The sequence below is a fragment of the Pseudomonas cerasi genome (genome assembly GCF_027983475.1).
Classification (GTDB): Bacteria; Pseudomonadota; Gammaproteobacteria; order Pseudomonadales; family Pseudomonadaceae; genus Aquipseudomonas; species Aquipseudomonas cerasi.
The window spans coordinates 55,927-113,597 of sequence record NZ_JAQJVM010000004.1; the positions used below are offsets into that span (position 1 = coordinate 55,927).

Here is a 57,671-nt window from a genome sequence, read left to right on the forward strand (position 1 = left end):
ACATGCTCAGCTCGATGCCTGTCGGTGACGTGACACCTCCTGCACGTACGCCGGGCGGTTTCATCATTCTCAAGCTGCTGGAAAAGCGTGGCGGCCAGGGTCAGGCGCAAATGCGTGATGAAGTCCATGTGCGTCATATCCTGATCAAGCCAAGCGAAATTCGTAACGAGGCAGAGACCAAGCGTCTTGCCCAGAAGATCTACGACCGCATCCAGAACGGCGAAGATTTCGCCGAGCTGGCGAAAAGCTTTTCGGAAGATCCGGGTTCTGCGCTCAATGGCGGCGATCTGAACTGGGTTGATCCCAACTCTCTGGTTCCGGAATTCCGTCAGGTCATGAGCGAAACGCCACAAGGCGAATTGTCCAAACCGTTCCAGACCCAATATGGCTGGCATGTTCTCGAAGTACTCGGTCGTCGCTCAACGGACGCTACCGATCAGGCTCGTGAACAGCAGGCGCTGAACGTATTGCGTAACCGCAAGTACGACGAAGAGCTGCAAACCTGGCTGCGTCAGATTCGCGACGAAGCCTACGTTGAAATCAAACTCCCTGGCGCGACCCAGGCTGCACAGTGAAACCCAAGCGTTTCGCACTGACACCCGGCGAGCCGGCCGGCATAGGTCCCGACCTTTGCCTGCTGCTCGCCACGCAGCCTCAGCCATACCCCCTGATTGCCATCACCAGCCGTGACCTGCTCCTTGAGCGGGCCGCGCAACTGGGTGTGGCGGTCAGTCTGATCTCAGTCACGCCCGACGCGCTTCCCGACCTGCCTGCACCTGCCGGCAGTCTGTATGTCTGGGACACGCCACTGGCTGCTCCGGTGGAAACCGGCGTGCTGAACAAGGCCAATGCTGCATTCGTCCTGGAAACCCTGACTCGCGCGGGCCAGGGCTGCCTGGATGGGCTGTTCAGCGGCATGATCACCGCCCCGGTGCACAAAGGCGTGATCAACGACGGCGGTATCGCGTTTTCCGGACACACCGAATTTCTCGCTGAACTGACTCACACCGAACAGGTAGTGATGATGCTGGCGACCGGCGACCTGCGCGTAGCACTGGTGACCACTCACCTGCCGTTGCGCGATGTGGCCGACGCCATCACAGCGGATCGTCTGGAGCGCGTGACACACATCCTGCACGCCGATCTGGTCAACAAGTTCGGCATTGCCCACCCACGCATTCTGGTCTGCGGCCTCAATCCTCATGCCGGCGAAAGCGGGCATCTGGGTCGTGAGGAAATCGACATCATCGAACCTGCTCTGGAGCGCCTGCGCAGCGAAGGCCTGGACTTGCGCGGCCCGCTGCCTGCAGACACTCTGTTTACCCCCAAATATCTGGAGCACTGCGACGCAGTGCTGGCGATGTACCACGATCAGGGCCTGCCCGTGCTGAAGTACAAAGGTTTCGGCGCAGCGGTCAATGTGACGCTCGGCCTGCCAATCATCCGCACCTCTGTCGATCACGGCACGGCGCTGGACCTGGCTGGCACCGCAAACATCGACACCGGCAGCCTGCACGTCGCACTGCAAACCGCCTACCAGATGGCCGAGACCCATTCATGACCGAGCAATACCAACACCGGGCGCGCAAGCGCTTCGGGCAGAACTTCCTGCACGATGCAGGCGTTATCGACAAGATCCTGCGCGCCATCCGTGCCAAACCTGAAGACCGACTGCTGGAAATCGGGCCGGGCCAGGGTGCACTGACCGAGGGCCTGCTCGACAGCGGCGCTCAGCTGGACGTGGTCGAGCTGGACAAGGACCTGATCCCGATCCTGAACGGTCAGTTCGCCAACAAGCCGAACTTCAACCTGCATCAGGGCGACGCGCTGAAGTTCGATTTCAACACCCTCGGCGCCGAACCGCGCAGCCTGCGGGTGGTGGGCAACCTGCCGTACAACATCTCGACACCGCTGATTTTTCACCTCTTGCAGAACGCCAGCCTGATCCGCGACATGCACTTCATGCTGCAAAAGGAAGTGGTCGAGCGCATGGCTGCCGGACCCGGCGGTGGCGACTGGGGCCGCCTGTCGATCATGGTTCAGTACCATTGCCGCGTGGAACACCTGTTCAACGTCGGACCGGGTGCGTTCAACCCGCCGCCGAAAGTGGACTCGGCCATTGTGCGCCTCGTCCCTTATGAAACACTGCCGCACCCTGCCAAGGATCACCGTGTGCTGGAGCGCATCGTGCGTGAAGCGTTCAACCAGCGTCGCAAGACCCTGCGCAACACGCTCAAGCTGCTGTTGACCAGCGACGAGATTACCGCTTCCGGAGTAGACGGCAGCTTGCGTCCCGAGCAGCTCGATCTGGCTGCATTCGTTCGTCTGGCAGACACTCTCAGCGAAAAAGTTGTGACCGAGTGAACCCTGGGGACAAGTAAACGGCAGGCTCGGTCTTCATTTTCCGCTTACTTGTCCTAGACTGATCTACCTGCCGCACACGCCCTTTTTCGCAGCTATGGATTTCAAGGCCTATTGCATGCCCGATTCTCGTTACAAGGTCGACGTCAGCGTCGTCACACGCTTCCTCTCGGAACAGTCACAACCCGAGCAGAACCGCTTCGCTTTCGCCTACACCATCACCGTGCACAACAACGGCGAGTTGCCTGCCCGGCTGCTGTCGCGGCACTGGGTCATTACCGACGGTGATGGCAATGTCGAGGAAGTACGGGGCGAAGGCGTGGTTGGCCAGCAGCCACTGATCAAGGTCGGCCAAAGCCATACCTACAGCAGTGGTACGGTCATGACCACCAAAGTCGGCAATATGCAGGGCACCTACCAGATGCTTGCCGAAGACGGCAAACGCTTCGATGCCGTTATCGAGCCTTTCCGTCTGGCCGTTCCGGGCTCGCTGCACTGATGGCAGTGTACGCCGTGGGTGACCTGCAAGGCTGCCTTGAACCTCTGCAATGCCTGCTCGAGCACGTCCACTTCAACCCGGAGCAGGATCGCCTCTGGCTGGTGGGCGACCTCGTCAATCGTGGCCCGCAATCGCTGGAAACGCTTCGCTATCTGTACAGCATCCGCGAATCGCTGGTGTGCGTGCTCGGCAATCATGACCTGCACCTGCTGGCAGTGGCCCGTAAAAAAGAGCTGCTGAAGAAAGGCGACACGCTGCTTGAAATCCTTGAAGCGCCTGACCGCGACGACCTGCTCGGCTGGGTACGCCGGCAAAAGCTCATGCATTACGATGCAGAACGCAATGTCGCTATGGTGCATGCCGGTATCGCGCCGCAGTGGACGCTGAAAAAAGCCTTGAAGCACGCCGCCGAAGTCGAGCACGCGCTGCAGGACGATCAGTTGTACGGCGCCTTTCTCGACGGCATGTACGGCAATGAACCAGCCAAGTGGGACAACGACCTGCAAGGCGTGACGCGCATGCGGGTCATCACCAACTACTTCACCCGCATGCGCTTCTGCACCAGCGACGGCAAGCTCGACCTGAAGAGCAAGGAAGGGGTCGGCACCGCGATACCTGGCTACGCACCCTGGTTCAGCCATCAGAGCCGCAAGACCCGAGACGTGAAAATCATTTTCGGCCACTGGGCTGCACTGGAAGGTCGCTGCGACGAACCGGACGTCTTTGCCCTCGACAGCGGATGTGTCTGGGGCGGCTCGATGACGCTGCTCAATGTCGATACGCTTGAACGTCATCAGTGCAATTGCGATGCTATCGGCAATGCCGCCGACGGGCTTGTTACCCGCGTGCAACCCGGCGCTACTCCCCTTTCGTAACCTCAGGCTCAGGAGCCCAGGCAATGACTGAATTCAAACGTATCCCACCTGAACAGGCGCAGGCTCTGCGCGAGCAAGGCGCCGTGCTGGTCGATGTTCGGGATCCACAGGCTTTTCAGAGCAATCACATTCCCGATTCCGTGCATCTGGACAACCACTCGATCGCCGACTTCATCCGCGAGGCCGACCTGGACAAGCCGTTGGTGGTCGTCTGTTACCACGGCAACTCCAGCCAGAGCGCTGCAGCTTATCTGGTCGGCCAGGGTTTCTCCGATGTGTACAGCGTTGACGGTGGTTTCGAGCTGTGGCGCGCCACTTACCCGCAAGAAACCGTGCAAGGCTGATAGAAAATATTTTTATGACAGCTGATCCCGCGTTCTACGCGGGCTCGCGAGCCATCTGACGAACGGTCACCCCCTCTTCTCGCGCATCCCTTCTTTATCTTTCCGAATCCGAACTATCCTTAGCCTAGGCCATCCGTATTCAGGGGAGAGCCGGTACACCGGCGCGTGGGTCATCGGTAGTTACTTTTAAGGTGTTCTGGGGGGAAACAGCAGCCGTAGTGCTACGGTTGTTGCCAGCATCGACTGACGATCCGCCGCCGGCTCCACGTATCGAGCGAGGTGACGTCATGAGTATATTCAGCCACTTCCAACAACGCTTCGAAAGCACGAGGCAAGAAGAGCTCTCGCTACAGGAGTATCTGGAGCTCTGCAAACAGGATCGCAGCGCCTATGCCTCTGCCGCAGAACGCCTTCTGCTGGCTATAGGCGAACCTGAACTGGTGGATACCTCCACCAACTCCAGGCTGTCGCGCATTTTCTCCAACAAGGTCATACGTCGCTATCCGGCCTTTGCCGACTTCCACGGGATGGAAGAATGCATCGACCAGATCGTTTCGTATTTCCGCCATGCCGCCCAAGGCCTGGAAGAGAAGAAGCAAATCCTGTATCTGCTCGGCCCGGTGGGCGGCGGTAAATCGTCCCTGGCGGAAAAACTCAAGCAACTGATCGAAAAAGTACCGTTCTACGCCATCAAGGGCTCGCCCGTCTTCGAATCGCCCTTGGGCTTGTTCAACGCCACCGAGGACGGTGCGATTCTCGAAGAAGACTTCGGGATTCCGCGACGCTACCTGAGCACCATCATGTCGCCCTGGGCAACCAAACGCCTGGCCGAATTCGGCGGTGATATCAGCCAGTTCAAGGTCGTGAAGCTCTACCCTTCTATTCTCAATCAGATTGCCGTGGCGAAAACCGAACCCGGCGATGAAAACAACCAGGACATCTCTGCGCTGGTCGGCAAGGTGGATATCCGCAAACTGGAAGAATTCCCGCAGAACGACGCCGATGCCTATAGCTACTCGGGCGCGCTGTGCCGGGCCAACCAGGGCCTGATGGAATTCGTCGAGATGTTCAAGGCGCCGATCAAGGTCCTTCACCCGCTGCTCACCGCAACCCAGGAAGGCAACTACAACAGTACCGAAGGGCTGGGCGCGATACCGTTCAACGGTATCCTGCTGGCGCACTCCAACGAATCGGAATGGCACAGCTTCCGCAACAACAAGAACAACGAAGCCTTCATCGACCGTATCTACATCGTGAAGGTGCCGTACTGCCTGCGTGTCAGCGACGAGATCAAGATTTACGACAAGCTGCTGTTCAACAGTTCGCTGTCCAAGGCGCATTGCGCGCCGGACACTCTGAAAATGCTCGCGCAGTTCACCACGCTGTCGCGCCTCAAGGAGCCGGACAACTCCAACATCTACTCCAAGATGCGCGTGTATGACGGCGAGAACCTGAAAGACACCGACCCGAAAGCCAAGTCGATTCAGGAATACCGCGACAGCGCGGGCGTCGACGAAGGCATGAATGGCCTGTCGACCCGCTTCGCGTTCAAGATTCTGTCCAAGGTCTTCAACTTCGATCCGCACGAAATCGCGGCCAACCCGGTGCATCTGCTTTACGTACTGGAACAGCAGATCGAACAGGAGCAATTCCCTGCCGAAACGCGCGAACGCTATCTGCGCTTTATCAAGGAATACCTGGCACCGCGCTATATCGAGTTCATCGGCAAGGAAATCCAGACGGCGTATCTGGAATCCTACAGCGAGTACGGTCAGAACATTTTCGACCGCTACGTGCTGTATGCGGACTTCTGGATTCAGGATCAGGAATACCGCGATCCGGAAACCGGCGAGATCCTCAACCGCGTGGCCTTGAACGAGGAGCTGGAAAAGATCGAGAAACCGGCTGGCATCAGCAACCCGAAAGATTTCCGCAACGAAATCGTCAACTTCGTGCTGCGTGCCCGCGCCAACAACAATGGCAAGAATCCGACCTGGCTCAGCTACGAGAAGCTGCGGGTGGTGATCGAGAAGAAAATGTTCTCCAACACCGAGGATCTCCTGCCCGTCATCAGCTTCAATGCCAAGGCCAGCAAAGAGGATCAGCAGAAGCACAACGACTTCGTGACACGAATGGTCGAGAGGGGCTACACGGACAAGCAGGTACGTCTGCTTTCCGAATGGTATCTGCGCGTGCGGAAATCGCAGTAAAGCAGCTGCAAGCTTCAAGCTATCAGCTGCAGGCGAAAAGCGATCGAGACCCGGGCTCGGGATTGATCGCATGCTCGCCTGCAGCTTGATGCTTACAACTTGAAGCTCCCCGGAGGAGCCTATGAGCTATGTGATCGACCGACGTCTCAACGGCAAGAACAAGAGCACGGTAAACCGGCAGCGGTTTCTGCGGCGTTACCGTGACCACATCAAGAAAGCAGTGGAGGAAGCAGTCAGCCGTCGCTCCATCACTGATATGGAACACGGCGAGCAGATCAGCATTCCCGGGCGTGACATCGACGAACCGGTCCTGCACCACGGTCGCGGCGGCAAGCAGACCGTTGTTCATCCTGGCAATAAGGAGTTCACCACAGGTGAGCACATCGCCCGCCCTCAAGGCGGCGGTGGCGGCAAGGGCCCCGGCAAGGCGGGCAATTCCGGCGAAGGAATGGATGAGTTTTCGTTTCAGATCACTCAGGAAGAGTTTCTCGAGTTCATGTTCGAAGACCTTGAGCTGCCGAACCTGGTCAAGCGCAACCTGACCGGCACCGACACCTTCAAGACCGTGCGTGCCGGGATCAGTAACGAAGGCAACCCGTCGCGGATCAACATCATCCGTACCCTGCGCTCGGCGCATGCACGGCGCATTGCGCTGTCCGGCAGCAGTCGCGCGAAACTCAGGGAGGCCACTACCGAGCTTGAGCGCATGAAGCGTGAAGAGCCGGATAACTTCGGTGATATTCAGGAACTGGAAGTAGAGATCGACCGACTGAAAGCACGCATCCGTCGTGTGCCCTACCTCGACACCTTCGACCTCAAGTACAACCTGCTGGTCAAGCAACCCAACCCCAGCTCCAAAGCGGTCATGTTTTGCCTGATGGACGTCTCTGGCTCCATGACCCAAGCGACCAAGGACATCGCCAAGCGCTTTTTCATTCTGCTGTACCTGTTCCTCAAACGTAACTACGACAAGATCGACGTGGTCTTCATTCGTCACCACACCAGCGCCCGCGAAGTGGACGAGGAAGAGTTTTTCTATTCCCGGGAAACCGGCGGCACCATCGTTTCCAGCGCCTTGAAACTGATGCAGGAAATCATGGCCGCACGCTACCCGAGCAGTGACTGGAATATCTACGCGGCACAGGCGTCGGATGGCGACAACTGGAACGACGATTCGCCCATCTGCCGGGAAATTCTCACCAAACAGATCATGCCTTTCGTGCAGTACTACACGTACGTGGAAATCACGCCGCGCGAGCACCAGGCCTTGTGGTATGAATACGAACGCATCGGTGAAGATTTTGCCGACACGTTTGCCCAGCAACAGCTGGTCTCTGCCGGTGATATCTATCCGGTATTCCGCGAACTCTTTCAGCGAAGGTTAGTGTCATGACCGCCAGAGAGCAGAAGCGCCAACCCCTTTCCACGGGGTCAGAGTGGACATTCGAACTGATCCGCGCCTACGACCGCGAAATCGGCAGGATTGCCGAGCGGTATGCGCTGGATACTTACCCCAACCAGATCGAAGTGATCACGGCCGAGCAGATGATGGACGCCTATGCTTCGGTGGGCATGCCGCTGGGCTATCACCATTGGTCCTACGGCAAACACTTCCTCAGCACTGAAAAGTCCTATTCTCGCGGCCAGATGGGCCTGGCCTACGAGATCGTCATCAACTCGGACCCGTGTATTGCCTACCTGATGGAAGAAAACACCATCTGCATGCAGGCGCTGGTCGTGGCCCATGCGTGCTATGGCCACAACAGTTTCTTCAAGGGCAACTACCTGTTTCGGACCTGGACCGACGCCAGCTCGATCATCGATTACCTGGTGTTCGCCAAGCAGTACATCATGCAGTGCGAGGAGCGCCATGGCATCGATGCCGTGGAGGACTTGCTCGACTCCTGCCATGCGTTGATGAACTACGGTGTGGATCGCTACAAGCGCCCGTACCCGATTTCCGCCGAAGAGGAGCGCCGTCGGCAGAAGGACCGTGAGGAGCACCTTCAGCGGCAGATCAATGATCTTTGGCGCACGATCCCGAAAAATGCCGACAAAAGCAGCAAGGAAGACAATGCACGCTTCCCGGCCGAGCCGCAGGAAAACATTCTCTATTTCATCGAGAAACACGCCCCGCTGCTGGAGCCCTGGCAGCGTGAAGTGGTGCGCATCGTGCGCAAGATCGCGCAGTACTTCTATCCACAGCGCCAGACCCAGGTGATGAACGAAGGCTGGGCGACGTTCTGGCATTACACGCTGATGAATGACCTGTACGACGAAGGGCTGGTCACTGACGGCTTCATGATGGAGTTCCTGCAGTCGCACACCAGCGTGATTTTCCAGCCCGGTTTTGACAGCCCCTACTACAGCGGCATCAATCCCTACGCGCTGGGCTTTGCCATGTATCAGGACATCCGCCGGATGTGCGAAAACCCTACCGATGAAGACCGGCAGTGGTTTCCGGAAATCGCCGGCACTGACTGGCTGACGGCGATCAAGTTTGCGATGACCAGCTTCAAGGACGAGAGCTTCATTCTCCAGTACCTGTCGCCCAAGGTGATTCGCGACCTGAAACTGTTCAGCATCATGGACGACGACCAGCAGGATGACTTGCTGGTGCCCGCCATTCATGATGAAAACGGTTATCGGACCATCCGCGAAATACTTGCTGCGCAGTACAACCTGGGCAATCGGGAGCCCAATGTGCAGATCTACAGCATCGACCGCCGAGGCGACCGTTCGCTGACCCTGCGCCACCAACAGCACAATCGCAAACCGCTCGGAGAATCGACAGACGAGGTGCTCAAACACCTGCACCGGCTGTGGGGCTTTGACATCCACCTGGAAACCTTGCAGGGCGATCAAGTGGTCAAGACCCATCACGTCCCCCCAAAAGGCGAGCATGCCGACAGTGAATATCCCCGGCTTGATATGGCGGTCGTCCACCTTTAAGCGCCAGGGCAATAGCGCTTAAAACGCCTATTCATTCAGCTTTAGCCTCCGCAAGCACGGCACAAGGTTTATCCTGTCGCGCTTACGGAGGTTTTTTATGCAGATTTATAAAGTGGGCGGTGCTGTACGCGACCGTCTTCTGGGTCAACCTGTCACGGACATCGACTGGGTCGTGGTCGGCGCAAGCACCGAGGACATGCTGATCAAGGGCTATCGTCCGGTCGGTACAGATTTCCCGGTGTTTCTGCATCCGCTGACCAATGAGGAATACGCGCTGGCGCGCACCGAGCGCAAGAGCGGCGTGGGCTACGGAGGCTTTGTTTTCCACGCCAGCCCCGAGGTGACGCTTGAGCAGGATTTGATTCGGCGTGACCTGACGATCAACGCCATGGCGGAAGACAAGGACGGTAATTTAACCGATCCCTACAACGGCCAGAAGGACCTGGAAGCGCGGATATTGCGTCACGTTTCCCCCGCATTCGCCGAAGATCCGCTCAGGGTCTTGCGCGTGGCCCGATTCGCCGCACGTTACGCCGGTTACGGTTTTACCATTGCCCCCGAGACCCTTGGGCTGATGCGACAGCTCAGTGAATCGGGCGAACTCAAGGCGCTGACTGCCGAGCGAAGCTGGAAAGAGATCTCTCGCGCACTCATGGAGGAACAGCCTCAGGTGTTCATTCAGGTGCTGCACGATTGCGGCGCGCTCAAGGAGCTGATGCCGGAGGTCGAAGCGTTGTTTGGCGTACCGCAGCCGGCGGCGCATCACCCGGAAATAGACACCGGTGTACACGTGCTCAGCGTCCTCGAACAGTCCGCACGCCACAAACACCCGCTAACGGTGCGCTGGGCCTGCCTGCTGCACGACCTCGGCAAAGGGCTGACGCCGGAAGCCGAATGGCCAAGGCACATCGCCCATGAGCACACCGGCCTGCGCCTGATAAAAGTGGTGAACGAGCGTTTTCGTGTACCCAGGGACTGCCAGGAACTGGCGCTGCTGGTCGGCCAGTACCACACGCACGGCCACCGAGCGCTGGAGCTGAAACCCTCGACCCTGCTGGAGCTGCTGCAAAGCTTCGACGTCTACCGCCGCCCGCAGCGTTTTGAAGAGTTCATTGCGGCGTGCGAGATGGACGCGAGAGGACGTCACGGCTTTGAACAACGCAGTTATCCACAGGCCGGTTACCTGCGCGGCGCAGCCGAGGCCGCACGCGCGGTATCAGTACAGCCGCTGCTGGAACAGGGTCTGAAGGGCAAGGAACTGGGTGATGCGCTGAAAAACGAGCGTTTGAAGGCGCTGAAAACCTACAAGGCTGAGCACATCGCCTGACAGCCTCTTGTGCACGGTTATCGCTCCCACGCTCCGCGTGGTAGCGCAGCCCTGGACGCTCTGCGTCCGATCTTCAGCCTTGGCACGAGAAGCGTTAGAGCGGGAAGGCGCGGACACGCTCAGCTACGCAGCAAATCCTCAGGCGTCAGTGCCAGCCCGCGCCACTCGAACGCCACCGGCCAAAGCTGCTGATCAATCTGCGCATCAGCCCAAAGTTTGCTGAAGGCAATCCCTACACCAGGATGCAGACGTTCAGGGGCGATCAACGCCAATGGGCGCAGCACGAAGGCATTCTTTAAGATTTCCGCCCTCGGCAGAATCAACCCGTCGAAATTACCGACCTGCTCGCCATACAGCAGCACATCGATATCCAGCGGCAACCCTTTGCGATCCGGGGCGTAGCGGCCATTGTCCGCTTCGATGAATTTCAGGCGCCGATCCAGTTCCATCAAGGGCAGATCGGTCAGCGCCGACACCACGAGGTTGAAGAACGGCCCGCTCTTGATACCCACGGCATGGCTTTCAAAAACCGGCGAACAGCTCAGGTCGGTCAGGAAGCCATCCAGCGCATCAAGCCCCGCTACCAAGTGGCGCTCGCGCTCGATGTTGCTCCCCAGGCCGAGGAAAATCCGCGTCAGCGACATCCGCGCTCGATCTCCACGCCCACACCGGCAGCGGCCGCTACAGCACCGGGCTTGGTCAGTTTCAGGCGCAGCCAGGGAATATTGAATTCACCCATCAGCACTTCAGCCAGTCGCTCGGCGAAGGTCTCCACCAGCTGGAACTGTGCCTGCTCGGCGAATGCCTGAATACGTGTCGAAACACTGGCGTAGTCGAGAGCCTTGCTCAGATCATCCCCAGCAGCTGCGGGGCGATTGTCCCAGGCGAAGCTGAGGTCAAGACGCAGGCACTGACGAATGCCGCGCTCCCAGTCATAGGCGCCAATGACCGTATCGACCTCAAGGCCCTCGATGAAAACTCTGTCCAAGCACTACTCTCCACTGCACGACAAGGGCGCGATGCGCCGTTAGAATCAGGGCATCCTCGCCCGGAATGGTTCGCATGTTTTGGTTACTGGCCACCTTCGCCTACCTGCTTGGCTCGCTGTCCTTCGCCATTCTGCTCAGCCGCCTGAGCGGCAGGCCGGACCCGCGCGCCAGTGGCTCCGGCAATGCTGGCGCGACCAACATGCTGCGTCTGGCCGGAAAAAAACTCGCCATCCTGACCCTGTTCGGCGACCTCTGCAAAGGCCTGGTGCCGATCCTGATCGCCAGCGCCTGGAACATGGACACCGCACAGCAGGGCTGGATCGGCGTGTGTGCAGTGCTGGGTCATCTGTTCCCGTTGTACTTCCGCTTTCGCGGCGGCAAAGGCGTAGCGACCGCCGCGGGTGTGCTGCTGGGCCTGTATCCGCCTGCCGCCGCCCTGGCGATAGTCGCCTGGCTGCTGACGCTGTACCTGACCCGCACCAGCTCGCTCGCAGCCCTGATCGCCACACCCCTGACCCTGCCATTACTGGCGTGGCAGGAGCCTCATGCGTTGCTGCCGATGAGCGTGTTGACCCTGCTCATCGTCTGGCGCCATCGCGGCAATCTACGCGACCTGCTCGCCGGGCGCGAACGACATTTCTGAGGCGCAACCCGCCTCGCCTGCCGTCACAGCCCCGACAACTGCTCCATGGGCCAGCGCGCCTGCACGCTGATGCTCAAATCTTCCTTCTGTCCGGCCTGCAAACGCTGACAACCGGCAAACGCAATCATGGCGCCGTTATCGGTACAAAACTCGGGCCGTGCGTAATAGACATGCCCGCGCAAGTCGCCAAGCATGCTTTCCAGCGAGGCGCGCAGTGCCTTGTTGGCGCTCACGCCACCGGCAATCACCAGGCTCTTGAGGCCGGTCTGCTTGAGCGCGCGCTTGCACTTGATGGTCAAAGTCTCCACTACCGCCTGCTGGAAGGCCAGAGCGATGTCGCAGCGGGTTTGCTCACTGTCGTCTCCAGCGTTCCGGCATTGCTGCCAGGTGTTGAGCGCTGAGGTTTTCAGGCCGCTGAAGCTGAATTCCAGCCCGGGCCGATCAGTCATCGGCCGAGGGAAGACAAAGCGCCCCGCCACGCCCTGCATGGCCGCCTTTGAAATCTCCGGGCCGCCGGGGTACTGCATGCCCATCATCTTCGCGGTCTTGTCGAAGGCCTCGCCTGCGGCATCATCCAGGGTCTCGCCCAGCAGCTCGTACTGACCGATGCCGTCGACGCGCACCAGCTGCGTATGACCGCCGGACACCAGCAAGGCGACGAACGGGAACTGTGGCGGGTTTTCTTCCAGCATAGGCGCCAGCAGATGACCTTCCATGTGATGCACGCCCAGCGCCGGGATATCCCAGGCGAATGCCAGCGCCTGAGCGCACGAAGCGCCGACCAGCAAGGCGCCGACCAATCCAGGGCCGGCCGTGTAGGCAATGGCGTCGATATCCGTGGCCACGCAGTCCGCCTCGGCCAGTGTCTGGCGAATAAGGGGCAGCATGCGCTTGACGTGATCGCGTGAAGCCAGCTCCGGCACCACACCGCCATAGGCACGATGCAGGTCGATCTGGCTGAATAATGCGTCCGCAAGCAAACCGCGTTCGCTGTCGTACAATGCGACGCCGGTTTCGTCGCAGGAGGTTTCTAATCCCAGTACTAGCATGGGGTTGCGCCTTGTAGGGGGCAGATTTGAAGGCGCGCATAATAGTCGCCGACCGAGGTGCCGACCAGCGGTTTTCGATCAGAGGCTTTGCATTCCTCTCAATGAGGGGTTAACATCCGCAACCCTTAAAAACCGACGTACTTTTGTGCAGTGTTTGCACTGAGCGTTGACCCCGGTAATGAATGAAGGTAGCTCTGGATGCCAGCCGTCAAAGTTAAAGAGAACGAACCCTTCGACGTAGCTCTGCGTCGTTTCAAGCGCTCCTGCGAAAAAGCCGGTGTTCTGGCTGAAGTTCGTAGCCGCGAATTTTACGAGAAGCCGACTTCGGAGCGTAAGCGCAAGGCAGCAGCTGCTGTCAAACGCCACGCCAAGAAAGTCCAGCGCGAACAGCGCCGCGCCGTTCGTCTGTATTAATTTACAGACCTTCGTCGCAAGCTTCTGCCTTGCCCGGCCAACCAGCCGGGCTGTCGGCAGTTACAGCTTCGCTGTTTTGCGTTCGCTTTATTGATTGATCCTGTCCAGGCCGCCGATGCGACTCGGATATGTCAGTCAAGCACGTCCAGCCTGTTCACAGGCTACATCGGTCATGCCCACTCGGGCAGCACATCGACCGATGAACAGACGAGTATGCCTTGATGACTTCGCAAGAAGCTCAGCCAAGGCAGCGTCTTCCGTGCCTTCAGGCTCTGACCACTTCTCGTGGACAACGAAGCTTGCGGCCTTTCTGATCCACTCGCGGGATCAAGCTTTATCCCTTTCAGGCCAACACCGTCCTTCGGATGCAAAGACGTGCCCGTTTATTGCCAACGTCTTCAAAAAGACGGCTGACAGGCTGACGGAACGCTCGTAGAGTCATCCGATACTTTTGCACCACGCTTGAATGATGAGAACGCCATGGCCGGGCTGATTCCCCAGAGCTTTATCGACGACCTTCTGAACCGCACCGATATAGTCGATGTTGTCAGCTCGCGCGTGCAGCTCAAGAAAGCCGGGAAGAATTACACCGCGTGCTGTCCGTTCCACAAAGAGAAAACACCGTCTTTCAGCGTCAGCCCGGACAAGCAGTTCTATTACTGTTTCGGTTGCGGCGCAGGTGGCAACGCGCTCGGCTTCATCATGGACCACGACAACCTGGACTTCCCCCAGGCCGTCGAGGACCTGGCCAAGGCCGCCGGCATGGAAGTGCCCCGCGAACAGAGCGTAAAAGGCCAGAAGCCCCGGCAACCGACCGATTCCCCGCTCTACCCGCTGCTGACCGCCGCAGCCGAGTTCTACCGTCAGGCCCTGAAAAGCCACCCGTCACGCAAGGCTGCGGTGGATTACCTCAAGGGCCGCGGGCTGTCCGGCGAAATCGCCAGGGACTTTGGCCTGGGCTTCGCCCCTCCCGGCTGGGACAACCTGTACAAGCACCTGAGCAGCGACTCATTGCAGCAAAAGGTGATGATCGATGCCGGCCTGCTGATCGAGAACGCCGAAACCGGCAAACGCTACGACCGCTTCCGCGACCGGGTGATGTTTCCGATTCGCGATTCACGCGGGCGCGTCATTGCCTTTGGCGGCCGCGTACTGGGTGATGACAAACCCAAGTACCTGAACTCCCCGGAAACACCGGTTTTCCACAAGGGTCAGGAGCTGTACGGGCTGTTCGAGGCGCGCAAATTCAATCGCAACCTCGATGAAATCATCGTCGTCGAAGGCTACATGGACGTCATCGCCCTGGCCCAGCAAGGCTTGCGCAATGCCGTGGCGACGCTGGGTACTGCGACCAGCGAAGAGCACTTGAAGCGCCTGTTCAGGGTCGTGCCTAACGTGCTGTTCTGCTTCGACGGCGATCAGGCCGGGCGTAACGCCGCGTGGCGGGCACTGGAAGCGACCCTGTCGAACCTGCAGGACGGACGCCGGGCGCGCTTTCTGTTTCTTCCCGAGGGCGAAGACCCGGACACGCTGGTGCGCTCCGAGGGCACCGATGCGTTCAAGGCACGTATCAATCAGCACGCGCAGCCGCTGGCCGATTATTTTTTCGAGCAACTGACCAAAGAGTCCGACCCGCGCTCGCTGGAGGGCAAGGCGCACATGGCCACCCTCGCGGCGCCATTGATCGACAAGGTGCCCGGCGCGAACCTGCGTATTCTGATGCGTCAGCGCCTGACCGAAATTACCGGGCTGACCGGCGAGGCCGTCAGCCAGCTGGTGCAGAGCGCGCCGGCAGAGGCGCCACCGAGTTACGACCCGTATGTCGACTACGACGCCATGCCTGATTTTGCCGATTACCAGCCACAAGGCGGTTACGAGCCTCAACAGGAATGGACGCAGAAGAAAACCGGCGGTCCGAATCAAAAAAAATGGGACAACAAATCCTGGGGCAAAAAAGGCAAGCGCCAGGACTTCGAACCTCGCACGCCGCGCGTCCCCACCGCCGTCGAGCCGCCCATGCAGGCCGCACTGAGAACCTTGCTGCATCACCCCGAATTGGCGGAAAAGGTCGAAAATGCCAGCCATTTCGCTGCAGAAGACCAATCCAACGCACAACTGCTGGTCGCTCTTATCGAGGCCAGGCAAAAGAATCCGAACCTTCGGTCGTTACAGTTGATAGCGCGATGGCACGGGACTGAGCAGGGCCGTTTGCTGCGCGCACTGGCAGAAAAGGAATGGCTGATTGAGGCCGACAACCTTGAACAACAGTTTTTCGACACTATAACTAGCTTATCCGCTCGCCAACGCGAGCGCAGTCTGGAACATCTGATCAGCAAGGCTCGGCAGACCGAGCTGAGCGCAGAAGAGAAAATTCAGCTTAGGGAACTGCTAAATCGCAATGTTCCCGCACAAACCCCGACCTCAACTGGCGCGTGAGGTCATAGCTCGGGTATAATCCTCGGCTTGTTTTTTGCCCGCCAAGACCTTCAGTGGATAGGGTGTTATGTCCGGAAAAGCGCAACAGCAATCTCGTATCAAAGAGTTGATCACCCTGGGTCGTGAGCAGAAGTATCTGACTTACGCAGAGGTCAACGACCACTTGCCCGAGGATATTTCAGATCCCGAGCAGGTGGAAGACATCATCCGCATGATCAACGACATGGGGATCCCGGTACACGAGAGTGCTCCGGATGCGGACGCCTTGATGCTGGCCGACGCCGATACCGACGAGGCAGCCGCAGAAGAAGCGGCTGCAGCGTTGGCAGCGGTCGAAACCGACATCGGTCGTACCACCGATCCTGTTCGTATGTACATGCGGGAAATGGGCACCGTTGAACTTCTGACCCGTGAAGGCGAAATCGAAATCGCCAAACGTATCGAAGAAGGCATCCGTGAAGTGATGGGCGCAATCGCGCACTTCCCAGGCACGGTTGACCACATTCTCTCCGAATACACACGCGTCACCAGTGAAGGCGGTCGCCTTTCCGATGTTCTGAGTGGCTATATCGACCCGGACGACGGCATTGCGCCGCCTGCCGAAGTCCCGCCGCCTGTCGACCCCAAGGCCGTCAAGGCCGAAGGTGCCGATGACGACGAGGAAGAGTCGGCAGACGCCAGCGACGAAGAAGACGAAGTCGAGAGCGGTCCTGATCCGGTCATCGCCCAGCAGCGCTTCGGTGCGGTTTCCGATCAAATGGAAATCACCCGCAAGGCCCTGAAGAAATTTGGTCGCGACGACAAGCACGCCATTGCCGAAATGGTTGCACTGGCCGAACTGTTCATGCCGATCAAGCTGGTTCCAAAACAGTTTGAAGGTCTGGTGGAGCGTGTACGCGGTGCCCTTGAGCGTCTTCGTGCCCAGGAACGCGCCATCATGCAGCTGTGTGTACGTGATGCACGTATGCCGCGCGCCGACTTCCTGCGCCAGTTCCCGGGCAACGAAGTTGACGAAAGCTGGACTGACGCACTGGCCAAGGGCAAGAGCAAATATGCCGAAGCCATCGGTCGCCTGCAGCCTGACATCCAGCGTTGCCAGCAGAAGCTGTCCGCACTGGAAGAAGAGACCGGCCTGAAAATCGCCGAGATCAAGGACATCAACCGTCGCATGTCGATCGGTGAGGCCAAGGCCCGCCGCGCGAAGAAAGAGATGGTTGAAGCGAACCTGCGTCTGGTGATCTCCATCGCCAAGAAGTACACCAACCGTGGCCTGCAATTCCTCGATCTGATCCAGGAAGGCAACATCGGCTTGATGAAGGCTGTGGACAAGTTCGAATACCGTCGTGGCTACAAGTTCTCGACCTATGCCACCTGGTGGATCCGTCAGGCGATCACTCGCTCGATTGCCGACCAGGCACGCACCATTCGTATTCCGGTGCACATGATCGAGACGATCAACAAGCTCAACCGTATTTCCCGGCAGATGTTGCAGGAAATGGGTCGCGAACCGACCCCGGAAGAGCTGGGCGAACGCATGGAAATGCCTGAGGATAAAATCCGCAAGGTATTGAAGATCGCAAAAGAGCCGATCTCCATGGAAACCCCGATCGGTGACGACGAAGATTCGCACCTGGGTGACTTCATCGAAGACTCGACCATGCAGTCGCCAATCGATGTCGCCACTGTCGAAAGCCTGAAAGAAGCGACACGCGAAGTGCTGTCGGGGCTTACTGCCCGTGAAGCCAAGGTTCTGCGCATGCGTTTCGGCATCGATATGAATACCGACCACACCCTTGAAGAGGTTGGTAAGCAGTTCGACGTAACCCGCGAGCGGATTCGTCAGATCGAAGCCAAGGCACTGCGCAAGCTGCGTCACCCGACAAGAAGCGAGCACCTGCGCTCGTTCCTCGACGAGTAATCGCACCAGCGAGTCAACAAGACCCCCGGCATGCCGGGGGTTTTGCGTTTCCGGGCAGAAGAAAATTCAAACTTTGCAGGCCCAGTCGTCAATTGACCAAAACAAGAAGAGGTCAGACGTCAGTCTAATTGCAGCGCCTGACAAATTGACCTACAACTATGTATCACACCAGACAACAGCGCTCTTCAAATCAAGCCTTGGATCATTGAAGTTACAGGGTTACGCCACACCATCATCAGCGATAGTCAGACACGGACGTAAGCCGCATATGCGTGGAGTAATCAACAAAAGTGACCGGGAAGCGTCATGCCTGTCCGAAGGAAAATTCGCCTCGATCTTCGCTCAATGCCCGGATGCCATGCTTATCGTCAGCCTTGCTGACGGGCACATCATGGATGCCAACGAGGCGTTCGTAGAGCGAACCGGCATCCCCCTTGATGAAGTAATTGGCAAGACACCGACAGAACTGAATCTGTGGGCAGTGCCAGGCATCGGCCCAAAAGTCTTGCTGCAATTGCAGACCGGCGATATCCATAATCTGGAGATACCCTTTCGGCGCAAAAACGGCGAAACCTTTTCAGGGCTCATGTCCGCCCAACCGTTCGAGCATAGCCCGATACCTGCCGTGCTGGTGATAGTGCGTGACATCACCCAGCTCAAACAGGCCCGGCAACAATTGCAGCTTTCCGAAGAGAAGTTCGCCAAAGCCTTTCATGCGTCGCCTGACGGGATGGCGATTACCCGACAGCAGGACGGTATGCTGCTGGAGGTCAACGAAGGGTTCTGCCGCTTGACCGGGTATAGCGAAAAGTACTGCCTTGACCACTCGACATTCGACCTGGGCATCTGGGTTGACCTCAGCGAACGCTCAAGACTCATCGAGCAAATGAAACAACATGGTTTTGTCAGGGATCTGCGGGTCCGGATTCGTAACAGCAATGGCGATGTTCGACTGTGCGAGCTGTCATCTCAACCCGTCATCATTGCCGGTGAAGACTGTCTGCTGACGACTACCCGGGATATCACCGAAAGCAGGCAAATGCAGGAGAAACTCCATCTGGCGGCCACCGTTTTCGAGAGCACTGCCGAAGGAGTGCTCATCACCAATACCGACCAGACCATCAGCGCCGTCAACCGTGCATTCACAGAAATCACTGGCTACAGCGAAAGTGAAGCCATCGGCAAGACCCCTCGCCTGCTTGCCTCTGGCCAACACGACAGCGCGTTCTACGCCGCGATGTGGCACCAATTGGCGGCCGAGGGCCATTGGCAGGGTGAAATCAGCAACCGCCGCAAGAACGGCGAGCTTTACCCGAGCTGGCTGACCATCAGTGCCGTGCGCAACAAGGACAACCTCCTGACCCACTTCGTCGCCGTGTTCGCCGACATCTCCAGCCTCAAACACGCACAGGCGCGCCTCGACTATCAGGCCCATCATGATCCGCTCACTGGCCTGCCCAACCGAACACTGTTCGAGAACCGGCTTCAGGCCGCTCTGCTGCACAGCGAAGAATCCGGCAGCCTCGGCGCAGTCCTGTTCCTCGATCTGGATCGCTTCAAGCACATCAATGACAGCCTGGGCCACCCGGTCGGCGACCTGCTGCTGAAAGGCATCGCACACCGGCTCAAGGAAACCCTGCGCGACATCGACACCGTCGCACGCCTGGGCGGCGACGAGTTCATCGTTCTACTGCCCGGCCTGCTGCAAGCCAGCGACGCACAAGCCATCGCCAATAAATTACTGGCCTGCTTCAACACGCCCTTCGAGGCTGGCGAACATGAGCTCTACATCAGCCCCAGCATCGGCAGCTGCGTGTTCCCCACCGACGGCACAGACGTAGCCACGCTGGTCAAAAATGCCGACGCGGCGATGTACCGCTCCAAGGCAAAAGGCCGCAACCGGGTCGAAAGCTATACCTGCGACCTCAGTGACCAGGCCAGCGAGCGCATCCCCCTTGAGCAGGAACTGAGAAGAGCCCTGGAGCGCAATCAACTGACGTTGGCCTACCAGCCCAAAATCAACCTGACGACCCACACACTGGCAGGCGCAGAAGCCCTGATCCGCTGGAACCACCCGACCTTTGGCGATGTGCCGCCCGAGCACTTCATTCCCCTGGCGGAAGAAAACGGCATGATCCTGCAGATCGGCGATTGGGTGCTGGAGCAGGCCTGCCGCCAGATGGGTGTATGGCGCAAGGCCTGCCAGCCGTTCGGCCCGTTGTCGGTGAACCTGGCAGGCGCGCAACTGCGCCAGACCAACCTGCTCGAACGCATCGAACAACTGCTCACTGACAACGGCCTCGAACCCGGCTGCCTGCAACTGGAAATCACCGAAAACTTCATCATGAGCCAGACCCAGGAAGCGCTGGCCGTGCTGCACCAATTGAAAACACTCGGCGTGCAACTGGCGATCGACGACTTCGGCACCGGCTACTCCTCACTGAGCTACCTCAAACGCCTGCCACTGGACATCCTCAAGATCGACCAGTCCTTCGTCCGCGGCCTGCCCGAAGACACACACGACGCCGCCATCGTCCGCGCCATCATCGCCTTGGGGCGCAGCCTGCAACTGACCGTCATCGCTGAGGGCGTGGAAAACAGCGAACAGCAACAATTTCTGACCAGCGAAGGCTGCGAACAGATCCAGGGCTACATCGTCAGCCTGCCCCTCGACGCCGAAGAATTCCGCGAGCGATTTCTTCTTATGAATCTTTCGGACTTTTCGGATAGCACAGCCGCGAAACCGCCGTTATAATCCGCGACCTACTGAGGGCCCATAGCTCAGTTGGTTAGAGCAGAGGACTCATAATCCTTTGGTCCACGGTTCGAGTCCGTGTGGGCCCACCACCTTTGAAAGCCGCGCATTGCGCGGCTTTTTTGTTTTTGGGTGGAACCGCTTCAGAGACATTCCATGGGTGCAATTTAGGAAAAGTGATGGTTCGCCAGCCGCCCAGGATGCGAATTTGACACAGGCTTCTGATTTTGACTGACCTGTAAGCGACATTTGAAATCCTGCGCAAAGGCTTCGTTCGCTGAGTACTTGGGTAGGTCAATGGCTTCCGGCAGCATGGGTCAAAATCGCATCAGCGGCCACGCTAATGAAGCTTTTATCGGCGCAGAGCCGCTTGTACCGCTTCATTACGCCACCAGAAACGCGCTAGGATAGTCGCCCTCAAGGTAAGGCCCGCAGCTGCGAGGCCTGATTAGCAAGATGTCACAAGGAGCTAAAAGATATGAACGGATTCGAAAGTCCCACCAGTGTCGAATCAACACACGCAGTGTTCCGATTGTCCTGGCTGGCCTATGCCAACACAGTGATGACAATCATTTTCTTCATCGTCGTGTCTGTAGCCATCGGCCAGTGGACCGCCCACAACGCTCAATCGGACGCAGCCTTTCGGCTGGGTATGACGGCCAGCGCATTTATTCTGGTCGTGTCCCTTTCGGTGTGCATCTACAACATCCTCTTTCTTAAAAGCGTTCGGGTTTACACCGACGACGTGGGTGTTTGGTTGTACAGGGGCATTTTGCCCTGGAGCAAAGGGGTTCGCGGCGTGAAGTGGCGCGATATTGAAGACGCCATGTATTACACAGGTTTCTTCAGCTGGGTCTTCAGAGCGTACACAGTGCGCGTTGGCCATCGCTTTACCAAGACAAGCGAAATCATCGTGCCCCACCTAGCGCAAGGCCACAAGGCGGTCGAGCACATCAACCATCTGCACCAGACGATACTCAAGTCGGAGCAGGCCTCTGAACTCGCATAGGTATTAGCCGTTGGATCGTGATTGCTACCCGTTGGGTAAGCGCAGGATTCTGCAAGCGTACTAACATATTGTTATTTTTATCATTATTGTTTTTTGAAACAGGAAGTTTCTATGTCTTTTGATGCATTTATGAAGGTTGACGGTGTTGAGGGTGAATCACTTGACGATGGACACAAAGGTTGGGTCGAATTGCTTTCCTACCACTACAACGCCATGCAGTCCATAAGTCAGACTGCCAGCTCAAGTGGTGGAGCCACTGCTGGAGGGGTTTCGCTTGGCGATTTCCAGATCAGCAAATATTTGGATAGAGCCACCCCGAAGCTATTCGAACTTTGCTGTAGAGGTTCGCACATCAAAAACGTGACCATTCGAATCCATCGTGCAGGAACTGAAAAATTCAAGTACTTGGACATTGTGCTTGAAGAAGTGCTGATTTCATTAGTAAGTGGTCAAGGAGCTGACCAATCTGGTTTCCCTGTAGAAGTAGTAAACCTGAATTACGGTCGCATCAAATTTGAATATTCGCAACAGCGCCGTGCTGATGGTGGTAGTGCTGGTATAGTTTCTGGGGGTTGGGACAGGACTTCCAACAGGCCATATGCGTAAGTAAATGGATTACACGCCAATAGAAAAAAACGGAATGTCGTATTAGGCAAAGGCGATTCATTTTGAACCTAAAATGGATAACCTGAAAAATCCTTTACCGGTGCTATAGGGAATGGCAAATGAAACCAACAGATGAAAGCTGCACACAGGGAGCCTGTGATTACTGGATGGTCAGTGCCGCAGCGGCAAAGTTAGGAGCGCATGCCAATACATTAGGTATTAGGCATATCAAAGATGGCGCGCTGCGCTTGCAATTCACCCGAGAAATTGCTTATTACGCGAGCAGCATTACTCATGACGTTTCGCAGGGTAAAAAAAGCCCAGAGGAAGGGCTTCAGGAGCTAAAAAACGAACAAAGCAGCCTACTTAGTCAGTCGCTGGTAATCGCACAAAAAAGTGTTGGCCTAGTCGCTGGGGCGTTTCAATTCGTCGCAGGGGCTGGGATTTGCTACGCATCCGTTGGCACACTATGTGTTTTAGGGGGCGGCCTTTTGATGGCTCATGGCGCTAACAATGTCTATGAGAATGGACGAAACCTATGGGATGGGAGCACAAATACTGAGGGCCCGATCAGAGAGGCTTATCAAGGTGCCGCAAAATTTATGGGTGCTGGAGAAGCTGAAGGAAATATAGCCTACGGGGTAGCCGACTTGGGGCTTTCCGCCTTTGGTCTCGCAAGAACTGTATTGAAACCAGATGCGTGGCGATTATTTAAATACGTGCGCACAGATTATGTACGCGGGTATACTGAAGCTAGTAAAAAAGGCCTTTTCTTAGAAGCAACATCTGATGGATTTACCATAAATTCAATACACGACGAATTGAAAAAATGACAGACCACTTTAAAATCATGACAGCATTTGGGTACCTGTTTTTTTCTATTTGCATATGGCTTTATTTTTACTCAATTAAAAAACGTTTTTCAGGCAATGGATTTAGCACCACGTCATTTTTCGTGATCCTAACTGCTTTGATAGCATGCGGATTGCTCCAGTCAAACATATCCAGATATGGCTACATACCATTTTTTCAAGCGTCATCTTCTTTTATCCATAGCAATTACCTAGTGCGTTGGGTTGCGTTTATAAGTACTATTTCTTTGAGCTTTTGTATACCTAGCAAAGAGAAACAAAGACATTGGTTTTCCCGAAAGAACTAGAGTTTATAGATTATTTTAACCTCTGAAACCCGTGTTAGTGCTTATGCGATTTTGACCCAAGCTGCTGATTTTGACTGATCTGTTTGCAGACTATCTGGAGCCAATCAGCAAGTACCAAGAGGAATGGCATCACTGCCGTAGCGGCGGCGAGCAGATCACTCTGAATCAGTTCTGAGGCACGCCGCGATACCTCTTTCAGAGCGCCGAGCCGGCCGATACACAACCAGAATCTACGCAATGACGTGAGAATGAAGAAGCAAACGATGATCGGGAGGATGTGAGCGTACGAAACCATTTCAATTTCCCCCCAGGTTCAGCATGGTGCGAGTTTTGAATCCTCGCTTATCAAGAATCTGGGCATTCAATTCACGCGGCCTCTGCTCCTCTACCTTGTCCTCTGCCTGAGCCACCATTTGGAACATCTGCAACTTGGTCTGCTCGTTTTGAATCATTGCTTGCTCTGCAGCAATGCGCCCCTGTAGCTCGGCGATGCCTTTGGGGTCTTGGGTTTTATCAATTTGCCCCATGAGCTGATCAAGCTGACGCAGCCTACCTTTGGCTTGATCATAGGCACCCAATGCGAAAGCCTTGTCCTGTGATGGTTTTACGGCTTTCGCTTGGCAGGCAGTACGTTGTTCATCCTGAGCGAAACTTTGGCATGCATCGAACACTTGTTATCTGCATAGATCGTCTCCGCACGGCCATCTAGGCCTGTATAACCGCCACGTCTCACTGAGTCATACACCGCTTGCCATTCTTGAGGCAGATACTCTCGGAGCTGAGGATCATCGAACACTCTTCCGAGCCCTCGCGAGCCAGTGATCGCCCCGTACTGCTGCTTCATCTGGTCAATCTGAGAAGCCATCTGTTGGACCTGCTGGCTCCAACGGGTGGAGTTAGAAGCAAACTCAGCGATAGTCATCGGGGATTCGGTTACCTGGCTGGTAACGGTTACAGGAATTTGTGCAAAGCACTGCTGCGCACACATCAACGATGAAAATGCGGCAGCAATACGAAGCGGCTGCTTGCCCATACGACCCAGAAACTTAAACAGATCCATAGTCACCTCTCCATTAGAAATGGTGAGCGCTGGACCGTCTGTCCGGCCTGTCGATCTGTTTAGGAATCGCACCCGGTACGGCGTTGCCGTTCTTGGGGTGACTATGCGCCAGTCTTACCCGGTGTAGGCCCCGTCTTTTAGGGGCCGCGCCCATAATGCAAGCAGCATCAGCGAGGCGGTTTCAGCGTTCGTTTCAGAAACCAAAAAACAGTATTTTGGCGAACCAATTATCTCATTATGGTGCTATGACCTGAAGTACCGAACGTCCAGGAAAATTCGTCATGACGAAGTTTTTCTCTATCCAAAAGCTAGTGACGCATCAGCTAAAACCAAAATACTATATATTGGCAAACCAACTATATAACTTTGGCTCAACCGTCGAATAATGAGCTCCTAATTCTTCGTCATGACGAAGTTTTCATTGTCACGAAATACTAGTGCAGGATAGGCTAATCGCCGGTAATGTGTGCGCACACTCGTAGCAAAGTATGACCTTGCTAAACTATTTATCGTTGACTGGGAGTATTTGTGGAGAAGCCGAGCCGTTCCATGAACATCCACCTAGGAGCAGAGCTTAAAGCCAGCTGGACGGATTATTGCCTTGCTTTAGGCAAGTCTCCGGGACAGCAATCAAAGCGGCTATTGAGCAGCAACTGGCGCATGCAGCAACCTCTGAGCCGAGGACTTATCAGCAAATTGCAGAGACTCCGACTAGCGAGCCCAAGCAACGCTTTGAAATCCTGCTGACTGCCTCAGAAAAAGCAGCGATCAAAGAGCGTAGTCGAACAGAGCGGTGCTCTATGCGGCGGTGGATTGTCGACGCCATCCGAGTGGGCTTAACTCACGAACCGCAATTCGGCATGAGCGAGATCGACGCACTAGGTGAGTCGAACTATCAGCTTTTGGCTCTAGGAAGGAACCTCAACCAGGTTGCCCGTCGGTTGAATGAGGGCGAATATGAGCCAGTCACTCTCGAGAGGATCGAGGCGCTGAGCGAGCTTATCCGAAAGCACACTGGAGTCGTCAGCCAAGCCATTCGAGCAAGCCTTGAGCGTTGGGATATCGAATGAACATCGCATCTGCTGGAATCATTCTGGCTCGCTGAAGTGGATATGACTAATGCCACCCGCCGCCCTAGACGGACCGACTGCAGGTTTTGATCCACTATGGCCTGCGGCGAGCAGAGGCTGTCGACCCAAACCCACCTGTGAATCTAATTGATGACGCACGGTGGGTCGGTGCATCATTGCATATCGCTGACGTACCCACCCGTCAGTTCCGGTCGTCACCGAGTTCCATTAGGATGGACACTAACCAAAGGAGTGGCCCTTGCTCATACTTCATTTCTCGGACATCCATTTCCGCAAATCTGAGATCAGCACAGCACAAGATCCAAATTTTCATCTGCGATCTGAAATGGTTCATGACGTGGTCCGCCAAAGCAAGCTCTTAGGTGCGCCTGACGCCATCATCATCTCGGGAGATATCGCGTTTGCTGGCGACCAAGATGAGTTCGAATTCGCGACGGAATGGCTTAGAAAACTCTGTGCAGCTTGCGGCTGCTCGATGCAATCAGTCTTTGTGGTCCCAGGTAATCACGACGTTGTGCGTGAGTTGGCAGACCAAGACCTTGTGCAACTGATCCATGGGCAAATAAAAAGGGCTAAAGACCCAACCGCAGAGATCGCTAAGTACTTGAGCAACCCTGCGGTCAGCCGTCTGCTCTATCAGAGCCTGGACAACTTCAATCAGTTTGCATTTCAGTTTCTCTGCGATCTGCTTCCCCCGGAACGGACTCGCGCAACACGCGATCTGCCACTCAATGATGGCTCAGTCCTTAGGCTGTGGGGGTTGAATACTGCCGTGATATCTAGTGGTCATGATCGGGCTGGCGAACTATTTATCGACCGCGCAAGCTTGCAGATTACACGCGAAGCTGGGGTTGTGAACCTAGTGGTTGCGCACCATCACCTTTCGTGGCTGCGACAAGGTGCCGAACTCGCGGACCATCTCAACGACGTCGCGCCTGTACAGATTTTTGGTCATATCCATACGAACAGGATCGAGATGAACCGGGACTTCATGCGCCTGACCGCCAGCGCGGCTCACCCTGACCGGAGAGAAGCTGGCTGGGAACCCGGATATAACTTTGTGGAGTTGTCGGTAGTCGGTGAGCCTGAAGCGCGCAAGCTTCATCTCAAAGCCCACGTCAGAGTCTGGCAGACAGCACCTGGAGGCTTCCAAGCAAAAATGGACAAGGGGGCCTCGGTATTCGAGCACTTCGTCGACTTGGAGCCATGGCATCCTCCCCAGGTAACCTCGGCACTGGTTCCACCGACTAAAGTGCCAATCTCAGGCGTTGGCGCTGCGACGATGCTAATCGAGGAAGGTCTGGCTATGAATACCATCCGAGATTTAGGACTGCGTTTCTATCGACTCTCATTCAGCAAAAAATCAGAAATTGCAGGCCGGTTAGAGTTACTCGAAGATGAGGACATGGGGCAGCCCGATCACGAACGTTTTCGGCGAGTATTTATCCGCGCACATGAGCGCGGGAAGCTCAAAGATTTTGCACAGGCCGTTGCGGCCGCAGAGCAAGAATGAATGGAGCGGTAATGGCTAAAATTACGTTTGCAGATCGATACGCACAGTCAGCGCTGTCGCCCAGCGCTCAGATAATCACCTCAAGACAGGAATCGGCCATTCGCATCGTTTCAAGTGTCTTGGAAGCAGGCACACTGGATCTTGTAGCCGCTTACTATGGTTGCCCTGATGTAGATTTGAGTTGGTTCAGGGACGAGTTTGCGAAGGAGGACGCAAGTTTCAGTCTTGTTAATAACGAGCGTGAAACGAAAGTGCTCGCGGCGTTGATCTTGGAGCAACTCGTCGCGAACGCTCGCCCCGACGCGATTTTAGCGATCATTACCGGCAGCGTTATGGGACACCGACCGGCTACCGAGGCTGAATGGCTACTTCGCGATGCTAAGGAAGCGCTCGGAAAGTTTTCAGTGTCAAATCGCGAGCCTGAGACTGTACAGACGACAGTCACGTCGACGTATACGGCAAAGCTGAAAGAGGAAATTTCGGCCATTGAAGACGGTGATTGGGCAGAGTTGCTGGCCGGGCTCGAAAAGATAAGAGCAGAATCGCGAGCGTCAGCCACTACGGTAGCAACTCAGTCAACAAGCGCTCTAAAAGCGCTCGACCGAGAGCTTGATCTTCTACGCGAAGAAAGTCAGATGCTATGGTGGTTATTCAGTGGCCATAGCAAATCATTAGAACGCAGCTTCAGCGTGCTCAGCCCCTCTCACGCCGCTGTTGTTGGCGCTGTCGATCTTGGAACCTTAACTACGGTCTCGCACCTCGGTCCAGTTGCCGCCCCAGCGATGCTCGAACGAATAATCGCCTTGTCCAAGAAAACGAAGGGGGGCCAAGCGATCGAGCTTTCCAAGGTTATCGACAATTTTACTCCTGAAGATCTTGAGCGTCTTGAAACCCTTTCGACAACGTTGCCGCCCAGACTCGCTCCGGTTACCACGGCAATTAATCTTGCCAAAACTATGGGTGTTGGGGGATGGCACGTGCGCTTCTCAAGCCAAACCGGCCTAGATGCTTCCTTCGCGAGTGAGCCAATGGCGCTTGCGAACCAGCTCTATCGCGAAAACTTGTTGGGTCGACTGCTGTGACAGACGAGCATGAAGAGTTGGACGTCGACATTGACGTCTTCGAACAATCGGAGACCGAGCAGGCAGCGAATTCGGATAAGCATTGGGAGCCGTTGCCAGCATCCTCAATGTTGTCGCTGGATGATGCTGACATGCTACTGCGGTGGCGAAAAGCCTCGATTGTCACCATTGTTGGCGAGCGAAACGGTGGCAAGACAACTCTGGTCGCTCAGTTGTACGAGCAGTTTTTACGAGGACCTTTTGCAGAGACGCTTTTTTCCCACAGCTTAAGCCTTCAAGGTTTCGAAAGGAAAAGCTTTCAGTCGCGTGCAGAATATGGGGCAGACAACCCAGATACCCCACGTACATCAGCGCAGGATGGACTGACTTTCTTTCATATTGCAGTTTCAGATGAGACCAGCCTAGAACGTACAGACCTCTTGATTTCCGAGCGTGCGGGGGAGAGTTATAGAGACGTGCGCGACAGACCCGAGCTTGCCGCTAACCTGATAGAAATTCGGAAAGCCTCCACGATTGTTCTTATCTTAGATGGAGAACGAGTGGCTCAACCACGAATGCGCGCGGGCGTTTTCGCTTCCGTTCGCACAATTACTCGAGCCTTGGTGGAGTCTGGCGGCATTGATCCTCAAACACAGATCCAACTTGTTACTACCAAGTTTGACTTGCTTAAGGGCGATGCAGCTGCTGATGCACTGGAAGCTTTGGCTACCTTTGAGGCTAATCTTACCGCACTGCTAGAAGGTAGGTTCCTATTAACGACATTTCGCACAGCTGCACGTGATCCCTATGGAAATGTGGCCCCTGCCAGCGGGATGGATAGGCTTTTAAGGAGCTGGATTTTGCCACCCCACAAATCTTATCTGGATGAGCCGAAACTCCCCGCATTAGTGAGCGAGTTTGATCGACTTTTGTTGAGAGGGAGCCACTCATGAACGCTAGTTTCGTAATCATGGGATTACCTGCGTCCGGCAAAACTACTTTTTTGGCTGCGCTATGGCATTTAGTGGAGTCAGGAGAGACCGAATGTCGTCTTGTAATGGACCATTTCCGGGGAGATTTTACCTACCTTAATAATATTGCCGATGCGTGGCGTAACTTTAAAAAGGTCCCTCGCACATCGCAAACTGGCGATACGGATGTGACGATCTATCTACATGATCGTGTAACAGGAGCTCGGGGCACGGCGCTCTTCCCAGACTTGGCCGGAGAAATATTTGACCTTCAGGTTGAGGAACGACGTTGTCGACGTGAGTTTGTCGAACAGGCCGATGCCGAGGACGGAATTCTTTTTTTCATCAACGCCGATGTGAAAGAGGACGGACTATCAATCATCGATCTTAACGCACGGTTGCCAAAAGACGCTGCCGGGAATATTTCTGGGCTAGAGTTGCCTCAAGAATTGGGGGAGGTAGGTACCCCTGTCAAAGTGCCTGAGTGGGAACCAAAATTTCTGCCTGCGCAGGTCCGAGTAGTTCAATTGCTTAGCGACCTCTTGCGTCCCCCATTTACCCACCGCTCCCGCAAACTTGCTTTTATGATTTCAGCATGGGATCTCGTTCGAGATCAGGGCCATAGCCCTGAACAGTGGCTGGCTAAAAACATGCCCCTTGTTGACCAATTTCTTCGCACCAACGGTATGTCATTCACTTACCAGGTTTATGGCATCTCGGCACAGGGTGTTCGCCTTGATGACGACGTTGCGGTTGACGATGCCACGAAGATCGTGCCGAGTCGGCGAGTTCAGATCGTTAGGCATGATGGCGAAGGTCACGACTTAACAGCCCCCCTTGTCTGGCTGATGTCGGCGGAAGAATGAAATTCGATCAGTGTTTATTTGGTTATGATGACGGGCATAGGCTACTCGCATCATCGCTCCCTTTAGGTACCGAGACTTCATTTCTTACCGAGCTTAGCGATTTGGCGCCTGGGACTATTTTCAATCAGTCAGAGGGCTACTGGACTGGTCTTCCAGTACCTGGCATCAGCCGGTATGTTTTGATGCGTACATGGCCTGCCCCCGAAATGTCTCGGCCAGGATGTGTATGGACGCATGCCCTTCTTCTTGAACCCGCGCTCTTCGAATCGATTGAGGATTTGTCAGTATTACAAGCCTTCGCGATCCGCCCCAAAGGGCTGGTCGATAAAGAGCGTTATCGTGAGCCACTGACGCACGACGTAAGCCAATTGGTGCAATCTCCTAAGTCTGTCGACATCGCAATACTCAAGCGACTCCTTCTGTCTCTCTACACTGGAGGCTCTCCGTCGATAGAGGTTGAGTCACCTGGCCAATTGGACGCTCCGCTTTTTGCTGTCTGGTCCCAACAATGGCCGAGACTAAGACGCAACCTTCGCTTCCAGACTGCGGCTTCAAGAGCACCGCGCTCTACAGGCTACACGCGCTTTGACATCACAGTAGAACTGGCTCAAACCATTACAACGCCATCACGTGATGGCGTGAAGGATTTGCCTTGGCTCGAATCTGCTGCACTTGATGTTCAAGAGGGAACAGCAGGTACGCTGAGACCTTTCCTATGGCGCTATGGGCGCGATGTCAGACGCCAGCGCGGTTCATTTCTCCCGCTGGCAGAAATCAAGGCCATCGACACCGAAGGGACGCATGATTCAGGCGAACGTTTGATTGAGATTGTAACCACATCATTTTCGACTTTAGATGACGCACAGCACCTGAAGCAAGATCTCGTGGATGGCAATCTGGTCCCCGTGGCCCAACCGCAATTGCTACAACTCGTACTATCGGGAGCAGGACGCGCTGTTTTCCCAATGCCAACACGCTCCGGCATATCAAAACTTATTGATCTGTGGCCAGAGAGGCGTAAGGAGATGCTTTCCATAATAGAGATCACTGTGGACGCAGTTGATCCTATAGGTCAATCGGTGTTTGACCTTCTAACCCGAGGAACTCAGGAATCGCTGACTTGGCTACTCACACAAGCATCCTCCCAAACTCGCAAACGGATCGTGCGGGAAAACCCGGGGCTTTTGCTTGCAGATTGGTTTCTTGATCTGGAAAGCCCTGCGGTGATTGAACTTCTGCCGCTGATCCCTGAGAAGCTTCCCGGAGTTGACGCGCTGTTGGCGAAATTGCTTATCAGAAACGACCGCACCTTAGCCGAGGTGGCGTTCGAGCATTTTCCCATCCTAATGGCCGGGCAAATCGTATTAGCGGCGGGTGGTGCAAGCACACATGTCGCAGACGTTTGGTGGCAAAAGCTTAGGCAAAATCCCGCTGTATTATTACAGCCCGAGGTTTTGCGCTTCGTGTCCCGTATGAGCCAGCTTTACGCAATGGCGGAAGTATTAGGCTGGCTGACGCCAAGTGTCGTTGCAGCAGGTCCAGCGTTATGGGCCCCAATTTTCAGCAAAGCTTCAAATGATCTCCCCACAGAGCAAGCGGACACTTTGTATAGCTTCCTAGTTGGGATCGCAATCTCATCTGGAGATAGCAGCGGAATACTCCTAGTCGAAAAGCTGTTCGATGTCATACATGAACAGTTACTCGCATCAAGGTTGTCCGACTCCGCGCGAGATCTCCTTGAAGACCTGCTGCCAGACGTCGGTTGGATTCGTAGGTGGGACGCGGCTCTGCGTTTCCGTGTAGCAATAGCAAATGCTTACGTTCGATTTCGGTGGCCCCCTCAAAGCTACGCCAAGTTAGGTAATACCAGGAGGATACGCAGGATGCTTGTAGATGCTGCGTCAGACGTTCCTGGCGGAAAACACTATGCCGAGGCCGCAGACGACTGAAGTTTGGCAGGTAACTCATCGTAGCCCTGTGTTCACTAGGGTGGAGTGCGGGGAGGGAGACACGCCCTCCCTGCGAGATACGCTGAAAAATCAGTACAACCACAGTACAGTACTTAGCTTGAGACACTTTCTCTAAACTACGCTAAACACCAGTAAAACCGGGGCCTACAGCTATGCCAACCTACGTTCACCTACGAACGATTTCTCTAGGCATAGCACGTCGCCCAGCAACTCATAATCCTTTGGTCCACGGTTCGAGTCCGTGTGGGCCCAGCACATCCAAAGCCGCGCACTGCGCGGCTTTTGTGTTCCTGATGAGGTCCTCTCAGACACAGTCCTGTAGTGGTCTAGCGATTCCAGACACTCATTCGGGTGAGAATATCGCCAAGTAGAAGTGCCTGATTACCACTACAGCTGCCTGCATGACAGGGGCAGGCCAGCTTTTGCGCTCTCCCCCTATCGCGGCCTTTCCCGGTGCGATTCAGGTTCAAGCCCGCTTGGGCAACTTCCAGTTTGGCCGGATAAAGTGGCAGGTATAACCGTTCGGTATCCGTTCCAGATAATCCTGATGCTCCGGCTCCGCTTCCCAGAACTCGCTGGCGGGCTCGATTTGCGTGACCACACGCCCCGGCCACAGCTTGGAGGCGTCCACGTCAGCCGCGGTATCTTCGGCAATATCCCTTTGCTGTTCGCTCAGGTAGTAAATCGCCGAACGATAGCTTGGTCCAAGATCATTGCCCTGCCGGTTAGGCGTGCTCGGGTCATGGATCTGGAAAAAGAACTCAAGAATCTGCCGATAGCTGATTACCGCCGGGTCAAACACGATCTCAATCGCTTCGGCATGATTGCCGTGGTTGCGGTAGGTGGCGTTCGGTACGTCACCACCGGTGTAGCCGACTCGCGTGTGCAGCACGCCGGGGTAGCGTCGCAACAAATCTTGCATGCCCCAGAAGCAGCCGCCGGCAAGGATGGCGGTTTCGGTTGGGTTGGTCATGGTCTGTCCTTGCGGTTTATGGAGACAGGGATAGTTATGGGGTGATGCCGGCCAATACCAAGCCGGATGAAGTAAAAAACAGGATCGTGTTGCGAAACGAGTAAACGTCTTACAGAAGCCTTGGCGCCTTGCTCCGTTGCCTACCGTTGCGTCAGAATCCGCTCGCTTGAGCGCTTGAGTCAGCGTTTCCAAGATGGCTCGGTCGCTGACAACTCAGTGATCGGGTTTAGTTGACCCACTACAAACATGCCGACCAAACCACTATAAGCCCACTCCCCCCACAGTATCCTCCCCAGTCATCGACCCTCTCAATCACCCGATCAAAACATCCGATTAGCCATCTCCCGAAACATTCCGTAACGTTGTTTCCCGGTGCGACAGATGCGCGCACCGCTTGAGCTTTTAATCCCCCCGCTCAGCCCACGACCACGCACGAGCCCACCATGTCTTTGAACACCCCGCAGCAAATCGCTGAAATTGCCGTCGAAAGCGGCGTCAAGAAGGCCCACCTGAGCCTGCCGTCGTTGATGATCCTGGGCTTTCTGGCAGGGGCTTTCATTGCCCTCGGGTTTCTTCTCGACATTCATGTCAGCACCATGATCCCTCACGAGTGGGCGTCGCTGGGCAATCTGCTGGGCGCTGTGGTGTTTCCGGTCGGGCTGATTCTGGTGGTGCTGGCCGGTGGCGAGTTGCTGACCGGCAACATGATGAGCCTGCCCATGGCGCTGTTCGCCGGGCGTATCGGTCTGGGTCAGTTGGTGCGCAACTGGGTACTGGTGACGCTGGCCAACCTGATCGGCGCGCTGTTCGTCGCCTATTGTTTCGGCCATGTGGTGGGGCTGACTGAAGGCGCCTTCATGGCCAAGACCGTGGCCATCGCCAATGCCAAGGTGGGGGCCAGCTTTGAACAGGCGTTCATCTCCGGCATTGGCTGCAATTGGCTGGTGTGCCTGGCGGTGTGGCTCAGCTACGCGAGCAAGGACGTGATCGGTAAAGTAGTCGGCATGTGGTTTCCGGTGATGGCATTCGTCGCGATCGGCTTTCAGCACATCGTCGCCAACATGTTCGTCATTCCTGCAGCGATCTTTGCCGGCGCCTTGAGCTGGGCGCAGTTCGGCGACAATTTCGTCCCGGTATTTTTGGGCAACGCGGTGGGCGGCGCGGTGTTCGTCGGCCTGCCCTATCACTTGGCCTTCTTCAATGCGGCAACACGACCTGCTGAGCTGTCCAGGACCAGCGGCGCGCAAGCTCCGAAATAATCTGACGCCATATAAGCTCTGCGGTGAAAAGAGATGACGACCGCAGAGCAAACCAGCAAGTTGAAGAGCAAAACTCACGTCACAAGCAAATAGTCGAGTTGCTCGACAAGAGCAGCCTTTGATTTGAAATGAAGCAGACTCCTCGCGTACCTGCTGCCAACCCATGCCGCACACGTTCAGACACTGTCCATAAAACCGATCCACGCCGCCAGCAGCAACAAAACCGCCAGCAATCGATTCATCCACTGCACTCGCCAAGGCGATGTGAGCCAGCGGGTCGAGCCTGCGCCCATCAGCGCCCAGCTGCCGAGGCAGGGCAAGGAAATCAGAAAGAACACCAGCGCCAGGTAAGACACCGGGTTGCGCTGGCTGAATACACTGACCACCGCCAGCGCCATGACCCAGGTCTTGGGATTTACTACTTGCAGTGCTGCGCCACCGATAAAGCCCATCGGCAGGCTGTTTTGCCGCTCGATTGAGTCGGTCGGGCTGGCACCTATCTTCCAGGCCAGCCAGGTCAGCCACAGCACGCCGACCCATGCCATGACGCGCTGAGCATTGGGGATCGCGAGCAGTGAGTGGCCGATACCCATGCCGACGAGCAACACCAACAGTGCAGCGCCGGTGCAGGCTCCCAGAATCAACGGTACAACGGCGCGCCAGCCGAAGCGGGCACTGTTGCTTAATACCAGGATGTTGGTGGGGCCGGGGGTGATCGAGGCGACGAAGGCGAACAGTATGAAAGGCAGCATGATCGGCAATCCAGGGCTGAAAAAGCCCATGCTGCGACATACCACAGGATCAGTCTGGAAGGTTTGAGCAGCGCAAGCGATAGGCCGCCGGGCTCAGTCCGTAGGCGCGCATGAACCAGCGGCCCAGATGGCTTTGGTCAGCGAAGCCCAGATCGCTGGCCACCTGAGCGGGCCAGATTCCAGCTGCCAGCATTCGACGAGCCTTGGCCAGGCGCAGCTGTACCAGATATGCATGAGGCGGCAGGCCGAAGGCGGCCTTGAACGCCCGCGTCAGGCGAAAGCGGTCGACGCCACAAATAGCTGCCAACTCGTTCATGCCCACGTCCTGATGCAGATGCGCGTGCAGATAATCCCTCGCCCGCAAGGCCACTTGCGGCAAGCGCGGATCGGGATCGGTCATGCGTCGCCATTGCACCCGATCAATGAGCTGCGCCAGTAATTCATCCAACGCGCTTTGACGAACGATGCGTAGCTCATTTTGGTGCAGCGCCGTGAAAGCGAACGTGACCGCGTGAGCCAGCCGTGATTCGGTTTGCAGGGTGTTGGCGAAAGAAGGCAGATGCTGGTCGGGAGCCTGCTCGAACAACCCACTGAGCTCCCGGCTCAGCCAATGCGGGTCCAGGTACAGCATCTGATAAGTGAACCCTTCGGCGCACGGGGCATTGCCATCATGAATTTCCCCCGGCTCCAATGTGAACACCTGCCCGGGCGTGCTGGCATGGCGCTGACGGCGGCAATTGAACTGCTGCACACCTTGCCGGGTAACGCCCACCAGATAGCTGTCATGCCAATGGGGATCATAAGCATGCCCCTGAAAGTGCGCGTGCAGCGTCTCGATGCCTGTATCAAGGTCGCGAGCGAGGTCTATCCAGTGTGTGGAAGGCATAAAACACCTGAATCGATGAAAGCGATTGGTTATCGCTGACGTCAGGAGGTGAGTCTAGAACATTCGTGCATTCATCTTCCTGGTCCGACTTTCCTTGAAGGTGCATGGGATGCTGGTGATACGGTCGGGGCGGACACAATGAGTTCGCCAAACACTCGCAACGCTCGGTAGAGCCTTAAAGACTCAAGGCCGCGGCGAACCGTCAATAAAAGCGCAAATCGACCTCTCCATAGTCGGGACGAGTGAACTCACACGAGCCGTGATACCTTCGCCGCCCAACTCATGACAAGGAGGTCGCCATGCGCACCCTTTACACCCCCCTGATTCTGGCATCAGCAGTATTTGCGTCTGGTTGCACCATCAAGCAAACAGTGACTCCCGTCGAGCTGTCTTCGGACCTGGCGCCGGAAATCTGCATGATTCCCGCCGATGGCCTGCGCGAGGGGTTCAATACAACCTACGTAAGATTGCTGACCGAGAAAGGCTTCCATACACGACAAATCCCGCCGGGCAGCAGCCCATCCAGTTGCCCTTTGACAACGACTTATATCGGGACCTGGAGCTGGGATATGGCGATCTACATGAGTTACGCCGATATTCGCGTTTATCAATTTGGTCAGCAGGTCGGTCAGGCTGAGTATGATTCACGCTGGGGTGGCGGTCGCGTAATCGATAAATTTATCGATGCCGAGAAAAAGATAACCGAAATGACTAATCATTTATTTCCAAAGGGCGCGGCCGGACTGAAGGGAGCCAAAGGTTCGAACTCTGTTGCCGGCAGATCGCCGCTGACAAAAGAGGCTTACCAGCAGCAACAGCTTGATCTGCTCAAAGAGCAGGCACTCCCCTATGCTGACTATCAAAAGCGCTATAACCAGATCATGGCTGAGTAAGACCTTATGTCAGCCCACTCGACAAACTGTAGCCAATAGGCCACACTCAAAGCTATGACGAATACCACCGAGTACACCATAAGCACCACGTCTCAGTTCGATGACTGGCTTGACGGTGTGAAAGATGCAAAAGGCAAGGCTGCTGTATTGGTCCGTTTGGATCGAGCCAAAGCAGGCAACTTTGGTGACTCTGAACCAGTGGGCGAAGGCGTAAGCTAAATGCGGGTTTTTGTAGGCCCAGGGTATCGTGTTTACTACGTACGCTCGGGTCAAGCCGAATACCTTATGCTTTCGGGTAGTGACAAAACCGACCAAAGACGCGGTATCAAGGAGGCGAAAGCGATTCTTGATGCCATGAGGGTAAGATCAAATGACTGAAATCAAATCAACTCCAGAGGAGATGCCTATCCTCAACCTCAACACATCCGGTACCAGCCGCTATGAAGCCTCCCGCTTTCTCGACAATCCGGAAACGATCAGTGCTTACCTTGCTGAAAGCATGAAGGCAAAAGATCCTGAATTACTCATGAAGGCTTTGTCCGAGGTAGCGAAAGCGCAAGGAGTGAACAAGGTTGCCCGAGATGCCGGGGTTAATCGGGAAAGCCTTTATAAATCGCTTAAGGGCGGCGCGAAGACTCGCTATGACACCATTAGAAAGCTGATGGAGGCCGTTGGAGTAGAGCTAACCGTGCAGCCAATTGCGACGAATTCTGTTGATAGCGGGTCAAGTAAGCAACCGCGGCAAGCAGCAAAAGTAGCCTCGGCCAAGGCTGCTGCAAAGCCTAAGCTCGTCAGAGAGGGCACCATAGGCAAGGCCAATAAAGGCCAGCGCGCAGCGAAAAGCACTGTAGCCAGCGCGTGAGCTGTCCAGGCATGGCTTCCGGATGCGGAAGCCAGCAGTCAAATCGATGGTGTTACTAATACGTGTGGCGTGTAGCGACGACCTGCTGGAAATCTTACTGATGTTTTTGCTTGAAGAGCGGCACGCACGCATCAGCACATAGCGCTCCCAAAGCCACCACTCCAACCATCCCCTCCGCCAATTCAACCTCAACCCCCACACCCTGCAACCCTCCCTGTGCTGTCCATTCATCGAGCGCCAATCCATGCAACTTCAAAAACGCTTCGCGCCTGCACCATGCCTTGGCAAAGGCAACCGCACGCATCGACTCGGGCATGCCTGACAGCACACTGGCAACCTCAGCCCCCAGATAATCCAGCGCGACCGCATGCCAGTCCGGTACCGCCTGAACCTGCATCAAGTCCACGCCCACTGCGCCGTGGAGATTGACGGCAGCAAGAGAGAACCCGGCTTCGTGGCTGATGGAAAACCCGGGCTCCGACAGCCCGTCGATAAGCAATCGCGGCGCGACACCTGAGGCGCTGATGAACGTGATCGCCCCGGATGGCAATTCGAGCCACTGCTCCACGGCGATACGCACGCAAGCCCGAATGCGGTTTCTGGCCTCATCTCTTGCACAGCCTGGCCTAGTGACGCAGCTGACCAGCAATACATTCTGCCGAGGGAAGGACTCTGGAGGGGCGAGCCGGCCATCTTCATCGAATACCCAGCTCGCCCCGCACTTCATGCCCTGTCCGGTGACGCGGGGCAACCGGCCCATCGGCTGGCGGCAGGGATATGCTCGCCCTTCATCACCAGGGTCAGTGCGCCAAGGTGCGCATCGTTGCCGACGACAGCGCTATACAGCACGGCGCTGCGTGGCCCCATGTACACACGCTCGCCGATGCTGACGTGATCAATCTTCATGATTCGGTCTTCGAACAGGTGGGTCTGCGGGCAGGCGCCGGCATTCAGTTCGCTGTCTGCGCCGATGCTGACGCAGTCGAATTCGGTGATGTCGGTGGTGTCCATGTAAACCCCGCGACCAATCCTGCAGCCGAGCACATTGAACGCCAGTGGCAACCACGGTGTGCCGCGCAGGTAGCGCATGAAGTTCGGTGCGGCCATGCCTTCGTACAGACTGGTGATGCCCTCCGACAGCCATACGAAGGGCGTCCACATCGGGTCAGCGCGTTTGCGATAGCGGCCCATCACCAGCCATTTCAGGGCCGCGATCAGCAGAAAGTTACCCACGCTGTACGCCACGCCGATCACTGCAAGGTAGGCCAGCACCGCGCCCCAGCGCTCGTCGTCGGCGAGTGGCATCAGGTCAAGCATGACCGTGTAGCCAACGGCGATCACCACCGCGTGCGGGGTGACAATGCGCACGCCTTCGACCAGTCCTCGGGCCAGGCGGCGCAGCGGTGAAGGCTTGAAGGTCAGTGATTCGGGAGCGCCACTCACCTGCTCGCGGGCAGGCAGGTGGATCGGTGGTGAGCCCAGCCAGGTGTCGCCGTCGACCATTTTGCTGTTGTGCGGCGCGCAGGAATGGACGCCGATCAGGACGTTTTCCGGCAGTACCGTGCCGTCCGCGATGTACCCGCCGTTGCCGACAAAGCTGCGATGCGACACGACCGTGGGTTGCATGGTCATCCAGCCGCCGTCGATACGCTCATCACCGAGCATCACCGCATCCGCGATAAAGGTTTCATCGCCCAGGGTCAGCATGTCCGGGATGACGCCCTGTGCGCTGGAAATCTCGGCGTCGCGCCCTACTTTCGCGCCCAGCAGTCGATACCAGAAGGGCGAATACACCGTGGCGTAGATGCCGGACAGCACGTTGAGGCTCGCTTCCTGAATCTGGCTGATCAGCCACTTGGCGCAGTAGGTATTGCTGTGCACCTCATAACGGCCCGGCTTGAGGCGTGGGAAGACGACCCAGCGCAATGCGGCAGAGGCCAGAACAGTCGCGACAATCAGCACCGCACTGGCCGGGAACGCGAGCAGGAAATAGCGCGCCAGTTGTCCCAATGGTCCGCTGCCCTCGAACCATGGCAAGACGTTCTGCGTGTCGAACCAGTCGATCAGGAAAAAGGTCGGGAAGACCGGGATGAAGAACAGCGTCGCGACCAGCAGAACGCCGAACACGAAGAACAGCTTTTCTGCCCGCAAACGCGCCGGGCTGGTCACAGGCCGTGCAGGTTGGCCGAGCGTATCGAACGCGCCGACATCACGCGCTGGCGAGCCTTGCCAGATGCGCCCAGCCGGAACCTCCCGACCATCGGGCATGGCTGACTGGGCTTCCAGATGCCCCCACGGGCCTACAGCCGTATTGCCTTCCATGATCACGTAAGAGCCGACACAGGCATTGTCCTGCAAGGCGATAAGGCCCAGATGCAACTGGCCCCGCTCGACGCGCGCATTTTCGAAGCTGACACCGTTGCCGACGCTGACCCCGTCGCCGATTTCCAGCAGGTCATGAGCCCGTACTGTAGCGCCGCCAATAATCACGTCCTGCCCGATCTTCGCGCCCAGTGCGCGCAGCCACAGGGGATAAAGTGAGGAGCCGCTCAGCAGGTAAGTCGGCGCCGACTCGACCATGCGGTCTGCGGCCCACCAGCGAAAATAGGTAACGCCCCACAGCGGATAGATCCCAGGCTTCAGGCGGCCGACGATCAGCCACTTGGCTGCCAGCGCGATGAAAAACTGCAGAACGGTAGCAATCAGGAATACCGAGATCGACGCCAGCGTCGCCAATGTGACAGAGTCGTCGGGCGAGCCGGTGAGCAGGTGATAGGTAAAGAACGGTGCGAGCCACTGGGTCATGCGCAGGCTGACCATGATCGGCAATGCCAGCGCCTGGGCCACGCCGCAGCGCCAGCGACGCCAGGCTGACGGAGGCGTCCAGTCCACCGGCGCATCCACCTCTTGTGGCGCCTGATCCAGCACTTCAGCAATCGCGCCGATACGCCGATGCTGGTAAATGTCGCGCACCGTGACTTGAGCGAAGCGCGGGGTGGCCCGCAGCGCCGAGGCCAAACGCGCGGCAAAGAAGGAATGCCCGCCCAGATCGGTGAAAAAGTCCGCATCGCGGCGGATCGGCATGCCGGGGAACAGTGTGCTCAGCGCGGCAAACAGTGCGATCTCACCTTCGGTTTGCGCCACATCGGACTCTGCGCTGGCGGCCTTGGCATCCACCGTCAACGGCCGGGCCTTGAGCGTTTTGCGGTCGATTTTGCCGGACGTGAGGCGCGGCATGCTGTCGAGCAGTTCGAAGTGTCCCGGCACCATGTACGGCGGCAACTGCGCCTGCAGGGTTTTGCGCAACTGACTCGTGAATGCGGAAGGCGTCGACGTGTCGCTCACCAGATAGGCAATCAGTTGATCAACGCCCGCCTCGTTACGCAACAGGACAGCAACGGTGCCCACGCCAGGCTGTTGCGCCAACAGAGATTCAATCTCGCCCAGTTCGACGCGAAAGCCGCGAATTTTTACCTGATCGTCGGCACGCCCGAGGCACTGCACCTGCCCTTCGTCGTCGATCCGGGCAAGGTCGCCGGTTCGATACAGGCGCGCATCGTGATAGCCGGTGGACCACGGGTTCGGCAGGAATTTTTCCTGGGTCAGGTCCGCCCGGCCGAGATATCCCTCAGCCAGGCCAGGGCCAATAATGCACAGCTCACCGACTTCGCCACGCGGCAGCAGGCTGGGCGCCAGGGTGCTCCCGACCGCAGGGTCATTGGCGATGACCAACAGCCCGTAATTGGGTAACGGTGTGCCAATCGACACCGGGCGACCACGCGACAGACGCGCCAGGCTGGCCGATACAGTGGCTTCGGTAGGGCCGTAGGTGTTGAACATCTGCCGGTTCGGCGTTGCCCAGCGATCGACCAGCGATTCAGGGCACATCTCGCCGCCCAGATTGATCAGGCGCAGGCCGGGAACGTCTTCGCTGAACAGCGCCAGCAAAGTGGGCACCGCATGCAAGACGCTGATGCGCTGCTCATTCAGCAAGCGCGGCAGGGTTTCGGGGTCACCGCTGGTTTCCTTCGGACCTATCCACAGCGTCGCGCCCACCAGATAGGCAATCCAGATTTCTTCGAAGGACATGTCGAAGGCCACGGAAAAGCCCTGGTAAACCCGGTCGCTGGCACGAATGCCAAGTATCGCGTTCTCGCTGCGCAGAAAATGGCAGATGCTGCGCTGGGAAATCAGAATGCCCTTGGGCTTGCCCGTGGAGCCGGAGGTGTAAATCACATAGGCAGGATGGTCGGGAAGCACCCCACTGCGACGCACCAACGCTGCGTCGGTCGGCGTCAGCAGGTGTTCGGCAGTCCACACCTTCAAACCGGTATCGGCCAGCACCGGCATCAACGCATCGCAGGACACCAGCCCGACTGCGCTGGCGTCGTCCAGGCAAACCTGCAGACGCTCTACCGGCGTGTCCTGATCCAGAGGCAGCCACGCGGCGCCCGCCTTGGCAATACCGGCCTGCATGACCAGCAGCTCAATGCCGCGCGGCAACCACAGACCGACAATGTGCCCCGGCCGAACACCCGCACCGATCAGCGCAGACGCCACCTGATCGGCCTGCCGGTCCAGATCGCCATAACTGATCTGATGCTCGCCGAAGATCAGTGCCACTTGCTGCGGGTTGCGCCGGGCACTGGCTTCCAGCAAATCGGCCAGCACCTCCTCACGTAGCAGCTCAGGTTGGATTGGACCGTAAATCACGTCCAGCGATTGTTCGTTCTGGCCTAGCGTCGACAGGTTCAGGTTATTCATGGCAGCAGGTATTAGCTCGTCTGAAGGAGGTGCCTGAGATTTTCTGGTTATGAGCCGGTCCGTCAGCGATTGGCGCGAATTCTGTGGTCGTTGCGTGTCCGGAATATGTCCGTTTTGATACATTTTGGCTGGAGCGCTGCAGCTCTCACCGGGGCAAGAGAACAGGCTGGCAAGGCGAATATGGCAAAGGCTGGCTGTACGAATCTTGAACAACAAAACGAAGGTGGCGGATTGCCCACATTGCTGTGCGGGTTACAGCAGACGCCACAAGGTCTCGCGTGTCGCGGGGTTGAAAGACTGCGCCTGACGGTCCATGACGCCTCTCAGTCCATCGCCAATACGCTCTGCCGGCATCGGGTGGAAGCCATGTTGCCGAAACCATGGACCGTTCCAGCGTGGCTCGCGAAATGTCGTCAGGCTTATCGCGTGCAGTTGGCAAACCTGCGCGTACGCCTCGACAGACGCCAGCAGGCTTTTTCCGACACCCTTGCCGGATGCACCAGGCTCGACCGAGATGTTGTCCAGGTACAGGAAATCATCCAGCAAGCGCATGGCTGTAAAACCGATGATGTCACCGCTGCGCCTGTTGGCAGCCACCACCACCCGGCAGGCTTCGAACCTGTCTGCGCCCAGCGGAGGGTTTTCGGCGACATGCGCCAGGGAAGGAATGCTTTTGTACCGGTGACGCGCCCGCGCCGACAGGCGTTGTAACGATTCCAGGTCGCTGTGTTGCGACACACGCAGATCAAATTCCATCCGCTTTTCCTCCCTGACTGCCTGACATCGAAACCAGACGCCGATGAGCACGTCTGGACGGTGAGCCGAATAATCACCACAATCGGCTCATCTCATGAGCCGATTAACTTTTTATTCGGCTCACTGCATAGGCGGATACGATGTCCGAACATCTCTGGATCTGGCAACAGCCGAACTGGCCCCGCTTTCATTGGCGCGAAGAACGCCTTGCACCGTTGATACGAGCGTGCGCCAAGGCTCAAGGTCGCTTGCTGGGTATGAGCGGTGCAGTGGGTGGCGATGCGCAAATGTGCGAGGGCTTGAATGCCCTGCTGCAGAATATCGTCACTTCGTCCGCCATCGAAGGCGAGCGACTGAATGCAGATTCTGTCAGGTCGTCGCTGGCACGCCGCCTGGGGATCGCCGATAACGGCAAGCATAGCCCTCGCAGCGAGGGGTTGGCCGAGCTGATGCTGGACGCTACACGTGGTCATGATCAGCCACTTGACTTGCAACGTCTGTGTACCTGGCATCGCTGGCTGTTCCCGGAAGAGGACAGCTTTGTGTCTGCTCGCATCCTGGTTGGTCAATTGCGTAGCGACGAACCTATGCAAGTGGTCTCAGGGAGGCTTGATCGACCCATCGTGCATTTTGAAGCGCCACCGCGGGCTGGACTTGAGCAACAGCTGGAAGATTTTCTCGACTGGTTTGCCGGCAGTCAAAGTGATCCGACGCTCGATCCATTCGTGCGGGCAGGTATCGCGCATTTCTGGTTTGTAACCCTGCATCCGTTTGACGACGGCAATGGTCGCCTGACTCGGGCCATTACAGACCTGGCGCTGACTCAGGGCGATCAGCAAGCCATACGACTGTTTGCCATGTCCGCCAGCATCCTTGCTGACCGCGCCGGCTATTACCACGTTCTGGAGACCAGTCAGAAAAGCACGACCGATATCACCGAGTGGCTGGAATGGTTCCTGCGCACATTGTTGAAAAGCATTGAAAACGCCTTGGTTCATATAGAACGAGTACTGGGAAAAACGCGATTTTGGCAATTACATCGCGACAACGACCTGAACGCCGAACAGGTCAAGGTGCTGAATCGACTGCTGGATGGCGGCGAGCGTGGCTTTGAAAACGGTCTGAGCGCAGCGCAGTATCAGGCAGTGGCGAAGGTCTCGAAGGCCACCGCTACCCGCCACTTAAGTGATCTGCTTGCCAAAAACTGCCTGGTTCGCCTGCCCGGTGGAGGCCGCAGCACTCGTTACCAGATCAATCGGCCCTTGCCGTAGAACCCTACACAGCAGAAGGAGTTGCCAGCGCTTCAGACGTGCGCCACTGGTCGCATAGACTGCAGCATCCAGTTCCGCACCGGACAGGAACTGGCTGTAGTAATCATGCAGTTCGGCTTCCCAACCGGCCACCTCGTCCAGCGCCGCCTCGGCTTATTCCTTGCTCAAGGCAAAGTGAGCGTACTGACTGAGCAGATTGCCTCGGTTGAGCCGCGACCCTTCGATGCCGACTGACATGGGAAGTGTGGACCTGAAAATAACAGCTCACGAAAGAACACATTAATCCTCATAAAGCCTCACTAAGTGACACCTTAACTACTCATAAAATCGTGACTACTGCCCTCAGCGCGTCATTCCTACACCTAGAATGCGCAATGCCACGTCACTGATCATCGACATACCCCACCCATCCCCCATCAAAATGTGGCTTACTGAAGCCTGCCATCATCCAATCAGGGAATCTCTTCCCTACCCTCGCGGTCTCTTAACGCATGACGAATTCGCGCTCTGCTTTCATACCCTCCTGGCTTCGCCCTGTTCTGCGTCCTTTGCTGGACCCGTATCGCCGTTATCGGCATGCGCGGCTGATCCACGCGGCGCGGATTGCGGTGGGCTTGCTGGTGACTATCCTGCTGACCACCGGCCTCAACCTGCCTCACGGTGAGTGGGCATCGGTGACCATGCTGATCGTGATCGGCGGTTTGCAGCATCACGGCAATATCGGCAAGAAGTCGGTCGAACGGGCCTACGGAACCTTGATCGGTGCCGGTCTCGGTCTGATCGTGGTGGTTCAGCAGGGCTATCTGGAAATGCCGTTGCTGACCTACGCAATGATGTCGGTGATGTGCGGTTTCTTCGCCTATCACGCCATCGGCAAAGGGGGTTACACCGCGCTGCTGTCGGCGATCACGCTGTTCATCGTCGCCGGTCATGGTTACAACCCGATCAGTGACGGGCTGTGGCGTACCGTCGATATCCTGATTGGTATCGCGCTGGCCCTGGCGTTCTCCTTCGCCCTGCCGCTGTATGCGGTGTTTTCCTGGCGCTACAACCTGGCCAGTGGTTTGCGTGACTGCGCCAAGGTCTACGGGCGCATCGTGCAGGGCCAGCCGGTTACCGCCGACGAGCATTTGAAACTGACCGCCAGGCTCAACGGCACGATGCTGCAATTGCGCTCGCTGCTGCCGTCGGTGTCCAAGGAAGTGAAGATGTCCATGGTCGAGCTGGACGCCATTCAGGGCCACTTCCGCATGTGCCTGAGCACCCTGGAGATTCTCGCCAATATTCGCCCGGCGAACCTGAATCAGCTTGCCGACGAGACGCTCAAGGCATCGTTGGACGCTGACTACCGCCAGATTCGTCGGCAATTGATCGGCATGGCGCGCGCCCTGCAAACCGGTGCCACCGAGCGCCTGGAACGCACGACCGAAACACCGGAGACGCCGGAAACACCACCAGTGAAAGCCGTCATTCCTACCGAGCTGAAGGGCTACCACTTGATGACCCAGCAGTTAGCGCTCAACCTCGACGGCCTGCAGGCACGTCTGGCCAAGACCGCCAAACGCTGGAAGTTTTAAGGAACCGCCCGTGCCCGATACCCGCCCGCCTGTGCTGGATGAAATCGATCGCCAGCTGATTGCCGCGCTGCAAATCAATGCGCGCGAAAGCGTCGCCATGCTCGCCCGGCAACTGGGCATCGCGCGTACCACCGTGACCTCGCGGCTGGCGCGCCTGGAAAGCAGTAAAGTGATTACCGGTTACGGCGTGCGCCTTGGCCAGCGCGTGGTCAGTGGCGGGTTGCAGGCGTATGTCGGCATTACCGTGCAACCTCGATCGGGCAAGGAGGTGCTGCGGCGCCTCAGTGCCATGGCGCAGGTTCAGCAACTCTGTGCGGTGAGTGGCGAGTTCGACTATGTCGCCTGGCTGCGCACGGACTCTCCCGAGCAACTGGACCAGCTACTGGACCTGATCGGCAGCGTGGATGGTGTCGAGAAGACCACGACATCGATCATCCTCAGCAGCAAGATCGACCGCGGCCAGCCGGTGTAACTGCACGCTTCTATCAAGCAGTGATACAAACTGACCAGCAAATTCGTCACTTAGCCCAAACAAACAGCATATCGACGACACTTTGCGTCTTATTAACGTGTCCGCCCTTCTCTAGACTGTTGTTTTTCGCCGTTGCCCATCAAGGTCCGTCATGAAGAACAACCGTCACCCCGCCAACGGCAAAAAGCCGATCACCATGTTCGGCCCCGACTTCCCCTTCGCCTTCGATGACTGGATTGAGCACCCGAAAGGTCTGGGCAGCATTCCGGTGGAGAACCACGGTGCTGAAGTGGCAATTATCGGTGCCGGGATAGCCGGTCTGGTGGCGGCCTACGAATTGATGAAGATGGGCCTCAAACCGGTGGTGTACGAAGCCTCGAAAATGGGTGGCCGCCTGCGCTCGCAGGAGTTCGAAGGCGCCAAAGGCATCGTGGCCGAACTGGGCGGCATGCGCTTTCCGGTGTCCTCGACAGCGTTCTTCCATTACGTCGACAAGCTGGGCCTTGAGTCCAGGCCGTTCCCCAACCCGCTGACCGCGGCGTCCGGCAGCACCGTTATCGACCTGGAAGGCACCACCTACTACGCACAAATGCTCTCGGACCTGCCGGCACTGTTTCAGGAAGTCGCCGACGCCTGGGCCGATGCACTGGAAAGCGGCTCGCAATTCGGTGACATCCAGCAGGCGATCCGTGACCGCGATGTACCGCGTCTCAAAGAGCTGTGGAACAAGCTGGTGCCGTTATGGGACGACCGCACGTTCTATGACTTTGTCGCGACCTCCAAGGCCTTCGCCAAGCTGTCGTTCTTTCACCGCGAAGTGTTTGGCCAGGTGGGCTTCGGCACTGGCGGCTGGGATTCGGACTTCCCCAACTCGATGCTGGAAATCTTCCGTGTGGTGATGACCAACTGCGATGAGCACCAGCATCTGATCGTCGGCGGCGTGCAGCAAGTGCCGGTCGGCTTGTGGAGCCACGTCCCCGAGCATTGCGCGCACTGGCCCAAGGGCACCAGCCTGTCGTCGTTGCACCGCGGCGCACCACGTCCCGGTGTGAAGCGCATTGCACGCGCCGAGGATGGCAGTTTTGCGGTGACCGATAATTGGGGCGACACCCGGCAATACGCTGCCGTGCTGACGACCTGCCAGAGCTGGCTGCTGACCACGCAGATCGAGTGCGAAGAGTCGCTGTTCTCGCAGAAAATGTGGATGGCCCTGGACCGCACCCGCTACATGCAGTCGTCAAAGACGTTCGTGATGGTCGACCGCCCGTTCTGGAAGGACAAGGACCCGGAAACCGGCCGCGACCTGATGAGCATGACCCTCACCGACCGGCTGACCCGTGGCACTTACCTGTTCGATAACGGCGACGACAAGCCCGGCGTGATCTGCCTGTCCTACTCATGGATGAGCGATGCACTGAAGATGCTCCCGCAGCCCATCGAGAAGCGGGTGAAGCTGGCGCTGGATGCCTTGAAGAAAATCTACCCGAAAGTGGACATCGCGGCGCGGATCATCGGTGATCCGATTACCGTGTCATGGGAAGCCGATCCGCACTTCCTGGGTGCGTTCAAGGGTGCGCTGCCGGGCCATTACCGCTATAACCAGCGCATGTACGCGCACTTCATGCAGCAGGACATGCCCAGCGAACAGCGCGGCATGTTCATCGCCGGCGACGATGTGTCCTGGACACCGGCATGGGTCGAAGGCGCTGTGCAGACTTCGCTGAATGCTGTGTGGGGCATCATGAACCACTTTGGCGGCAAAACTCACGCCGAGAACCCCGGCCCCGGTGATGTGTTCCACGAAATCGGCCCGATTGCACTGGGCGACTGAAAGAAGGAAATCCCCATGCGCGTTGCGCTGTATCAATGCCCGCCATTGCCGCTGGATGTCAGCGGCAACCTGACTCGCCTGAAACAGCAGGCTCAGGCCGCCGCCGAACAAGGGGCACAGGTGCTGATCTGTCCGGAAATGTTCCTCAGCGGCTACAACATCGGCGCCCAGGCTGTCGGTGAGCTGGCACAGGCGCAGGACGGTCCGGCAGCAACGCGCATTGCCGCCATCGCACAGGCTAGTGGCATTGCGATCCTCTACGGCTATCCGGAGCGCGCCGCCGATCGGCAGATCTACAACGCTGTGCAGTTGATCGACAGCCAGGGCAAACGCCTGTGCAACTATCGCAAGACGCACCTGTTCAGCGAGCTCGACAGGTCGATGTTCGCTGCAGGCGACGATCATTACCCGGTGGTCGAGTTGAATGGCTGGCGCCTGGGCCTGTTGATTTGCTACGACGTGGAATTCCCCGAAAACACTCGTCGGCTGGCCTTAGCGGGGGCCGAGTTGATTCTGGTCCCGACCGCAAACATGCTGCCTTACGATTTCGTCTGCGACGTGACCGTTCGGGCGCGGGCTTTCGAGAATCACTGCTACGTGGTGTACGCCAACTACTGCGGCAGTGAGGGCGCGATTCGTTACTGCGGGCTCAGCAGCCTCTGCGCGCCGGACGGCAGCCGCCCGTTGCTGGCGGGTCAGGACGAAGCATTGCTGATCGGCACGCTGGACAAGTCACTGCTGGCCCAGGCCAGAACCGCTAACGACTACTTCGTGGATCGCCGCCCGGCGCTTTATACGTCGCTGACTTGATCCTGAAGAGGCCGGTACAGCCTCTGGAAATAGCGCGTTTGCTCATCGTCATTCTCGTTGCCTATCGTGCCAATGCTCTGCGTTGGCATGCCGTTCTGGACGCTCTGCGTCCTCTATTTCGCAGCTTTGAGCAGCAGGCTCGCGAACGGGTCTGTTAATCCGCTAGCATGACGCCTCGCCTCGCACAGCTTTCCGGACGCCCCTCATGCCTGCCGCACACGCCGCCGACACTCAACGCCTCACGCTGGCCAACGGCTTGAATGTGGTGCTGTGTCACGAGCCACGGCTCAAGCGCTGTGCGGCCTCATTGCGCGTGGCAGCCGGCAGTCACGATGCGCCACAAGCGTGGCCGGGGCTGGCGCATTTTCTGGAGCATCTGTTTTTCCTCGGCACCGAACGCTTCCCGGCCGGGGATAACCTGATGACCTTCGTGCAGCGTCATGGCGGGCAGGTCAATGCCAGCACCCGTGAGCGCACCACTGACTTCTTCTTCGAATTGCCGCAAGCGGCCTTCGCCCAAGGGCTGGAGCGGCTATGCGACATGCTTGCCCGGCCGCGCATGGACACCGCAGATCAATTACGCGAACGCGAAGTGCTGCATGCCGAATTCATCGCCTGGCGCGGCGATAGCGCATCCGGCAATCAGGCGCGCCTGCTGACAGCGATCAACCCACAGCATCCGCTGCGCGGCTTTCACGCCGGCAATCGCTACAGCCTGTCAGTACCCAACCCGGCTTTTCAGCAAGCGTTGAAAGACTTTTATCGAGGCTTCTATCAGGCCGGGCAGATGACCCTGTGCCTGAGTGGCCCGCTGCCGGTGGCTGAACTGCAGGCGCTGGCGATAAACCACGGCGCGGTTTTCGCCACCGGAATGAAGGTCACACAGCGCCCGCCTCCAGCATTGATGGCCAGCCCTCGACAGGCTGGCGAGCAAAACCATCTGCTGTTTGCCTTCGAGGACTTGCCAGACAAGGCTGGCGAAGCGGTGGCCTTCTTCTGTCACTGGCTCAATGCCGCGCAGCCTGGTGGACTGGTCGCCGAGCTGGTGCGCAGGGGCCTTTGCACCTCATTGAACGCCGCGCCGCTGTACCAGTTCGGCGGGCAGCTTTTGCTGGATATCGAGTTTAAAGGCGACCCGGCGAACGCGACCGCTATCAGTAGCCTGCTTTTCAGCTGGCTCGGTTTTTTCAAAGCTCACTGGCCAACGCAAATCGAGGAATACCACCGTCTCGAACGACGCCGTCTGCAGACGTGCGGAGCATTGGCTCTGGCAAACCATCACTGTCGCGAAACGCCCACGCAGTTGAGCGAGCAAGGCCAAAAAACGTTAAGTGCATTACTGGCGAAGCTCACCGCTGATGTGGATAACCTCGTTCCAGAGCCGGTCACTTGGCGCCTGCCAGCGCCGAATCCATTTCTTCATACGGCAGCGGACGACCCCGCTGAAGCCGCGCTGTACCTGCGCTGGCAACTGCCATCCCCGCAGCCCGCTCTTTGGCGGATGCTCGATGCGGCGCTCAAGCCACTGGTCGAAGACGCACGTCAGGCCGGAGTAACCCTGACCTTCACCGCGTACGGTCCGTACTGGCAGCTTCAATTGAACGGTTCGCGCGAACCGATGCCAGCGGTCCTGAAACAAAGCCTGCAGCGCTTGCAACACCCCGATACCCACGCACAGGAAAACGACGAGCCGGTGTTGATCCCGATTCGTCAGTTGCTCAAGCAGCTTGCCGATCACTTCTTGCGCAATGAGCCGGAGGCGAGCATAAGCGACCTGCCAGGCGTATGGGCGGCTTCGCGCTGGATCAGTTTCACCAGCGGTATTGAACGGGCCAGCCAGTCAATGCTGGACGCGGTGTTGAATGCAGCACCCGGCGTTCAGCGAACTTCCCCACACGATCTGCCAGCCATTCGCGCTGGCAAGCACTGGGCGACGGAAGCATCGTCCTCCCCGGAAGACGCCGTGCTGGTGTTCTGCCCCGCGCCCACGACTTCCATCGAAGATGAAGCGGCCTGGCGTCTGCTCGCGCACCTGGCTCAAGCGCCGTTCTATCAGCGGCTGCGGGTCGAACTGCAATTGGGTTACGCGGTATTCAGTAGCCTCAGGCAGATCGACGGACGGACCGGTTTGCTGTTCGGCGTGCAATCACCCACCTGCAATGCCCAGCAACTGTTTGCGCACATCGAGGCCTTTATCGGCGGATTGCCGCAGTGGGTCCGCGATGCAGATTTGCCTGAGCAGACCAAAGCCCTTGCAGCGCAGTTCGAGCCGTCGAGCCTGCCGGAGCAACAGCGTGCCGACCTGCAGTGGCAGGCACACCTCGCCGGGCACCGGGGTGACCATGCGCAGACCTTGCAGCGCGCTCTGTCAAATCTGGATACACACTCGTTGCTGGCCTCTGCGGATCAATTGATCAACGCCACAGGGGGCTGGCTAATCGTGGCCAATCGCCCTGCCAGCGCGGCCGTTCCGCAATCCTTACCTGAACGGTAACGGTCTTTCATGCAGATTCTAGCCCTGCTGAATTGTGAAAATGAGTAACATAGCTCCCTAAGCATCTGAACGTATGCCTCCAGCGATGCACTAAGATGTAGTCACCCACCGCTGCACTTATCCGAGGAGATTTTTATGTCGTGGACTAAACCTGCTTACACTGATCTGCGTATCGGTTTTGAAGTCACCATGTACTTCGCAAGCCGTTGATTTCAGTGCGCTGTGAAGCCTCGGTTCGCCGGGGCTTTTTTTATGGTTGTGGCTGTTTTTTATTTCAGAGCGTGTCCCAGGAGCTGTCATGTACATCCAGATTCTAGGTTCTGCTGCTGGCGGTGGATTCCCCCAGTGGAACTGCAACTGCGTCAATTGCGCGGGTTTTCGCGACGGCAGCCTGCGTGCCCATGCGCGGACCCAGTCGTCCATTGCGCTGTCCGACGACGGTATCAACTGGGTGCTGTGCAACGCCTCACCTGACATTCGCGCGCAATTGCAGGGCTTTGCGCCGATGCAGCCCGGGCGCGCATTGCGCGACACCGGCATCAGCGCGATCGTGTTGATGGACAGCCAGATCGATCACACCACCGGCCTGCTCAGCCTGCGTGAAGGCTGCCCGCATCAGGTGTGGTGTACCGACATGGTCCATGAGGACCTGAGCACCGGCTTCCCGCTGTTCGAAATGCTCAAGCACTGGAACGGCGGCCTGACCTGGAACCGCATCGAATTACAGGGCAGCTTTGTGATTCCGGCCTGCCCGAACCTGCGCTTCACGCCCTTTCCGCTGCGCAGCGCCGCCCCGCCCTACTCGCCACACCGTTTCGACCCGCACCCGGGCGACAACATCGGCCTGCTGGTCGAAGACACCCGCACTGGCGGCAAGCTGTTCTATGCCCCGGGCCTGGGCAAGGTCGATGACGCACTGGCCGAGAAAATGCATGACGCCGACTGCCTGCTGGTCGACGGCACAATGTGGGACGACGACGAAATGCAGCGCCGTGGCGTGGGCACGCGTACCGGCCGGGAAATGGGCCATCTGGCACAGAACGGCCCCGGCGGCATGCTGGAAGTCCTCGAAGGCTTTCCCGAGCAGCGCAAAGTGCTTATCCACATCAACAACACCAACCCGATTCTCGACGAAGACTCCCCGGAACGTGCGGAGCTGGTTCGTCGCAACGTCGAAGTGGCCTTCGATGGCATGAGCATCGAGCTTTAGGAGCTGACATGAGCGAATCGACTGCGCTGTCCCCCGCCGAATTCGAACAGGCCTTGCGCGCCAAGGGTGCCTATTACCACATCTATCACCCGTACCATGTGGCGATGTACGAGGGTCGTGCAACCCGCGAGCAGATTCAGGGCTGGGTCGCCAACCGTTTCTACTATCAGGTGAACATTCCGCTCAAGGACGCGGCGATTCTGGCCAACTGCCCGGATCGCGAGATCCGTCGCGAGTGGATTCAGCGCCTGCTCGATCATGACGGTGCGCCCGGCGAAGACGGCGGCATCGAAGCCTGGCTGCGCCTCGGCCAGGCCGTCGGGCTCGACCCGGACCAACTGCGCTCGCAGGAACTGGTGCTGCCAAGCGTGCGTTTTGCCGTCGACGCCTACGTGAACTTCGCCCGCCGCGCCAACTGGCAGGAAGCTGCCAGCAGCTCGCTGACCGAACTGTTCGCACCGCAGATCCATCAGTCGCGCCTGGACAGCTGGCCGCAGCACTACCCGTGGATCGACCCGGCCGGCTACGAGTATTTCCGCACTCGCCTGGGTCAGGCCCGACGCGATGTAGAGCACGGCCTCGCCATCACGTTACAGCACTACACTACGTACGAAGGTCAGCAGCGTATGCTGGAAATCCTGCAGTTCAAACTCGATATCCTGTGGAGCATGCTCGATGCGATGTCCATGGCCTACGAGTTGAACCGCCCGCCGTATCACAGCGTCACAGACCAAAGGGTCTGGCATAAGGGGATTACGCTATGAAGCACGATCCGCAGTTCCGAGCGTTGACACCCAAATGGCATCAAGGCTATCGCTTTCAGTACGAGCCTGCGCAAAAGGCGCATGTGGTGCTTTACCCTGAAGGCATGATCAAACTCAATGACAGCGCGGCCCTGATTGGCGGGCTGATCGATGGCAAGCGCACCATCACCGCCATCATTCATGAGCTTCAGCAGCAGTTCCCCAATGTTCCCGAACTGGGCATGGACGTCGATGAGTTCATGGAAGGCGCCAAAAAGAAAAACTGGATCGATCTTGTCTGACCTGGCCCCCGTCACCAACACCCCGTACATACCGCCCACTCCCGAGGTCGGGCTGCCCCTGTGGCTGCTCGCCGAGCTGACCTATCGCTGCCCGTTGCAGTGCCCGTATTGCTCCAACCCGCTGGATTTTGCCAAACAGGGCCAGGAGCTGAGCACTGAGCAGTGGTTCAAGGTCATGCAGGAAGCGCGGGAAATGGGGGCGGCGCAGATCGGTTTTTCCGGCGGCGAGCCGCTGGTGCGCCAGGACCTCGCCGAGCTGATCGCCGAGGCCCGGCGTCTGGGCTTCTACACCAACCTGATCACCTCGGGCATCGGCCTTACCGAAGAAAAGATCATCGCCTTCAAGGAAGCAGGCCTGGACCACATCCAGATCAGCTTTCAGGCCAGCGACGAGCAGGTCAACAATATGCTCGCCGGCTCGAAAAAAGCCTTCGCGCAAAAACTGGAGATGGCCAAGGCGGTCAAAAAGCACGGCTACCCGATGGTGCTGAATTTTGTCACCCATCGACACAACATCGACCGCATCGACAAGATCATCGAGCTGTGCCTCGCGCTGGAGGCGGATTTCGTCGAACTGGCGACCTGTCAGTTCTATGGCTGGGCGCACCTGAATCGCCTCGGCCTGCTGCCGACCAAGGATCAACTGGTCCGCGCCGAAGCCGTCACTAATGAATACCGCGTCCGGCTGGAGGCAGAGAATCATCCGTGCAAGCTGATTTTCGTCACGCCTGATTATTACGAAGAGCGTCCCAAGGCATGCATGAACGGCTGGGGCAATATCTTCCTGACCGTGACACCGGATGGCACAGCGCTGCCCTGCCACGGCGCACGGCAGATGCCGATCCAGTTCCCCAACGTGCGCGATCACAGCATGCAGCAGATCTGGTACGACTCGTTCGGCTTCAATCGCTTCCGCGGTTACGACTGGATGCCCGAGCCTTGCCGTTCGTGTGACGAGAAGGAAAAGGACTTCGGCGGTTGTCGCTGCCAGGCCTTCATGCTGACCGGCGACGCCGCCAATGCCGACCCGGTGTGCAGCAAATCCTATCACCACGGGATCATCACTCAGGCTCGTGACGAGTCCGAAACCGCTACTCAAACCATTGAAGAGCTGGCCTTTCGCAATGACCGAAACTCACGACTCATCGCAAAATCCTCCTGAACGCCTGAGCGCCGCCCAAGCGGTCGCTGCAGGCGTCGACTTCGCCGAACTGGATGTCAGCTCGGCGGGCCTGTTCTGGAACGAATACCGCCCCGAAGACGGCGCCAGCCGCATCTGGCACTGGTACGCCAACAGCAAGCGCTGCCTGACGCCACAAGGCTTCAGCGTGCGCAGTCGGGTGTATGAGTACGGTGGTGGCTCGTTCTGCCTCGCCGACGACGCCGTAGTCTTCGTCAACGAGCGCGACCAGCAACTGTATCGACAGGCACTGGATGCCAGCGAGCCGGTGGCGCTGACCGAGGGCGACAAGCGCTACGGCGGCGTGTTCTTCAGCGGCGGCCAGATTCTGGCCGTTGAAGAGGACCACAACACGCATCGACTGGTGGCTATCGAGCTGGCTGACGGCAAGCGCCAGTTGCTGGCCGAAGGCGCTGATTTCTACTCATCACCGATTGTCAGCGCCGACGGCAGACGCCTGGCCTGGATCGAATGGCAGCGCCCGCATCAGCCGTGGACCAGCACCCGCTTGATGTCTGCGACGAAACAGGACGATGGCAGTTGGGCCACTGCGCAGTGCATCGCAGGCGACGGCGCGCAAGAGTCACTGCAACAACCGCGCTTCGATGCCCACGGGCGGCTGTATTGCCTGACAGATCGTGCAGGTTTCTGGCAGCCGTGGGGCGAATCACCTTCCGGGTTTGCGCCGCTTTCCGCCCGCCCGGCGGATCATGCCTCCGCGCCCTGGCAAATGGGCAGCTGCACCTGGCTGCCGATCAACGATGGTTACCTGGCGAGCTGGTTCGAAGACGGTTCAAGTGTTCTGGGGCTTTGTCAGGCCGACGGCAGCGTCGAGGATTTCAGCGCGGGTTACAGCCGCTTTCGCAGCCTCGCCATTGACGAAGAGTTCGTCTATTGCATCGCGGCCTCAGCCGTAAGCACCTCGGCGGTACTGGCTATTTCTCGCCACGACGGCAGTGCTCAGGTGCTTGCCGGAGGCGGGTCGCCGCTGCCAGCCAACCAGATCAGCCGTCCTCAGACATTGCGTTACCCCAGTGGCGGGGCCGAGGCTCATGGTTACTTCTATCCGGCCATGACCGGCGCGGAGAAACCGCCGCTGGTGGTGTTCATCCATGGCGGCCCGACCTCTGCCTGCTATCCGGTGCTGGACCCACGCATTCAGTATTGGACACACCGCGGCTTCGCCGTGGCAGACCTCAATTATCGCGGCAGCAGCGGCTACGGTCGGGTGTACCGGCAAGGCCTGCACCTCACCTGGGGCGTGGCGGACGTCGAAGATGCCTGTGCAGTCGTGAAACATCTGGCCGAGCGCGGCCTGATTGACGAACGACAGGCGTTTATTCGCGGCGGCAGTGCGGGTGGGTACACCACGCTCTGCGCCTTGGCCTTCCACGATGTATTCCGCGCGGGTGCCAGTCTGTACGGCGTCAGCGATCCGGTGGCACTGGCCAGGGCGACGCATAAATTCGAAGGTGATTATCTGGACTGGCTGATCGGCGATCCCGACAAGGACATCGAGCGCTATCAGGCTCGTACGCCCCTGTTGCACGCAGACAGCATCAGCGTGCCGGTCATCTTCTTTCAGGGCGAGCTGGACGCCGTGGTGGTTCCGGAACAGACCCGGTCCATGCTCAAGGCGTTGCAAGACAACGGAATCAAGACCGAAGCGCACTTCTACGCGGACGAGCACCATGGGTTCCGCAAGGCGAACAACCTGGCAGATGCGCTGGAGAAGGAATGGCGTTTCTATCGGGATGTGCTGGATGCTTGATCGAGCCGTGTGATCGTTCCCGCATCAGGGAACGATCAACGAGTGCGACGAGGTGTTACTTACGCGAGACGATGATGTAGATCGCGTGGATGATGCCCGGGATGTAACCCAGCAGGGTCAGCAGGATATTCAGCCAAAAAGCGCCAGCAAAGCCTACTTGCATGAACACGCCTACCGGGGGCAGCAGGATGGCGAAAATGATACGAATGATGTCCATGGAAAGCTCCTGATTGATTGGCTCTGATTGGCCATACAGCTAATCGACCCTGGCCGGCGGTGAGGGTTCAACCGGCTCTGGCATCGCGCCATTATTCTTTCTCGGGAGAGGATCAGGACAAGCGTTGCACTGCGGGCACAGCATCGTGTGCTGCGAGCGGAAAGAAAACAGAATCGTCAAAACGCAAACAAAGAAAACCCCGCCGAAGCGGGGCTTTCCAGACTGTTTCCCTGATTTCCCTTTCACCCCGCCATCCTGGCAGGCTTCCCTACGTGTCCCTGTTATGTCTTGTTGCGCGTCCTGCGCTACGTCCATGAACAAAGATTAACTTTGGATCCCTTTCTTGGGAAGAGGTCAATTGGCACCACGCAGTGTAAGCAAATGCTTACAAGGCTTTTCCAAGTCAGAATTGTGACGCCTTCAACAGGTATAGCGACTCGCTACCCGCGCGCACCGAGGCATCCAGCGAGTGAATACGCGGCAGCAGACGTGCGAAGTAGAAGCGTGCAGTACCAAGCTTGCTTGCGTAGAACTCCTCCTGCTGCTCTTTACCGAGTGCTGCCTTGGCCA

At 57.5% G+C, this 57,671-nt stretch carries 50 protein-coding genes, 2 tRNA genes and 2 pseudogenes (2 of these 54 only partly in view); 42 read left to right on the forward strand and 12 right to left on the reverse strand.

Annotated elements, in window-relative coordinates; translation table 11 throughout:
- The 10 genes from PI739_RS21985 to PI739_RS22030 form a co-directional block, all read left to right on the forward strand.
- A protein-coding gene (locus PI739_RS21985) for a peptidylprolyl isomerase (RefSeq protein WP_003433245.1) crosses the window boundary here: on the forward strand, positions 1-575 show its 3' portion. It extends 748 nt beyond the left edge of the window; only the last 575 of its 1,323 coding nucleotides appear in the window; its start codon lies beyond the left edge, outside the window; its stop codon occupies positions 573-575.
- Positions 572-1,561 (forward strand): 4-hydroxythreonine-4-phosphate dehydrogenase PdxA, encoded by a 990-nt coding sequence (gene pdxA, locus PI739_RS21990; protein ID WP_054081690.1) that lies wholly within the window; start codon positions 572-574, stop codon positions 1,559-1,561. Before PI739_RS21985 ends, pdxA begins: the two co-directional genes overlap by 4 nt.
- A complete protein-coding gene (gene rsmA, locus PI739_RS21995; protein WP_003433248.1) occupies positions 1,558-2,364 on the forward strand; it encodes a 16S rRNA (adenine(1518)-N(6)/adenine(1519)-N(6))-dimethyltransferase RsmA in 807 nt (268 codons plus the stop codon). The genes pdxA and rsmA overlap by 4 nt, the downstream gene beginning before the upstream one ends.
- Before the next feature lie 115 nt (positions 2,365-2,479).
- Positions 2,480-2,860: a Co2+/Mg2+ efflux facilitator ApaG/CorD gene (gene apaG / locus PI739_RS22000; RefSeq protein ID WP_003316251.1), complete on the forward strand. Its 381-nt coding sequence runs from the start codon at positions 2,480-2,482 to the stop codon at positions 2,858-2,860.
- Positions 2,860-3,735 (forward strand): symmetrical bis(5'-nucleosyl)-tetraphosphatase, encoded by an 876-nt coding sequence (locus tag PI739_RS22005; protein ID WP_054081691.1) that lies wholly within the window; start codon positions 2,860-2,862, stop codon positions 3,733-3,735. The genes apaG and PI739_RS22005 overlap by 1 nt, the downstream gene beginning before the upstream one ends.
- 23 nt (positions 3,736-3,758) lie before the next feature.
- Positions 3,759-4,079, forward strand: coding sequence for a thiosulfate sulfurtransferase GlpE (glpE, locus tag PI739_RS22010; RefSeq protein WP_003372784.1), 321 nt, complete (start codon positions 3,759-3,761; stop codon positions 4,077-4,079).
- A gap of 287 nt (positions 4,080-4,366) precedes the next feature.
- The gene (locus PI739_RS22015) at positions 4,367-6,289 is read left to right on the forward strand and encodes a PrkA family serine protein kinase (RefSeq protein WP_003372786.1); all 1,923 of its coding nucleotides are present in this window, start codon (positions 4,367-4,369) and stop codon (positions 6,287-6,289) included.
- A gap of 121 nt (positions 6,290-6,410) precedes the next feature.
- Positions 6,411-7,682, forward strand: a complete 1,272-nt coding sequence (locus PI739_RS22020; RefSeq protein WP_003433255.1) for a YeaH/YhbH family protein — start codon at positions 6,411-6,413, stop codon at positions 7,680-7,682.
- Complete coding sequence (locus PI739_RS22025) at positions 7,679-9,241, forward strand: SpoVR family protein (protein ID WP_003433256.1); 1,563 nt, start codon at positions 7,679-7,681, stop codon at positions 9,239-9,241. The genes PI739_RS22020 and PI739_RS22025 overlap by 4 nt, the downstream gene beginning before the upstream one ends.
- 97 nt (positions 9,242-9,338) lie before the next feature.
- On the forward strand, positions 9,339-10,568 hold the full coding sequence (locus PI739_RS22030) for a multifunctional CCA addition/repair protein (protein WP_003433258.1): 1,230 nt from the start codon (positions 9,339-9,341) through the stop codon (positions 10,566-10,568).
- A gap of 119 nt (positions 10,569-10,687) precedes the next feature.
- Here the strand turns inward: PI739_RS22030 and folK are convergent, their stop codons facing one another.
- The gene (gene folK / locus PI739_RS22035) at positions 10,688-11,212 is read right to left on the reverse strand and encodes a 2-amino-4-hydroxy-6-hydroxymethyldihydropteridine diphosphokinase (protein ID WP_003351503.1); all 525 of its coding nucleotides are present in this window, start codon (positions 11,210-11,212) and stop codon (positions 10,688-10,690) included.
- Positions 11,203-11,556, reverse strand: a complete 354-nt coding sequence (gene folB, locus PI739_RS22040) for a dihydroneopterin aldolase (RefSeq protein WP_003316242.1) — start codon at positions 11,554-11,556, stop codon at positions 11,203-11,205. Before folB ends, folK begins: the two co-directional genes overlap by 10 nt.
- 74 nt (positions 11,557-11,630) lie before the next feature.
- Between folB and plsY the strand changes: the two genes are divergently transcribed.
- A complete protein-coding gene (gene plsY, locus PI739_RS22045; RefSeq protein WP_024663250.1) occupies positions 11,631-12,200 on the forward strand; it encodes a glycerol-3-phosphate 1-O-acyltransferase PlsY in 570 nt (189 codons plus the stop codon).
- A gap of 23 nt (positions 12,201-12,223) precedes the next feature.
- Here the strand turns inward: plsY and tsaD are convergent, their stop codons facing one another.
- Positions 12,224-13,249 carry a tRNA (adenosine(37)-N6)-threonylcarbamoyltransferase complex transferase subunit TsaD gene (gene tsaD, locus PI739_RS22050; protein WP_003372796.1) on the reverse strand — a complete coding sequence of 342 codons (1,026 nt, stop codon included), beginning with the start codon at positions 13,247-13,249 and terminating at the stop codon, positions 12,224-12,226.
- A gap of 198 nt (positions 13,250-13,447) precedes the next feature.
- On the opposite strand from tsaD, the gene rpsU reads away from it, so the two are divergent.
- The 8 genes from rpsU to PI739_RS22090 all read left to right on the forward strand — a co-directional run bounded on the left by rpsU (position 13,448) and on the right by PI739_RS22090 (position 23,220).
- Entirely contained in the window at positions 13,448-13,663 is a 216-nt protein-coding gene (gene rpsU / locus PI739_RS22055) for a 30S ribosomal protein S21 (RefSeq protein ID WP_002551877.1), read from the forward strand.
- Positions 13,664-14,143: 480 nt separating this feature from the next.
- Complete coding sequence (gene dnaG / locus PI739_RS22060) at positions 14,144-16,099, forward strand: DNA primase (RefSeq protein ID WP_003411786.1); 1,956 nt, start codon at positions 14,144-14,146, stop codon at positions 16,097-16,099.
- A gap of 67 nt (positions 16,100-16,166) precedes the next feature.
- Positions 16,167-18,017 (forward strand): RNA polymerase sigma factor RpoD, encoded by a 1,851-nt coding sequence (gene rpoD / locus PI739_RS22065; RefSeq protein ID WP_003411788.1) that lies wholly within the window; start codon positions 16,167-16,169, stop codon positions 18,015-18,017.
- Positions 18,018-18,285: 268 nt separating this feature from the next.
- Complete coding sequence (locus PI739_RS22070; RefSeq protein WP_271352185.1) at positions 18,286-20,772, forward strand: sensor domain-containing protein; 2,487 nt, start codon at positions 18,286-18,288, stop codon at positions 20,770-20,772.
- Positions 20,773-20,787: 15 nt separating this feature from the next.
- Positions 20,788-20,864, forward strand: a tRNA-Ile gene (locus PI739_RS22075).
- 386 nt (positions 20,865-21,250) lie between these two features.
- Positions 21,251-21,781 carry a hypothetical protein gene (locus tag PI739_RS22080; protein ID WP_054081693.1) on the forward strand — a complete coding sequence of 177 codons (531 nt, stop codon included), beginning with the start codon at positions 21,251-21,253 and terminating at the stop codon, positions 21,779-21,781.
- 111 nt (positions 21,782-21,892) lie between these two features.
- The gene (locus PI739_RS22085) at positions 21,893-22,387 is read left to right on the forward strand and encodes an Hcp family type VI secretion system effector (RefSeq protein ID WP_054081694.1); all 495 of its coding nucleotides are present in this window, start codon (positions 21,893-21,895) and stop codon (positions 22,385-22,387) included.
- Between the two features lie 119 nt (positions 22,388-22,506).
- Positions 22,507-23,220 carry a DUF4225 domain-containing protein gene (locus PI739_RS22090; protein WP_054081695.1) on the forward strand — a complete coding sequence of 238 codons (714 nt, stop codon included), beginning with the start codon at positions 22,507-22,509 and terminating at the stop codon, positions 23,218-23,220.
- Between the two features lie 622 nt (positions 23,221-23,842).
- Here the strand turns inward: PI739_RS22090 and virB5 are convergent.
- Positions 23,843-24,606: pseudogene (virB5, locus tag PI739_RS25010) on the reverse strand (P-type DNA transfer protein VirB5).
- Positions 24,607-25,466: 860 nt separating this feature from the next.
- Between virB5 and PI739_RS22105 the strand changes: the two are divergent.
- From PI739_RS22105 to PI739_RS22135, 7 genes are all read left to right on the forward strand, one after another.
- Positions 25,467-25,676 carry a hypothetical protein gene (locus PI739_RS22105; protein WP_230081998.1) on the forward strand — a complete coding sequence of 70 codons (210 nt, stop codon included), beginning with the start codon at positions 25,467-25,469 and terminating at the stop codon, positions 25,674-25,676.
- 259 nt (positions 25,677-25,935) lie between these two features.
- Positions 25,936-27,210 carry a metallophosphoesterase gene (locus PI739_RS22110; RefSeq protein ID WP_080377389.1) on the forward strand — a complete coding sequence of 425 codons (1,275 nt, stop codon included), beginning with the start codon at positions 25,936-25,938 and terminating at the stop codon, positions 27,208-27,210.
- Positions 27,211-27,221: 11 nt separating this feature from the next.
- Positions 27,222-28,292, forward strand: a complete 1,071-nt coding sequence (locus tag PI739_RS22115; protein ID WP_054081696.1) for a GTPase-associated system all-helical protein GASH — start codon at positions 27,222-27,224, stop codon at positions 28,290-28,292.
- The gene (locus PI739_RS22120; protein WP_230081999.1) at positions 28,289-29,224 is read left to right on the forward strand and encodes a TRAFAC clade GTPase domain-containing protein; all 936 of its coding nucleotides are present in this window, start codon (positions 28,289-28,291) and stop codon (positions 29,222-29,224) included. The genes PI739_RS22115 and PI739_RS22120 overlap by 4 nt, the downstream gene beginning before the upstream one ends.
- Positions 29,221-30,108, forward strand: a complete 888-nt coding sequence (locus PI739_RS22125) for a TRAFAC clade GTPase domain-containing protein (RefSeq protein ID WP_011103174.1) — start codon at positions 29,221-29,223, stop codon at positions 30,106-30,108. The genes PI739_RS22120 and PI739_RS22125 overlap by 4 nt, the downstream gene beginning before the upstream one ends.
- Positions 30,105-32,057: a GAP1-N1 domain-containing protein gene (locus tag PI739_RS22130; RefSeq protein WP_080377390.1), complete on the forward strand. Its 1,953-nt coding sequence runs from the start codon at positions 30,105-30,107 to the stop codon at positions 32,055-32,057. The genes PI739_RS22125 and PI739_RS22130 overlap by 4 nt, the downstream gene beginning before the upstream one ends.
- 161 nt (positions 32,058-32,218) lie before the next feature.
- Positions 32,219-32,330: transfer RNA gene (locus PI739_RS22135), tRNA-OTHER, on the forward strand.
- Between the two features lie 214 nt (positions 32,331-32,544).
- Here PI739_RS22135 and msrA read toward each other — a convergent pair.
- A complete protein-coding gene (msrA, locus tag PI739_RS22140; protein WP_003372371.1) occupies positions 32,545-33,051 on the reverse strand; it encodes a peptide-methionine (S)-S-oxide reductase MsrA in 507 nt (168 codons plus the stop codon).
- A gap of 443 nt (positions 33,052-33,494) precedes the next feature.
- On the opposite strand from msrA, the gene PI739_RS22145 reads away from it, so the two are divergent.
- Positions 33,495-34,310: a formate/nitrite transporter family protein gene (locus PI739_RS22145; protein ID WP_271352186.1), complete on the forward strand. Its 816-nt coding sequence runs from the start codon at positions 33,495-33,497 to the stop codon at positions 34,308-34,310.
- Between the two features lie 176 nt (positions 34,311-34,486).
- Here PI739_RS22145 and PI739_RS22150 read toward each other — a convergent pair whose 3' ends face one another.
- Complete coding sequence (locus tag PI739_RS22150; protein ID WP_054081699.1) at positions 34,487-35,062, reverse strand: LysE family translocator; 576 nt, start codon at positions 35,060-35,062, stop codon at positions 34,487-34,489.
- A 49-nt stretch (positions 35,063-35,111) separates the two neighbouring features.
- On the reverse strand, positions 35,112-35,948 hold the full coding sequence (locus PI739_RS22155) for an AraC family transcriptional regulator (RefSeq protein WP_054081700.1): 837 nt from the start codon (positions 35,946-35,948) through the stop codon (positions 35,112-35,114).
- A 299-nt stretch (positions 35,949-36,247) separates the two neighbouring features.
- On the opposite strand from PI739_RS22155, the gene PI739_RS22160 reads away from it, so the two are divergent.
- The 3 genes and pseudogenes from PI739_RS22160 to PI739_RS22170 all read left to right on the forward strand — a co-directional run bounded on the left by PI739_RS22160 (position 36,248) and on the right by PI739_RS22170 (position 37,703).
- Entirely contained in the window at positions 36,248-36,841 is a 594-nt protein-coding gene (locus tag PI739_RS22160) for an Sbal_3080 family lipoprotein (RefSeq protein WP_054081701.1), read from the forward strand.
- Between the two features lie 54 nt (positions 36,842-36,895).
- A pseudogene (locus PI739_RS22165) lies at positions 36,896-37,219 on the forward strand (type II toxin-antitoxin system RelE/ParE family toxin).
- A complete protein-coding gene (locus PI739_RS22170; protein ID WP_054081702.1) occupies positions 37,212-37,703 on the forward strand; it encodes an addiction module antidote protein in 492 nt (163 codons plus the stop codon). The pseudogene PI739_RS22165 and the gene PI739_RS22170 overlap by 8 nt, the downstream one beginning before the upstream one ends.
- Positions 37,704-37,797: 94 nt before the next feature.
- Here the strand turns inward: PI739_RS22170 and PI739_RS22175 are convergent, their stop codons facing one another.
- The 3 genes from PI739_RS22175 to PI739_RS22185 all read right to left on the reverse strand — a co-directional run bounded on the left by PI739_RS22175 (position 37,798) and on the right by PI739_RS22185 (position 43,223).
- Positions 37,798-38,430, reverse strand: coding sequence for a 4'-phosphopantetheinyl transferase family protein (locus tag PI739_RS22175; RefSeq protein ID WP_054081790.1), 633 nt, complete (start codon positions 38,428-38,430; stop codon positions 37,798-37,800).
- The gene (locus tag PI739_RS22180) at positions 38,427-42,467 is read right to left on the reverse strand and encodes a Pls/PosA family non-ribosomal peptide synthetase (protein ID WP_054081703.1); all 4,041 of its coding nucleotides are present in this window, start codon (positions 42,465-42,467) and stop codon (positions 38,427-38,429) included. The genes PI739_RS22175 and PI739_RS22180 overlap by 4 nt, the downstream gene beginning before the upstream one ends.
- Before the next feature lie 252 nt (positions 42,468-42,719).
- Complete coding sequence (locus tag PI739_RS22185; RefSeq protein WP_054081704.1) at positions 42,720-43,223, reverse strand: GNAT family N-acetyltransferase; 504 nt, start codon at positions 43,221-43,223, stop codon at positions 42,720-42,722.
- Between the two features lie 140 nt (positions 43,224-43,363).
- On the opposite strand from PI739_RS22185, the gene PI739_RS22190 reads away from it, so the two are divergent.
- The 12 genes from PI739_RS22190 to PI739_RS22245 all read left to right on the forward strand — a co-directional run bounded on the left by PI739_RS22190 (position 43,364) and on the right by PI739_RS22245 (position 56,884).
- Positions 43,364-44,494 (forward strand): Fic family protein, encoded by a 1,131-nt coding sequence (locus tag PI739_RS22190; RefSeq protein ID WP_003372383.1) that lies wholly within the window; start codon positions 43,364-43,366, stop codon positions 44,492-44,494.
- Positions 44,495-44,985: 491 nt separating this feature from the next.
- Entirely contained in the window at positions 44,986-46,071 is a 1,086-nt protein-coding gene (locus PI739_RS22195; RefSeq protein ID WP_032609321.1) for an FUSC family protein, read from the forward strand.
- A 10-nt stretch (positions 46,072-46,081) separates the two neighbouring features.
- Complete coding sequence (locus tag PI739_RS22200; protein WP_002555556.1) at positions 46,082-46,543, forward strand: Lrp/AsnC family transcriptional regulator; 462 nt, start codon at positions 46,082-46,084, stop codon at positions 46,541-46,543.
- Between the two features lie 151 nt (positions 46,544-46,694).
- Positions 46,695-48,374, forward strand: a complete 1,680-nt coding sequence (locus PI739_RS22205; RefSeq protein WP_003341224.1) for a flavin monoamine oxidase family protein — start codon at positions 46,695-46,697, stop codon at positions 48,372-48,374.
- A gap of 15 nt (positions 48,375-48,389) precedes the next feature.
- A complete protein-coding gene (locus PI739_RS22210; protein WP_054081705.1) occupies positions 48,390-49,184 on the forward strand; it encodes a carbon-nitrogen hydrolase family protein in 795 nt (264 codons plus the stop codon).
- A gap of 205 nt (positions 49,185-49,389) precedes the next feature.
- Complete coding sequence (gene pqqF, locus PI739_RS22215) at positions 49,390-51,678, forward strand: pyrroloquinoline quinone biosynthesis protein PqqF (protein WP_054081706.1); 2,289 nt, start codon at positions 49,390-49,392, stop codon at positions 51,676-51,678.
- Between the two features lie 135 nt (positions 51,679-51,813).
- On the forward strand, positions 51,814-51,888 hold the full coding sequence (pqqA, locus tag PI739_RS22220; protein ID WP_003422658.1) for a pyrroloquinoline quinone precursor peptide PqqA: 75 nt from the start codon (positions 51,814-51,816) through the stop codon (positions 51,886-51,888).
- A gap of 88 nt (positions 51,889-51,976) precedes the next feature.
- Positions 51,977-52,888 carry a pyrroloquinoline quinone biosynthesis protein PqqB gene (gene pqqB, locus PI739_RS22225; RefSeq protein WP_003372392.1) on the forward strand — a complete coding sequence of 304 codons (912 nt, stop codon included), beginning with the start codon at positions 51,977-51,979 and terminating at the stop codon, positions 52,886-52,888.
- A gap of 8 nt (positions 52,889-52,896) precedes the next feature.
- Positions 52,897-53,652 carry a pyrroloquinoline-quinone synthase PqqC gene (pqqC, locus tag PI739_RS22230; protein WP_151342445.1) on the forward strand — a complete coding sequence of 252 codons (756 nt, stop codon included), beginning with the start codon at positions 52,897-52,899 and terminating at the stop codon, positions 53,650-53,652.
- Positions 53,649-53,933, forward strand: a complete 285-nt coding sequence (gene pqqD, locus PI739_RS22235; protein WP_002555562.1) for a pyrroloquinoline quinone biosynthesis peptide chaperone PqqD — start codon at positions 53,649-53,651, stop codon at positions 53,931-53,933. Before pqqC ends, pqqD begins: the two co-directional genes overlap by 4 nt.
- Positions 53,926-55,095 carry a pyrroloquinoline quinone biosynthesis protein PqqE gene (gene pqqE / locus PI739_RS22240; RefSeq protein ID WP_054081708.1) on the forward strand — a complete coding sequence of 390 codons (1,170 nt, stop codon included), beginning with the start codon at positions 53,926-53,928 and terminating at the stop codon, positions 55,093-55,095. Before pqqD ends, pqqE begins: the two co-directional genes overlap by 8 nt.
- Positions 55,058-56,884 carry a S9 family peptidase gene (locus tag PI739_RS22245; RefSeq protein WP_003432614.1) on the forward strand — a complete coding sequence of 609 codons (1,827 nt, stop codon included), beginning with the start codon at positions 55,058-55,060 and terminating at the stop codon, positions 56,882-56,884. Before pqqE ends, PI739_RS22245 begins: the two co-directional genes overlap by 38 nt.
- Before the next feature lie 55 nt (positions 56,885-56,939).
- Here PI739_RS22245 and PI739_RS22250 read toward each other — a convergent pair whose 3' ends face one another.
- The gene (locus PI739_RS22250; RefSeq protein ID WP_002555565.1) at positions 56,940-57,101 is read right to left on the reverse strand and encodes a YqaE/Pmp3 family membrane protein; all 162 of its coding nucleotides are present in this window, start codon (positions 57,099-57,101) and stop codon (positions 56,940-56,942) included.
- A gap of 403 nt (positions 57,102-57,504) precedes the next feature.
- Positions 57,505-57,671, reverse strand: partial view of an acyl-CoA dehydrogenase C-terminal domain-containing protein gene (locus PI739_RS22255; RefSeq protein WP_054081709.1) — the final stretch only. 1,612 nt of this gene lie beyond the right edge of the window; only the last 167 of its 1,779 coding nucleotides appear in the window; its start codon lies off the right edge, out of view; it ends in the stop codon at positions 57,505-57,507.

What these genes read in the sequence shown, in the direction of transcription:
- PI739_RS22025 (WP_003433256.1), top strand. Translation starts at nt 7,679, where the DNA reads ATGACCGCCAGAGAGCAGAAGCGCCAACCCCTTTCCACGGGGTCAGAG.
- PI739_RS22130 (WP_080377390.1), top strand. Translation starts at nt 30,105, where the DNA reads ATGAAATTCGATCAGTGTTTATTTGGTTATGATGACGGGCATAGGCTA.
- plsY (WP_024663250.1), top strand. Translation starts at nt 11,631, where the DNA reads ATGTTTTGGTTACTGGCCACCTTCGCCTACCTGCTTGGCTCGCTGTCC.
- PI739_RS22250 (WP_002555565.1), bottom strand. Translation starts at nt 57,101, where the DNA reads ATGGACATCATTCGTATCATTTTCGCCATCCTGCTGCCCCCGGTAGGC.
- PI739_RS22020 (WP_003433255.1), top strand. Translation starts at nt 6,411, where the DNA reads ATGAGCTATGTGATCGACCGACGTCTCAACGGCAAGAACAAGAGCACG.
- rpoD (WP_003411788.1), top strand. Translation starts at nt 16,167, where the DNA reads ATGTCCGGAAAAGCGCAACAGCAATCTCGTATCAAAGAGTTGATCACC.
- folK (WP_003351503.1), bottom strand. Translation starts at nt 11,212, where the DNA reads ATGTCGCTGACGCGGATTTTCCTCGGCCTGGGGAGCAACATCGAGCGC.
- PI739_RS22080 (WP_054081693.1), top strand. Translation starts at nt 21,251, where the DNA reads ATGAACGGATTCGAAAGTCCCACCAGTGTCGAATCAACACACGCAGTG.
- tsaD (WP_003372796.1), bottom strand. Translation starts at nt 13,249, where the DNA reads ATGCTAGTACTGGGATTAGAAACCTCCTGCGACGAAACCGGCGTCGCA.
- glpE (WP_003372784.1), top strand. Translation starts at nt 3,759, where the DNA reads ATGACTGAATTCAAACGTATCCCACCTGAACAGGCGCAGGCTCTGCGC.
- PI739_RS22175 (WP_054081790.1), bottom strand. Translation starts at nt 38,430, where the DNA reads ATGAAGTGCGGGGCGAGCTGGGTATTCGATGAAGATGGCCGGCTCGCC.
- PI739_RS22015 (WP_003372786.1), top strand. Translation starts at nt 4,367, where the DNA reads ATGAGTATATTCAGCCACTTCCAACAACGCTTCGAAAGCACGAGGCAA.
- PI739_RS22090 (WP_054081695.1), top strand. Translation starts at nt 22,507, where the DNA reads ATGAAACCAACAGATGAAAGCTGCACACAGGGAGCCTGTGATTACTGG.
- PI739_RS22170 (WP_054081702.1), top strand. Translation starts at nt 37,212, where the DNA reads ATGACTGAAATCAAATCAACTCCAGAGGAGATGCCTATCCTCAACCTC.
- PI739_RS22145 (WP_271352186.1), top strand. Translation starts at nt 33,495, where the DNA reads ATGTCTTTGAACACCCCGCAGCAAATCGCTGAAATTGCCGTCGAAAGC.
- PI739_RS22180 (WP_054081703.1), bottom strand. Translation starts at nt 42,467, where the DNA reads ATGAATAACCTGAACCTGTCGACGCTAGGCCAGAACGAACAATCGCTG.
- pqqB (WP_003372392.1), top strand. Translation starts at nt 51,977, where the DNA reads ATGTACATCCAGATTCTAGGTTCTGCTGCTGGCGGTGGATTCCCCCAG.
- PI739_RS22115 (WP_054081696.1), top strand. Translation starts at nt 27,222, where the DNA reads ATGGCTAAAATTACGTTTGCAGATCGATACGCACAGTCAGCGCTGTCG.
- pqqD (WP_002555562.1), top strand. Translation starts at nt 53,649, where the DNA reads ATGAAGCACGATCCGCAGTTCCGAGCGTTGACACCCAAATGGCATCAA.
- PI739_RS22210 (WP_054081705.1), top strand. Translation starts at nt 48,390, where the DNA reads ATGCGCGTTGCGCTGTATCAATGCCCGCCATTGCCGCTGGATGTCAGC.
- PI739_RS22155 (WP_054081700.1), bottom strand. Translation starts at nt 35,948, where the DNA reads ATGCCTTCCACACACTGGATAGACCTCGCTCGCGACCTTGATACAGGC.
- PI739_RS22005 (WP_054081691.1), top strand. Translation starts at nt 2,860, where the DNA reads ATGGCAGTGTACGCCGTGGGTGACCTGCAAGGCTGCCTTGAACCTCTG.
- rsmA (WP_003433248.1), top strand. Translation starts at nt 1,558, where the DNA reads ATGACCGAGCAATACCAACACCGGGCGCGCAAGCGCTTCGGGCAGAAC.
- PI739_RS22205 (WP_003341224.1), top strand. Translation starts at nt 46,695, where the DNA reads ATGAAGAACAACCGTCACCCCGCCAACGGCAAAAAGCCGATCACCATG.
- PI739_RS22070 (WP_271352185.1), top strand. Translation starts at nt 18,286, where the DNA reads ATGCGTGGAGTAATCAACAAAAGTGACCGGGAAGCGTCATGCCTGTCC.
- PI739_RS22105 (WP_230081998.1), top strand. Translation starts at nt 25,467, where the DNA reads ATGAGCGAGATCGACGCACTAGGTGAGTCGAACTATCAGCTTTTGGCT.
- PI739_RS22190 (WP_003372383.1), top strand. Translation starts at nt 43,364, where the DNA reads ATGTCCGAACATCTCTGGATCTGGCAACAGCCGAACTGGCCCCGCTTT.
- pqqC (WP_151342445.1), top strand. Translation starts at nt 52,897, where the DNA reads ATGAGCGAATCGACTGCGCTGTCCCCCGCCGAATTCGAACAGGCCTTG.
- PI739_RS22085 (WP_054081694.1), top strand. Translation starts at nt 21,893, where the DNA reads ATGTCTTTTGATGCATTTATGAAGGTTGACGGTGTTGAGGGTGAATCA.
- PI739_RS22160 (WP_054081701.1), top strand. Translation starts at nt 36,248, where the DNA reads ATGCGCACCCTTTACACCCCCCTGATTCTGGCATCAGCAGTATTTGCG.
- msrA (WP_003372371.1), bottom strand. Translation starts at nt 33,051, where the DNA reads ATGACCAACCCAACCGAAACCGCCATCCTTGCCGGCGGCTGCTTCTGG.
- PI739_RS22150 (WP_054081699.1), bottom strand. Translation starts at nt 35,062, where the DNA reads ATGCTGCCTTTCATACTGTTCGCCTTCGTCGCCTCGATCACCCCCGGC.
- apaG (WP_003316251.1), top strand. Translation starts at nt 2,480, where the DNA reads ATGCCCGATTCTCGTTACAAGGTCGACGTCAGCGTCGTCACACGCTTC.
- PI739_RS22245 (WP_003432614.1), top strand. Translation starts at nt 55,058, where the DNA reads ATGACCGAAACTCACGACTCATCGCAAAATCCTCCTGAACGCCTGAGC.
- PI739_RS22195 (WP_032609321.1), top strand. Translation starts at nt 44,986, where the DNA reads ATGACGAATTCGCGCTCTGCTTTCATACCCTCCTGGCTTCGCCCTGTT.
- dnaG (WP_003411786.1), top strand. Translation starts at nt 14,144, where the DNA reads ATGGCCGGGCTGATTCCCCAGAGCTTTATCGACGACCTTCTGAACCGC.
- rpsU (WP_002551877.1), top strand. Translation starts at nt 13,448, where the DNA reads ATGCCAGCCGTCAAAGTTAAAGAGAACGAACCCTTCGACGTAGCTCTG.
- PI739_RS22125 (WP_011103174.1), top strand. Translation starts at nt 29,221, where the DNA reads ATGAACGCTAGTTTCGTAATCATGGGATTACCTGCGTCCGGCAAAACT.
- PI739_RS22185 (WP_054081704.1), bottom strand. Translation starts at nt 43,223, where the DNA reads ATGGAATTTGATCTGCGTGTGTCGCAACACAGCGACCTGGAATCGTTA.
- pqqF (WP_054081706.1), top strand. Translation starts at nt 49,390, where the DNA reads ATGCCTGCCGCACACGCCGCCGACACTCAACGCCTCACGCTGGCCAAC.
- PI739_RS22030 (WP_003433258.1), top strand. Translation starts at nt 9,339, where the DNA reads ATGCAGATTTATAAAGTGGGCGGTGCTGTACGCGACCGTCTTCTGGGT.